At 73.3% G+C, this 57,671-nt stretch carries 46 protein-coding genes (2 of these 46 running past the window's edge); 34 read left to right on the top strand and 12 right to left on the bottom strand.

The genetic code is table 11. The features are described from left to right. The 4 genes from ACEZDE_RS10735 to ACEZDE_RS10720 form a co-directional block, all read left to right on the top strand. Window positions 1-415, top strand: partial view of a serine/threonine-protein kinase gene (locus tag ACEZDE_RS10735; protein ID WP_380534937.1) — the final stretch only. It extends 1,382 nt beyond the left edge of the window; the window shows 415 of its 1,797 coding nt (coding positions 1,383-1,797); its start codon lies off the left edge, out of view; it ends in the stop codon at window positions 413-415. Window positions 416-463: 48 nt separating this feature from the next. Next, entirely contained in the window at window positions 464-2,065 is a 1,602-nt protein-coding gene (locus tag ACEZDE_RS10730; RefSeq protein WP_380534935.1) for a hypothetical protein, read from the top strand. Between the two features lie 153 nt (window positions 2,066-2,218). Then, window positions 2,219-4,087 carry a serine/threonine-protein kinase gene (locus tag ACEZDE_RS10725; RefSeq protein ID WP_380534933.1) on the top strand — a complete coding sequence of 623 codons (1,869 nt, stop codon included), beginning with the start codon at window positions 2,219-2,221 and terminating at the stop codon, window positions 4,085-4,087. A 77-nt stretch (window positions 4,088-4,164) separates the two neighbouring features. After that, entirely contained in the window at window positions 4,165-5,550 is a 1,386-nt protein-coding gene (locus ACEZDE_RS10720) for a dihydrolipoyl dehydrogenase family protein (protein WP_380534932.1), read from the top strand. Window positions 5,551-5,556: 6 nt separating this feature from the next. Here ACEZDE_RS10720 and ACEZDE_RS10715 read toward each other — a convergent pair whose 3' ends face one another. Then, on the bottom strand, window positions 5,557-6,468 hold the full coding sequence (locus tag ACEZDE_RS10715; RefSeq protein WP_380534930.1) for a hypothetical protein: 912 nt from the start codon (window positions 6,466-6,468) through the stop codon (window positions 5,557-5,559). Between the two features lie 384 nt (window positions 6,469-6,852). Here ACEZDE_RS10715 and ACEZDE_RS10710 point away from each other — a divergent pair, with 384 nt between their 5' ends. Continuing rightward, on the top strand, window positions 6,853-8,172 hold the full coding sequence (locus ACEZDE_RS10710; protein ID WP_380535147.1) for a glycosyltransferase family 2 protein: 1,320 nt from the start codon (window positions 6,853-6,855) through the stop codon (window positions 8,170-8,172). Window positions 8,173-8,239: 67 nt separating this feature from the next. Beyond that, a complete protein-coding gene (locus ACEZDE_RS10705; protein WP_380534928.1) occupies window positions 8,240-9,355 on the top strand; it encodes a glycoside hydrolase family 26 protein in 1,116 nt (371 codons plus the stop codon). Here ACEZDE_RS10705 and ACEZDE_RS10700 read toward each other — a convergent pair. Next, window positions 9,312-10,433: a glycoside hydrolase family 26 protein gene (locus tag ACEZDE_RS10700; protein ID WP_380534927.1), complete on the bottom strand. Its 1,122-nt coding sequence runs from the start codon at window positions 10,431-10,433 to the stop codon at window positions 9,312-9,314. The genes ACEZDE_RS10705 and ACEZDE_RS10700 overlap by 44 nt on opposite strands. Before the next feature lie 140 nt (window positions 10,434-10,573). Here ACEZDE_RS10700 and ACEZDE_RS10695 point away from each other — a divergent pair, with 140 nt between their 5' ends. The 18 genes from ACEZDE_RS10695 (at window position 10,574) to ACEZDE_RS10610 (ending at window position 32,803) form a co-directional block, all read left to right on the top strand. After that, window positions 10,574-12,265 carry a hypothetical protein gene (locus ACEZDE_RS10695; RefSeq protein WP_380534925.1) on the top strand — a complete coding sequence of 564 codons (1,692 nt, stop codon included), beginning with the start codon at window positions 10,574-10,576 and terminating at the stop codon, window positions 12,263-12,265. A gap of 60 nt (window positions 12,266-12,325) precedes the next feature. Further along, entirely contained in the window at window positions 12,326-13,945 is a 1,620-nt protein-coding gene (locus tag ACEZDE_RS10690) for a succinic semialdehyde dehydrogenase (RefSeq protein ID WP_380534923.1), read from the top strand. A 35-nt stretch (window positions 13,946-13,980) separates the two neighbouring features. Then, entirely contained in the window at window positions 13,981-15,798 is a 1,818-nt protein-coding gene (locus tag ACEZDE_RS10685) for a GMC family oxidoreductase N-terminal domain-containing protein (protein WP_380534922.1), read from the top strand. 202 nt (window positions 15,799-16,000) lie between these two features. Next, window positions 16,001-16,648, top strand: a complete 648-nt coding sequence (locus ACEZDE_RS10680; protein WP_380534920.1) for a TMEM175 family protein — start codon at window positions 16,001-16,003, stop codon at window positions 16,646-16,648. A gap of 776 nt (window positions 16,649-17,424) precedes the next feature. Beyond that, a complete protein-coding gene (locus ACEZDE_RS10675; RefSeq protein WP_380535144.1) occupies window positions 17,425-17,811 on the top strand; it encodes a chorismate mutase in 387 nt (128 codons plus the stop codon). A 268-nt stretch (window positions 17,812-18,079) separates the two neighbouring features. Further along, complete coding sequence (locus ACEZDE_RS10670; protein WP_380534918.1) at window positions 18,080-18,349, top strand: hypothetical protein; 270 nt, start codon at window positions 18,080-18,082, stop codon at window positions 18,347-18,349. After that, window positions 18,318-18,770 carry a hypothetical protein gene (locus ACEZDE_RS10665; protein ID WP_380534916.1) on the top strand — a complete coding sequence of 151 codons (453 nt, stop codon included), beginning with the start codon at window positions 18,318-18,320 and terminating at the stop codon, window positions 18,768-18,770. Before ACEZDE_RS10670 ends, ACEZDE_RS10665 begins: the two co-directional genes overlap by 32 nt. Before the next feature lie 306 nt (window positions 18,771-19,076). After that, a complete protein-coding gene (locus tag ACEZDE_RS10660) occupies window positions 19,077-20,105 on the top strand; it encodes a PstS family phosphate ABC transporter substrate-binding protein (protein WP_380534914.1) in 1,029 nt (342 codons plus the stop codon). A 92-nt stretch (window positions 20,106-20,197) separates the two neighbouring features. Beyond that, a complete protein-coding gene (locus ACEZDE_RS10655) occupies window positions 20,198-20,782 on the top strand; it encodes a hypothetical protein (RefSeq protein WP_380534912.1) in 585 nt (194 codons plus the stop codon). Between the two features lie 243 nt (window positions 20,783-21,025). After that, window positions 21,026-23,587 (top strand): hypothetical protein, encoded by a 2,562-nt coding sequence (locus ACEZDE_RS10650; protein ID WP_380534910.1) that lies wholly within the window; start codon window positions 21,026-21,028, stop codon window positions 23,585-23,587. 145 nt (window positions 23,588-23,732) lie between these two features. Continuing rightward, the gene (gene pstC, locus ACEZDE_RS10645) at window positions 23,733-24,728 is read left to right on the top strand and encodes a phosphate ABC transporter permease subunit PstC (RefSeq protein ID WP_380534908.1); all 996 of its coding nucleotides are present in this window, start codon (window positions 23,733-23,735) and stop codon (window positions 24,726-24,728) included. 1 nt (window position 24,729) lies between these two features. Then, a complete protein-coding gene (gene pstA / locus ACEZDE_RS10640) occupies window positions 24,730-25,893 on the top strand; it encodes a phosphate ABC transporter permease PstA (RefSeq protein WP_380534906.1) in 1,164 nt (387 codons plus the stop codon). Then, window positions 25,893-27,662, top strand: coding sequence for a phosphate ABC transporter substrate-binding protein PstS (locus ACEZDE_RS10635; protein WP_380534904.1), 1,770 nt, complete (start codon window positions 25,893-25,895; stop codon window positions 27,660-27,662). Before pstA ends, ACEZDE_RS10635 begins: the two co-directional genes overlap by 1 nt. Beyond that, window positions 27,659-28,627 carry a sortase domain-containing protein gene (locus tag ACEZDE_RS10630; RefSeq protein ID WP_380534902.1) on the top strand — a complete coding sequence of 323 codons (969 nt, stop codon included), beginning with the start codon at window positions 27,659-27,661 and terminating at the stop codon, window positions 28,625-28,627. Before ACEZDE_RS10635 ends, ACEZDE_RS10630 begins: the two co-directional genes overlap by 4 nt. Before the next feature lie 75 nt (window positions 28,628-28,702). Continuing rightward, entirely contained in the window at window positions 28,703-29,518 is an 816-nt protein-coding gene (locus tag ACEZDE_RS10625) for a phosphate ABC transporter ATP-binding protein (RefSeq protein ID WP_380535142.1), read from the top strand. Between the two features lie 91 nt (window positions 29,519-29,609). Next, window positions 29,610-31,199 carry a glutamine-hydrolyzing GMP synthase gene (guaA, locus tag ACEZDE_RS10620; RefSeq protein WP_380534900.1) on the top strand — a complete coding sequence of 530 codons (1,590 nt, stop codon included), beginning with the start codon at window positions 29,610-29,612 and terminating at the stop codon, window positions 31,197-31,199. 86 nt (window positions 31,200-31,285) lie between these two features. Then, complete coding sequence (locus tag ACEZDE_RS10615; RefSeq protein WP_380534898.1) at window positions 31,286-32,122, top strand: class II aldolase/adducin family protein; 837 nt, start codon at window positions 31,286-31,288, stop codon at window positions 32,120-32,122. Between the two features lie 93 nt (window positions 32,123-32,215). Then, window positions 32,216-32,803, top strand: a complete 588-nt coding sequence (locus tag ACEZDE_RS10610; RefSeq protein ID WP_380534896.1) for a DoxX family membrane protein — start codon at window positions 32,216-32,218, stop codon at window positions 32,801-32,803. Here ACEZDE_RS10610 and ACEZDE_RS10605 read toward each other — a convergent pair. Both ACEZDE_RS10605 and ACEZDE_RS10600 read right to left on the bottom strand, forming a co-directional pair. Next, the gene (locus ACEZDE_RS10605; RefSeq protein WP_380534894.1) at window positions 32,719-33,066 is read right to left on the bottom strand and encodes a hypothetical protein; all 348 of its coding nucleotides are present in this window, start codon (window positions 33,064-33,066) and stop codon (window positions 32,719-32,721) included. The two genes, ACEZDE_RS10610 and ACEZDE_RS10605, sit on opposite strands and share 85 nt — an antisense overlap. After that, window positions 33,063-34,475, bottom strand: a complete 1,413-nt coding sequence (locus ACEZDE_RS10600) for a PspC domain-containing protein (protein WP_380534891.1) — start codon at window positions 34,473-34,475, stop codon at window positions 33,063-33,065. The genes ACEZDE_RS10605 and ACEZDE_RS10600 overlap by 4 nt, the downstream gene beginning before the upstream one ends. A gap of 222 nt (window positions 34,476-34,697) precedes the next feature. On the opposite strand from ACEZDE_RS10600, the gene ACEZDE_RS10595 reads away from it, so the two are divergent. After that, complete coding sequence (locus ACEZDE_RS10595; protein ID WP_380535139.1) at window positions 34,698-36,089, top strand: PspC domain-containing protein; 1,392 nt, start codon at window positions 34,698-34,700, stop codon at window positions 36,087-36,089. After that, window positions 36,086-36,844 (top strand): LuxR C-terminal-related transcriptional regulator, encoded by a 759-nt coding sequence (locus tag ACEZDE_RS10590; protein WP_380534889.1) that lies wholly within the window; start codon window positions 36,086-36,088, stop codon window positions 36,842-36,844. Before ACEZDE_RS10595 ends, ACEZDE_RS10590 begins: the two co-directional genes overlap by 4 nt. 7 nt (window positions 36,845-36,851) lie before the next feature. On the opposite strand, the gene ACEZDE_RS10585 is transcribed toward ACEZDE_RS10590, so the two are convergent. Continuing rightward, window positions 36,852-37,922, bottom strand: coding sequence for a C40 family peptidase (locus tag ACEZDE_RS10585; protein ID WP_380534887.1), 1,071 nt, complete (start codon window positions 37,920-37,922; stop codon window positions 36,852-36,854). A gap of 229 nt (window positions 37,923-38,151) precedes the next feature. Here ACEZDE_RS10585 and pcrA point away from each other — a divergent pair, with 229 nt between their 5' ends. Then, on the top strand, window positions 38,152-40,740 hold the full coding sequence (gene pcrA, locus ACEZDE_RS10580) for a DNA helicase PcrA (protein WP_380534886.1): 2,589 nt from the start codon (window positions 38,152-38,154) through the stop codon (window positions 40,738-40,740). 7 nt (window positions 40,741-40,747) lie between these two features. Here pcrA and ACEZDE_RS10575 read toward each other — a convergent pair whose 3' ends face one another. Beyond that, complete coding sequence (locus tag ACEZDE_RS10575) at window positions 40,748-41,842, bottom strand: M23 family metallopeptidase (protein WP_380534884.1); 1,095 nt, start codon at window positions 41,840-41,842, stop codon at window positions 40,748-40,750. 136 nt (window positions 41,843-41,978) lie between these two features. Next, the gene (locus ACEZDE_RS10570; RefSeq protein ID WP_380534882.1) at window positions 41,979-42,758 is read right to left on the bottom strand and encodes an esterase/lipase family protein; all 780 of its coding nucleotides are present in this window, start codon (window positions 42,756-42,758) and stop codon (window positions 41,979-41,981) included. Between the two features lie 124 nt (window positions 42,759-42,882). Between ACEZDE_RS10570 and ACEZDE_RS10565 the strand changes: the two genes are divergently transcribed. Beyond that, a complete protein-coding gene (locus tag ACEZDE_RS10565) occupies window positions 42,883-43,296 on the top strand; it encodes a cobalamin B12-binding domain-containing protein (protein WP_380534880.1) in 414 nt (137 codons plus the stop codon). On the opposite strand, the gene ACEZDE_RS10560 is transcribed toward ACEZDE_RS10565, so the two are convergent. After that, a complete protein-coding gene (locus ACEZDE_RS10560; protein ID WP_380534878.1) occupies window positions 43,293-44,879 on the bottom strand; it encodes a DUF5691 domain-containing protein in 1,587 nt (528 codons plus the stop codon). The genes ACEZDE_RS10565 and ACEZDE_RS10560 overlap by 4 nt on opposite strands. Further along, complete coding sequence (locus tag ACEZDE_RS10555) at window positions 44,876-46,261, bottom strand: SWIM zinc finger family protein (RefSeq protein WP_380534876.1); 1,386 nt, start codon at window positions 46,259-46,261, stop codon at window positions 44,876-44,878. Before ACEZDE_RS10555 ends, ACEZDE_RS10560 begins: the two co-directional genes overlap by 4 nt. 137 nt (window positions 46,262-46,398) lie before the next feature. Between ACEZDE_RS10555 and ACEZDE_RS10550 the strand changes: the two genes are divergently transcribed. The 3 genes from ACEZDE_RS10550 (at window position 46,399) to ACEZDE_RS10540 (ending at window position 51,165) form a co-directional block, all read left to right on the top strand. Next, window positions 46,399-47,493 carry an ATP-binding protein gene (locus ACEZDE_RS10550; RefSeq protein WP_380534874.1) on the top strand — a complete coding sequence of 365 codons (1,095 nt, stop codon included), beginning with the start codon at window positions 46,399-46,401 and terminating at the stop codon, window positions 47,491-47,493. Window positions 47,494-47,524: 31 nt separating this feature from the next. Beyond that, the gene (locus tag ACEZDE_RS10545; protein ID WP_380534872.1) at window positions 47,525-49,933 is read left to right on the top strand and encodes a DUF5682 family protein; all 2,409 of its coding nucleotides are present in this window, start codon (window positions 47,525-47,527) and stop codon (window positions 49,931-49,933) included. A gap of 104 nt (window positions 49,934-50,037) precedes the next feature. Next, window positions 50,038-51,165, top strand: a complete 1,128-nt coding sequence (locus tag ACEZDE_RS10540) for a VWA domain-containing protein (RefSeq protein WP_380535137.1) — start codon at window positions 50,038-50,040, stop codon at window positions 51,163-51,165. A 40-nt stretch (window positions 51,166-51,205) separates the two neighbouring features. Here the strand turns inward: ACEZDE_RS10540 and ACEZDE_RS10535 are convergent, their stop codons facing one another. Beyond that, the gene (locus ACEZDE_RS10535) at window positions 51,206-51,715 is read right to left on the bottom strand and encodes an ATP-binding protein (RefSeq protein ID WP_380534870.1); all 510 of its coding nucleotides are present in this window, start codon (window positions 51,713-51,715) and stop codon (window positions 51,206-51,208) included. Window positions 51,716-52,167: 452 nt separating this feature from the next. On the opposite strand from ACEZDE_RS10535, the gene sucC reads away from it, so the two are divergent. Continuing rightward, the gene (sucC, locus tag ACEZDE_RS10530; RefSeq protein WP_380534868.1) at window positions 52,168-53,340 is read left to right on the top strand and encodes an ADP-forming succinate--CoA ligase subunit beta; all 1,173 of its coding nucleotides are present in this window, start codon (window positions 52,168-52,170) and stop codon (window positions 53,338-53,340) included. 20 nt (window positions 53,341-53,360) lie between these two features. Next, a complete protein-coding gene (gene sucD / locus ACEZDE_RS10525; RefSeq protein ID WP_380534866.1) occupies window positions 53,361-54,245 on the top strand; it encodes a succinate--CoA ligase subunit alpha in 885 nt (294 codons plus the stop codon). Between the two features lie 63 nt (window positions 54,246-54,308). On the opposite strand, the gene ACEZDE_RS10520 is transcribed toward sucD, so the two are convergent. After that, window positions 54,309-55,568 carry a sigma factor-like helix-turn-helix DNA-binding protein gene (locus ACEZDE_RS10520; RefSeq protein ID WP_380534864.1) on the bottom strand — a complete coding sequence of 420 codons (1,260 nt, stop codon included), beginning with the start codon at window positions 55,566-55,568 and terminating at the stop codon, window positions 54,309-54,311. Window positions 55,569-55,646: 78 nt separating this feature from the next. On the opposite strand from ACEZDE_RS10520, the gene ACEZDE_RS10515 reads away from it, so the two are divergent. Next, the gene (locus ACEZDE_RS10515; protein WP_380534862.1) at window positions 55,647-57,338 is read left to right on the top strand and encodes a cell division protein PerM; all 1,692 of its coding nucleotides are present in this window, start codon (window positions 55,647-55,649) and stop codon (window positions 57,336-57,338) included. On the opposite strand, the gene ACEZDE_RS10510 is transcribed toward ACEZDE_RS10515, so the two are convergent. Continuing rightward, window positions 57,313-57,671, bottom strand: partial view of a hypothetical protein gene (locus ACEZDE_RS10510; protein ID WP_380534860.1) — the end only. It continues 481 nt past the right edge of the window; the window shows 359 of its 840 coding nt (coding positions 482-840); its start codon lies off the right edge, out of view — the gene reads right to left on this strand; it ends in the stop codon at window positions 57,313-57,315. The two genes, ACEZDE_RS10515 and ACEZDE_RS10510, sit on opposite strands and share 26 nt — an antisense overlap.

Here is a 57,671-nt window from a genome sequence, read left to right as displayed (position 1 = left end):
TCCTGAGGGGGCCTCGCTGGAGATCCCGAAGGGCTGGCGGATCGTCAGCCAGTCCGCGACCAGCTGGAAGTACCAGGGGCCTGAGGGCACGCTGCAGGTCGACGCGACCCGGACGCCGGGCAGCAGCGCGGTCGGCGCCTGGAAGTCCGAGGAGGCGGCCATAGCGCACAGCTTCGCCGGCTACCAGCGGGTGCAGTTGCGGAAGGTCGCCTACCGGGGTTGGGACGCGGCCGACTGGGAATGGACCTACGACTCGGCCAAGGGCGGTGCGCTGCACGCGCTCAACCGGGGTTTCGTGACCGACGCGACCCACGGCTACGCGATCTACTGGACCGCTGCCGACGCCGGTTGGAGCGGGGCGCGGAACCAGCTGCTGCTGAGCCGGTTCTTTTCGAGCTTCCAGCCCGCGGGCTGACCGGTGGCGGCACGTACGCCGAGGTCGGCGGACGAGGGAGGGGGCAGGGTGGCCGGTGGCCGGGTACTCGGCGGGCGCTACCTGCTGTCCGGGCGTCCGCGCGGCTCCGGGGCCGCCGCCGTGGACCAGCGCAGCGGCGCGGAGGTGCAGCTCGACGCGGTGCCGCTGCCGGAGGTGGTGGAGCCGTTCGACCAGGTGGCGCTGCCCGCGCCGGGGCGGCCGGACAGCACCTCGGCGCGGGCGCTGACGCTGGCCGCGTTCGTGGCCGAGACGGTTCCCGACCATCCCCGGCTGAGCCAGGTGTTCCAGGTGTTCGACGAGGCCGGCTACCTGTGGGTGGCCGGTGAGGCGGTGCCGGGGGTGACCCTGCGCACGCTGCTGGAGCGGGGCGGCCCGCTCTCCCCGTACCGGGCCGCGGAGTTGGCGTACGATCTGGTCACCGCGCTGCGTGCGGTGCACGCGGCCGGGTTGGTGCACGGCAATGTCACCGTGGACACGGTGCTGGTCTGCGACGACGGCACGGCGCTGCTGGGCGGCCTGGTGGTGGGGGTGGCGCAGGAGGCGCTGTGCGGCGGTCCCGGCGCGGACCAGCCGGGCGCGGGCGCGCCGGGCGGTCCCTGGGCGCCGGTGCGGATCCGGGCCAGGGATGCGCGCGCGGTGATCGTCGGGGCGGTCCCGGAACGCTGGTCCCCGGAACAGACCGGCCCCCCGCCGACGGACGCGGTGCCGCGGGCGGACGCGGTGCGGTCGGGATACGCCGTACCGCCGCCGTACGCCCAACAGCCCGCATCCGCATCCCCGTCGGGGTACCCCGCCTCGCCCGACGCCCCTCCGTCCGGGTACCCCGCGCCGCCCGTCGATGCCCGCATGCCCGGGTACGGCCCGCCGCCCACCGCCGCGCCGTCGCGCTCGTCGCTGCAGGACGGGCCGCTGGGGGCGCCGATCGGAAGCCCCGCCCCGCCGCGGCCCCCGGCGTTCCCGCCACCGACCACACCGCCGTCGCCCCCGGCTTCCCCGCCGACGACCACACCCGCACCGACCACACCCCCGCCGCCGCGAGGCGCCCCGCGGCAGGCGCCCGCGGTGGGGGTCGAGGCGGACGCCTGGGCGCTCGGGGTGCTGCTCTACCGCGCGGTGGCGGGTGAGGCGCCGTTCCCGCAGCAGGACACCGCGGAGTTGTTCGCCGCGATCCGCTCCGGGCAGTTCGGCCGTCCGGGCCGCCCCGCGGCACTGCCCCGTGCGACGGCCACCCGCCCGGGGCAGCGGCAAGGGCAGAACCCAGGGCAGGGCCAGGGGCAACCGCCGTCGCCGCCACCGGAGTTGCCGGAGTGCGGGCCGCTCGGCCCGTTGGTGGCGCGGCTGCTGCGGACCGATCCGGCGGCGCGTCCCGCGCTGCCGGAGGCGGCCGAGTCGATCCGGCAGTTGCTGGTCCGCGCGCCGGAGCCGATCGACCAGGACGAACTACTGTCCGTAGCCGCCCTGCTGCCGGTCCAGCGGAGACGCGGCGAGGTGCTCGAACATCCTGAATTCCCGCACCACCGACACGCCGCACCGCGTCGGCACCCCGCATTGCTGGGCGCCGCGCTCGTCGGTGGCATCATTCTTTTCGTCCTATTGGCCCTGGTACTGGTGGTATCGGTATCTCGCTGAGCGTCACATCCCGGTCTCGGGGGTGGCCCTGCCTTTCCAGCCGACCGGCCAGGTGCCTAGTCTGTGCAGCAGACCCTGGGGTTGTCGTGCGGTGCCGCCGGTTCCTGCCGCAGGCTTGGACGTACACGGCAGAACGCAGGCGAGGGGGAGCACGTGGGTACGGAAGAGGGCTCGACAGTCGGGCCCGGACGCGGTGACGAGGCGGTGCGCGGCCCGGCCACCCAGCCCGGCGACGCGCCGAGAATGCTGGCCGGACGCTATCTGCTGGGCGACCGGCTCGGCCGCGGCGGCATGGGCACGGTCTGGCGGGCCCGGGACCGGATGCTCGACCGGGACGTCGCCGTCAAGGAGTTGTCGGTCAACCACCTGGCCGAGGAGGACCTGCTCATCGTCCAGTCGCGGATGCGGCAGGAGGCCCGCGCGGCGGCCCGGATCAAGCACCCCGGCGTGGTCACCATCCACGACGTGCTGGAGCAGGACGGCAAGCCGTGGATCGTGATGGAGCTGATCGACGGCCGCTCGCTGGCCGAACTGGTGGAGCAGGAAGGCACGCTGAATCCCCGTGAGGCCGCCGGGATCGGCGCGCAGGTGCTGGCCGCGCTGCACCGGGGCCACCAGGTCGGGGTGATCCACCGCGATGTGAAGCCCGCCAACGTGCTGCTGGAGCGCGCGACCGGACGGGTCGTGCTCACCGACTTCGGCATCGCCACCTACGAGGGCGACTCCGCGCTCACCCGCACCGGCGACCTGATCGGCTCGCCCGACTACCTGGCCCCGGAGCGGGTGCACGGCCACCGCCCCGGCCCGGAGTCGGACCTGTGGGGCCTCGGCGCGACCCTGTACGCGGCGGTGGAGGGGCAGTCGCCGTTCCGCCGCGACTCGCCGCTGACCACCCTGGCCGCGGTGGTCACCGACCCGCTGCCGGAGCCGCAGCGGGCAGGGGCGCTGGCGCCGGTGCTGCACGCGCTGATGACCAAGGACGCGGCCGGACGCCCCGGCGCGCCCGAGGCGATCCGGATGCTGCAGGACGTCGCGTCCGGCATCACCACCGCGATCAGTCTGCCGCCCGCGTCCGACCCGCTGCGCACGCCCACCCAGCGGGTGCCGGTGGCGGACCGGAACGAGCCGCCGTCGCCGTCCCTCCGGGACACCGAGCGGCTTCGGCCGAGCTACGTCGAGTCGGAGTTCCAGCGCCCGACGCCGCAGCAGGGGACCTCCGCCGGGACCCCGGTCGGTACCCCGGCCGGGGGCGTCACCGGGCGGCAGACCGCGGTCGCGGGGCCGGGGACCCGGCCCGCTCCGGCTCAGCGCGGCGGGGGGACGGCCGCCACCGCGGTCGACCGCCCCGGCGGTCGCCGCCGCCGCCGTACCTGGCCCTGGCTGGTGGTCGCGGGCCTGGTCGCCGCGCTGGCCGGCGGCGGCGCGGCGTACGAGCTGAGCACGGGGCACAGCGGCGGCACGGACCGGGGCGGCCAGGGGGGCACCCCGACCAGCCCGCCCGCGTCGCCGACCCCGTCCGCCTCGGTCCCGGCCGCGGCCTTCACCCCGAAGCTGGCCCCCGGTTACACCTACCGGCACGACCCGGGCGGCTTCACCTTCGCGCTGCCGCCCGCCGCGGCCGGCCACCCGTGGGTCCGCAGCGATCCCAGCGGCGGCACGCTGGCGATCACCTACAGCCCGGACGGCGGCCTGCACAAGGTCATCTTCGGGGTGACCCCGAACCAGATCGACAGCCCGATCGGGCACGCCCGGGACATGCAGAAGAACGTCACCGTCGACGACAGCAGCTACCAGCTGGTCGGCATGAAGACCGGCACTTTCCACGGCTCGCTGGAGGCGGCCCAGTGGGAGTACACCTTCGTCAGCAAGACCGACCAGCAGCCGCACCACGCGGTGGAGGAGCTGTTCAAGGCGGGCGACGGGACCGAGTACGACATCCTGGTCGACTATCCCGAGGCCGACTGGAGCACCGGCTACCAGCGGTTCCTTGACATCCTCAACGGCTTCAGCGGAGACGGCTGAGCAGGAGACGCCGGAACCCGTCCCGAGTACGGTGGAACGACACAGGCCACACCCCAGAGCACAGCAGGGAGCCGGTCATGGTCGCCCCGACAGTCTCCACGCCCGACGCAGTCGTCATCGGAATGGGTCCCGCGGGGGAGGAGGTGGCCGGACGCCTCGCGGACGCCGGGTGGGACGTCGTCGGGATCGACGAGCGGCTCGTCGGCGGGGAGTGCCCGTACTGGGGCTGCATTCCCTCGAAGATCATGGTGCGGGCCGGAAACCTGGTCGGCGAGGCGCACCGGGTGCCGGGTTCGGCCGGGATCAGCCGGGTGCAGACCGACTGGCGGCCGGTCGTCCGCCATGTCCGCGGCGCCACCGACGACTGGGACGACAAGGTCGCGGTCGACCGCTTCACCACCCGCGGCGGCCGGTTCCTGCGCGGCAGCGCCCGGCTGACCGGGCCGAACGAGGTCTGCGTGGCCGCGGACGACGACAGCGGCCGGGAGACCGTACTGCGCCCGCGCCGGGCGCTGGTGCTCGCCGCCGGGACCCGCCCGGCCGCGCCGCCGGTGCCGGGGCTGGCCGGGACGCCGTACTGGACCAACCGGGAGCTGGTCGAGGCGGAGCGGCTGCCGGGGTCGCTGCTGGTGCTCGGCGGCGGGGCGATCGGGCTCGAACTCGGCCAGGCGGTGCAGCGGTTCGGCTGCCAGGTGACCGTGGTCGAGGCGCAGTCGCGGCTGCTGTCGCGGGAGGAGCCGGAGGCCGCCGAGCTGCTGATGCGGGTGCTGACCACCGAGGGCCTGGAGATCCACACCGGCGCCGAGCTGGTCTCGGTCGGCTACGACGGCGAGCGCTTCACCGCGTCCTGCCGCAGGGGCGAACGGCTGGTCGCGGAACGGCTGCTGGTCTCCGCCGGGCGGCGGGCGGACCTGGAGCGGCTCGGCGCGAGCACGCTCGGCGTCCCGGCCGACGCGCGGGCGCTGCCGGTGGACGAGCGGATGCGGGTGCTGGGCGCGCCCGGGGTGTGGGCGGTCGGCGACATCACCGGCAAGGGCGCGTTCACGCACATGGCGATGTACCAGGCGGACGTCGCGGTCCGCGGCATCCTCGGCCGGGGCGGCCGGGCGGCCGAGTACCACGCGGTGCCGCGGGTGACCTTCACCGACCCGGAGGTGGGCGCGGTCGGGCTGACCGAGGCCCAGGCCCGCACCGTGGGGCTGCCGGTGCGCACGGCGGTGGCGGACCTGGCCGCCGGCAGCCGCGGCTTCGTGCACGGCGCGGGCAGCGACGGCTTCGTCAAGCTGGTCGCCGCGGGCGGCGTGCTGGTCGGCGCGACCGCGGCCGGGCCGACCGGCGGCGAGGTGCTCGGCCTGCTCACCCTCGCCGTGCAGGCCAGGGTGCCGCTGGAGGAACTGCGGAGCACGGTCTGGGCCTACCCCACCTTCCACCGGGCGGTGGGGGAGGCGCTGACGCGGATCTGAGCCCGGTCAGCCGTTCGACCCGGCCAGCTTCTGCACGGCGCCGGCCGCGTAGGCGGCGAAGCCCTTGCCCGCGGCGGCCGAGACGGCGTCCGCCTTGCCGCGGGCCACATTGGTGGGTCCGGCCAGGGTGAAGTAGACGTAGCGGCTGTAGTCGGCGTGGGTCAGCGCGCAGGTGACGCCGGTCGGGCAGAAGCCGGGAATGCCCGGACCGGTCAGCGGGACCAGCTCGCCGGTCGCGCCGTTGTTGGTGGCCTGTGCCTCCAGCGGGTCGCTCACCACGGCGATGCCCACGGTCACGGCGGTGTGGCCGGACACATAGGTGGCCCGGAGCAGCCGGCTGCAGTGGTGCGCGGCCAGCAGTGCCCCGAGGGCGGCGTTGACGCCTTCGCCGCAGTGCGGGGTGCTGTCGGTGGCCTTGCGGGTGTAGAGCGCCCCGCCGACGGTGATGGTCTTCGCCGACAGCACGGCGCCCGCGGTGAGCGGTGTCGCGCCGGCGCCCCCGCTGCTGCCCGCGGTGGCCGAGGCGGTCCCGCTGGCGGAGGGGCCGGCCGAACTGGCCACCGGGGCGGACGATCCGGTCGGTCCGGCGGCCGGGTGGTGGCCGCCGGACTTCGCCACCGCGAACACCCCTCCGCCGACGACCAGGCACAGGGCGACCACGCCCGCGGCTATCAGCAGCAGCTTCTTGCGCTTGGCCTGGGCCTCGTGCTGTTCGGCCAGGGCACTCCAATTCGGCTCGGTGGAGCCGCTGTTGCCGCCGTACCCGAGTGGCTGCTGCTGCGCGGCCGGTGCCTGCTGCTGGTAAGGGGCGCCGCCCTGCTGCTGCGTCGAGGGGTACGGCTGGGGCGCCGGCTGCGGCACCGGCCCGGGGGCCGGCTGCGGCACGGGCCGGGGCGGGAGCGGGTGCCGGATCTGCATCGTGGGCTGCGCGCCCTGGTCCTGGGACGGGCGCTGCGGCTGCGTCGGTTCCGCCGGAGTCGGGGTGGGGGCCGGAGTGTCCCTGGGTATCCGCGGGTCATGGGGGACTCTCGGGTCCTGAGGACTCGGAGGTGTGCTCGCAGCCTCAGGCATGCCCATCCCAATCGTTCATGTCATCGGTGTGCTAGGTCAGGTCGGCAGAATAGCGGTTCGCGCTACGCACGGTCAGATCCGGTGGTGCAAGCGGGACATCTGTCACCAAGAGATAACGGTTCCCTGGCAGCTGGAGCTTATGAGGTGATTTGTCGGCATGTGCGATCGCGCATCGTACATACGATCGCCTTTGTATTGCACGCGCCAAGCATGATTACGAAATGGATCGTGATGCTTGCCTTTCTGCTGGAACTGCGGGACGGGTGGCTTCGACACGACGTCTACCCCTTCGCAGCCTTCATGGCGATCATCTGGTTCATGTGGGTGGTGCGTACAGCGATCGCGCGCCGCTACCGCCCCTGGGCACGGCCGTTCGCGGCGACCACGTCGGTGATCATCCCGGTGGTCGACGAACCCGAGGACCTGTTCCGCGACGTGCTGCGGCGGATCATCGAGCAGGAGCCGACCGAGATTGTCGTCGTGATCAACGGCCCGGAGAACCCGGCGCTGCAGAAGATCTGCGACGACCTGGAGGTCTGGTGGTGCTGGACCGAGATCCCCGGCAAGCGCAACGCACTGCGGACCGGGCTGGAGGCCGCGAGCGGTGACATCTGCGTCCTGGTCGACTCGGACACGATCTGGACCAAGAACACCCTGCCCGAACTGCTCAAGCCCTTCGCCGATCCCGGGGTCGGCGGAGTGACGACCCGTCAGCGCATCCTGGGCTCCGGCCGGTCCGTGCTGACTCGCTGGGCCGACTGGCTGGAGAGCGTGCGCTGCCAGTACTCGCTCCCGGCGATGAGCGTGCTGGGTACGGTGGGCTGCCTGCCGGGACGCACCATCGCGTTCCGCCGGGAGATCCTGGAGAACTGCATGGAGGCGTTCCTCCACGAGAAGTTCCTCGGCGTCTTCCTTGAGGTGAGCGACGACCGGACGCTCACCAACTACACCCTCAAGGCCGGCTACCGGACTGTCTACCAGGCGACCTCGCTGGTCTACACCGACGCGCCGACCACGCTCGGCAAACTGGCCCGGCAGCAGTACCGGTGGGCCCGCGGCTCGCAGTACAACACCCTGCGGATGCTGCCGTGGATGGCCCGGCGGGCGAAGGTCCTCGGCCTGTTCTACCTGGCCGACATCCTGATCCCGTTCGTCCTGCTGGGCACCTTCGGCTCCTGGATAGCCGCGAGCTTCCACGGCACCCGGCCGGGGCTCTACAACGAACTGCCGCTGCCCGCCTCGCCGGTGCTCTCCTTCGCGATGGTCCTCATCGCGGCGGCGCTGCTGTCGATGCTCTCGATCGGGGTCCGGTTCGGCCGTCACTTCGCCTACCGGCCCAGGGACATGGCCTACCTGCCGCTGTTCATGGTGATCAACACCCTGCTGCTGATGCCGGTGCGGATGCTCGGCTTCTTCCGCTGCGCCCACAACGCGGGCTGGGGCACCCGGGCAGACAGCTTCGCGGGGGACCGCAACCGGAGCGCGCTGGTGGTCGTCCCCTACCTGCTCGGAGGAGCCATGCTGTTCGGTTCGGTGATGATGAGTGTCTAGCCGTCGGCACCGGGCCCGGACGCTGCACTGGTGGAGCCGCGGCTCCGGGATCCGGCTCAGGATCTGGATGACGCTGAACGTCCTGCTGCTCTGCTCGCTCTCCTACGGCGTCTACGCGGCCGTCATCTCCAAGGCCCAGGCGCCCGCCTACGCCGGGCTCGGCGCCGAGGCGAAGGGCCCGGGGCTGGTCGACCAGCTCAAGCTGAAGGCGCCGCAGACCCCCTCGATCCCGCAGAAGCAGCAACTGCTCGACCCGGACGGAATCTACTTCGGCACCTCCACCAAGCAGGCGCCGTGGTCGGGCGCCGAGGTGCAGCAGGTCGGCGCGGACGCCGGCGCCCGGCCGACCATCAGCGAGTACTTCGTCAACTGGAAGCACGGCTTCGACCCCGCGGCGGTGTCGGCCGCGTACCAGCACGGGACGCTCCCGCTGATCTCCTGGGAGCCCTGGGCCGGCGGCGACAGCAACCAGGGCGCCGGCATACCCAAGACCACCTCGGCGGACGTCGACCAGCCGGCCTACCGGCTGGCCAACATCACCGCGGGGAAGTTCGACAGCTACATCACCGCCTTCGCCAAGGGGGTGGCGGCCGACCGCAGGCCGGTGATGATCCGGTTCGCGCACGAGATGAACGGCTCCTGGTACCCCTGGTCCGAGCAGACCAACGGCAACCACCTGGGCGACTACGTCAAGGCCTGGCGGCACGTCCACGACCTGTTCGCGCAGGCCGGGGCGACCAACGCGATCTGGATCTGGAGCCCGGACGTGGTCCGCGGCAGCCACACCCGCGGCCTGAGCGCGCTCTACCCGGGTGACGCGTACGTGGACCTGGTCGGACTGACCGGGTACGGGGTGCTCGGCGAGAAGACCCCCGACACCACCTTCGACAGCACCCTGAAGAAGGTCGCCGCGCTCACCGACAAGAAGATCCTGATCACCGAGACCGGGGCCGAGCCCAGCTCGCTGAAGGCGACCTGGATCCGCGGTTTCTTCCCCTGGCTCATCAAACATCCGCAGGTCATCGGCTTCGTCTGGTTCGAGAAGGACCTCGCCACCGGGGCCAACGCGGACTGGCGCTTCGCCGCCACCCCGGAGACGCTGAGCGCCTTCCGGAAGGGGATCAAGACCTTGCACCTGGTCAGCGGGTCGGTGCGGGCGGCGGCGTCGAAACCGCCGCCGTGATCGGCCAGTGCACCAGGTGCAGCGAGGCCAGGCCTTTGCGGAAGGCCCGTTCGGTGGCGGGGTCGGCGGTGAACCGGTAGTCGTACTTGCCGCCGTCGGTGGGGGTGTGCTCGAACCAGACGAAGCCGATCACATCCTGGTGCAGCTTCAGCCAGCGGAACAGGTCGGCGGTCCACGGCGCCTTCTCCGGGCCGGGTTCGGCGGCGGTCTCCGAGATCAGCACCGGCTTGTCGGTGATCGCGTGCAGCAGCGCCAGCGAGTGGTCCAGCACCGCCCCCGCGGTCTTCTCGCCCAGGGCGTACGCGTCCAGGCCCACCCAGTCGACGTAGTCTGCGCCGGGGTAGAGCGAGGCGAAGCCGGTGGTCTCGGAGCCGCGCACGATGTTGGGGCTCCACAGCCAGATCACATTGGTCGCCCCGGCGCGGGCGAACAGGTCGTGGACGTGCCGCCAGGCCTTGACGTAGTCACCGGGACGGTTGCCGCTGTTGCCCTCCGACCAGGGGTACCAGGAGCCGTTCATCTCGTGCGCGAACCGGATCACCACCGGCTGCCCCTCGGCCTTGACCGCGGCGGCGAAGGCTTTGATGTAGCCGTCGAAGGCGCCGCCCGCGATCCGGCTCAGCGAGTAGGCCGGCTGGTTGGAGGCCTTGGAGGGGCCCTCGGGCTCCCAGGTCAGCAGCGGGAGCGCGCCCAGGTGGTAGGAGTTGCGGACCGACTGGGGGTTGAACGACTCGTCCCAGCCGACGAAGAACTCCTGGATCGTCGGCGTCGCCCCGGCCGGACCCGCCACCAGGTCGGTCTCGCTCTCCGAGGGCGCCTTCCAGGTGCTGACGCCGAAGTAGTCCCCGTCCGGATGGATCAGCCGGCGCCGCAGCGAGCCGGGGTCGGTCGAGCCGGTGGGGATGGCCGACGGCGGGACGGTGACCCCCGGCGCGGGGCTGGTGGACGGCTGGGGCGGCCACGGCGCGAGCGGGGTCACCACGCCCTGGCTGCTGCAGCCGGCCACGCACAGCAGGACCAGGCCGAGGAGCCACCCGAGTCCGGCCGCGCCCTGACGGTGCGCCAGTCGACGTGGCACGACCCCTCCGCTCACCAGCCAGTGTTATCAGATCGAGTCCCTCCGGCAGTCGTCCGCCGTGCGGGCTCACATACGATAACCGTTCGATCTGTGCGTTGGTCAGCGCAACAGGACCCGAGACCTGAGGGCAGCGTTCCAGAATGAGTGCGGGCGACAACGGTGGCGGATACCGCGAGGCAAGGTCCGTACCCCGGGCGCCCAGCCCGGCCGCGCCGCGCCCGCGCCAGGCCACCGGAACTGACTACGCCTCACTCGCGGTGGCGGCCGGGGACACCGAGGAGGCCATCGAACTGGCGGAGGCCGAAGTCGGCCACCGCTCCGGCACCCCCTCGGGGCCGCTCTGGCCGCTGCTGCTGGTGCTGCCGGTCCAGGCCGTGCTCTCCTGGCGGCTGATCGGCTCCAACACCGCCTTCCTGGACGAGGGGACGTACCTCTACTCCGGGCACCAGGAAGTGGCCAACCTGCTGTACGGCGACAAGGTCGCCACCTACGAGACCTTCTTCTCCGGCTCCCCCAAGCTCTACCCGGTGGTGGCGGCGACCGCCGACCGGTTCGGCGGCCTCGCCGGGGCCCGGACGCTGAGCCTGGTGTTCATGCTCCTGGCCACCGTGGCGCTGTACCTGGCGGCCCGGCGGATCCACGGGGCGACCGCGGCCTTCTTCGCCAGCGCGCTGTTCGCCGCCCTCGGCCCCACCCAGTTCCTCGGCGGGTACAGCACCTATGACGCGATGGCGCTGGCCGCGCTGGCCTGGGCGGCCTTCTTCGCGGTCCGGTTCGCCTCCGGCACCGGGCACGGCTCGATGAGCGCGGGCGCGCTGCTGATCTCCCTCGCGGTGTGGACCAAGTACGCCTCCCTGCTGTGGGTCCCGGTGGTGGTGCTGATCGCCGTGCTGGCCGGGCCGGGACGGGCGGTGCTGGGGCGGTCGCGCTGGAACAACGGGGTGCGGTTCGGGCTCGCGGTGGTGGTGGCCGTGCTGCTGCCGATCCCGCTGGCCGGCCGGCTGTACATCCACGGCTTCACCCAGACCACGCTGCTCCGCAGCCCCGGCCACGACGCGACCTCGTACGTGGCCGGCGAGGCCGCCAAGTGGATTGGCGCGCTGCTGGTGGTCGCGCTGGTCGGCGTGCTCGCGGCGTACCTCCGAGGCCGTCGGCGCGGCACCGGCGGGACCGACTTCTGGCTCGCCGCGGTGCTGCTGCTCGGCGGGGTGCTCGCTCCGGCGAACCAGATCCGCATCCACACCTGGCTGTCGCTGCAGAAGCACGTGGACTTCGGCGCCTGGTTCGCCTGCATCGTGGCCGGCGCCCTGCTGGCCTGGATCGCCGAATGGCTGCACGACCGGGTCCGGCTGCCGGCGCTGATCGCGCTCCCGCTGGTGGCCGCGCTGGTGGTGGGCCCGCTGGGGGTCGAGGGCGAGCGGCAGGCCGCCCACATGTTCGGCGCCTGGCCCGACTCCTCGACGCTGATCGCGGCGCTGAAGCCGTACGTCCACTCCGGGTCCGACCAGTACCTGGTGGAGGACTACGACGTGCCCGCGTACTACCTCAGGCGCTCCTCGACCTGGCCGCAGTGGCACGACCTGGTCGGCGGGGGCCAGTACCAGGACCCGAAGACCGGGGTGTCCTACACCGGCACCGAGGGCATCGAGAAGGGCATCACCGCCCACAAGTACGCCCTGATCGTGCTCGACTACGCGCAGACCCGGTCGATCGACGAGCAGGTCCGGCCCTTCATCGACAGGGCCGGCTACCGGCTGCTCACCACGATCCGCACCAGCAACAGCGAGACCACCGGCTCGTACACCATCTGGGTGGCCCCGGACGGGTCCTGACCCGGCCTGCTTGTTACCGACGGGTACCCAAGCCGGGCGATAGCGCCTACGCTGCACCACATGACTGACATCAGCACCGGCGGGGCCGTCGGCGAGCGTAATCCCGTCGCGGTGGCGGGCCCCCGTACCAGCGCCGACGCCGTGACGCCCGGGTTGGTGGCGCGGCTGGTCCGCGGGATCGCGGCGGGGGCCGGGGCGAGCCTGGCGCAGAGCCGCGACCCGTTCACCGGGGCGGTGCTCGCCGAGATCCCTGAGTCCACGCCGGAGGACGTCGCCGCGGCCTTCGGCCGGGCCAGGGCGGCCCAGGCGGCCTGGGCGCTGCGTCCGGTCCGGGAGCGGGCGGCGGTGCTGCTGCGGTTCCACGACCTGGTCTTCGCGGCGCAGGCCGAGCTGCTGGACCTGGTGCAGGCGGAGACCGGCAAGGCCCGCGCGCATGCCTTCGAGGAGGTCAGCGCCGCCGCGCTGGAGGCCCGCCACTACGGCCGGGCCGCCGCGAAGTACCTGCGCGGACGCCGCCGCGGCGGGGTCTACCCGGTGCTCACCCAGGTCCGCGAGGTGCGCCGGCCCAAGGGCGTGGTCGGGCAGATCTCGCCGTGGAACTACCCGCTGGCGCTGTTCGTCGGCGACGCCGTGCCCGCCTTCGCGGCCGGGAACGCGGTGGTCACCAAGCCGGACAGCCAGACCGCGCTGACCGCGCTGCGGGCCCGCGAGCTGATGGTCGAGGCCGGGCTCCCGGCCGAGCTGTGGCAGATCGTGATCGGCGAGGGCCCGGTGATCGGCCCCGAGGTGGTCGCCCACGCCGACTACGTCTCGTTCACCGGCTCCACCCGCACCGGCCGGGACGTGGCCCAGCGCGCCGCCGCCCGGCTGATCGGCGCGTCGATGGAGCTGGGCGGCAAGAACGCGATGCTGGTGCTCGCCGACGCGGACCTGGACAAGGCCGCCGAGGGCGCGGTCCGGGCCTGCTTCTCCTCGGCCGGACAGCTCTGCATCTCGATCGAGCGGCTCTACGTCGCCCGCGAGGTCGCCGACGCCTTCCTGGAGAAGTTCGCCGCGCGGACCCGGGCCATGCGCCTCGGCAACACCCTGGCCTGGGGTGCCGACATGGGCTCGCTGGTCGCCCAGCGGCAGTTGGACACCGTCGTCCGGCACGTCGAGGAGGCGGTGAAGAACGGCGCCACCGTGCTGGCCGGCGGCCAGGCTCGGCCCGACCTGGGCCCGCTGTTCTTCGAGCCGACCATCCTGGACGGGGTGGACCAGAGCAGCGCGGTCTGCACCGAGGAGACCTTCGGCCCGGTGGTCTCGGTCTACCGCTTCGACAGCGAGGACGAGGCGGTCGAGCGCGCCAACGGCACCCCGTACGGGCTCAACTCCAGCGTCTGGAGCCGCAGCGCCCGGCACGGCGCCGCGGTCGCGCTGCGGCTGCACTCCGGCACGGTCAACGTCAACGAGGGCTACGCGCCCGCGTACGCCAGCGTCGCCGCGCCGATGGGCGGTATGGGCGACAGCGGCATCGGCCGCCGGCACGGCTCCGAGGGCATCCTCAAGTACACCGAGCCGCAGACCGTCGCGGTGCAGAAGCTGATCAGCATGGCCCCGTCGTTCGGGATGGACGACGAGGCGTACGCGAAGTTCCAGACCCGCGCGCTGGCGGCGATGAAGGCACTGCGGCTCAAGTAGCCGTCCCGCACCATCCTCAGGGAGCGAGAGAGTCCATGGCGACGGAACAGACGGACGGCTACGACTACGACGTGCTGGTGGTCGGGTCGGGCTTCGGCGGGTCGGTCTCGGCGCTGCGGCTGACCGAGAAGGGCTACACGGTCGCCGTGGTCGAGGCCGGCCGCCGGTTCACCCCGGAGACGCTGCCCAGGAACTCCTGGGACAGCCGCAACTACGTCTGGGCCCCGCCGCTGGGGCTCTACGGCATCCAGCGCTTCCACCTGCTCAAGGACGTGATGGTGCTGGGCGGCGCGGGCGTCGGCGGCGGTTCGCTGAACTACGCCAACACCCTCTACGTCCCGCCGGAGGCGTTCTTCCAGGACCCGCAGTGGAAGGCGATCACCGACTGGTCCGCGGAGCTGGCGCCGTTCTACGACCAGGCGCAGCGGATGCTCGGGGTCCGCGGCAATCCCACCGTGACCCCCTCGGACGTGCACCTGAAGCAGGCGGCCGAGAAGCTCGGCTACGGCGACACCTTCCACCTGGCCCCGGTCGGGGTGTTCTTCGGGGACGGTGCGGACGCCGGCGGCGCCGGGCCGAAGGCCGCCCCCGGCGGCGAGGTCGAGGACCCGTACTTCGGCGGCGCGGGCCCGCGCCGGAAGGCCTGCACCGAGTGCGGCGAGTGCATGACCGGCTGCCGGCACGGCGCCAAGAACACGCTCACCGAGAACTACCTCTACCTGGCCGAGCGGAACGGCGCGGTGATCCTGCCGATGACCACGGTCACCGGGATCACCGAACTCACCGGAACGGCCGGGGAAGGCGCCGAGGGCGGCCCCGCGGAGGGCTTCGCGGTCGCGGTGCGGCCGACCGACTCCCGGCGTGGCTCCGGCGGCCGGACCATCCGGGCCCGCCGGGTGGTGCTCGCGGCCGGGACCTACGGCACCCAGAAGCTGCTGCACGAGCTGCGGGACGACGGCCGGCTGCCCCGGATCTCGTCCCGGCTGGGCGAGTTGACCCGGACCAACTCCGAGGCCCTGGTCGGCGCGATGACCACGGACCGGCGCTACCGCAAGCGCCCCGACTTCACCAGGGGCGTGGCGATCACCTCCTCGGTGCACCCGGACCCGCACACCCACATCGAGCCGGTGCGCTACGGCAAGGGCTCCAACGCGATGAGCCTGATGTCCATCGTGCAGGTCCCCGGCGGCAGCCGGGTCCCGCTGCTGCGCTTCGTCAGGATCGCCGCGCGCAGGCCGAACCTGCTGCTGCAGATGCTGGACAAGCGGCGCTGGTCCGAGCGGACCATCATCGGCCTGGTGATGCAGTCGCTGGACAACTCGGTGATCGTGTCGCGGAAGAAGTCCGGGATCGGCAAAGGGCAGTTGACGTCCCGTCAGGGCCACGGCGCGCCCAACCCCAAGTGGATACCGGCGGCGGAGGAGGCGGCCCGCGCGGTCGCCGCCGAGATCGGCGGCCAGGCCGGCAGCGGCGTCAGCGACCTGTTCGGACGCACCCTCACCGCGCACTTCCTGGGCGGCTGCGTGATCGGCGACTCGCCCGAGCGCGGCGTGATCGACCCCTACCAGCGGCTGTACGGATACCCCGGGATCAGCGTCGCCGACGGGTCGTCGGTGTCGGCGAACCTCGGGGTGAACCCCTCGCTGACGATCACCGCGCAGGCGGAGCGGGCGATGTCGATGTGGCCCAACAAGGGCGAGTCGGACCCGCGTCCGGCGCAGGGCGAGCCGTACCGGCGGGTGGCGGCGGTCCTGCCGCAGCGTCCCGCGGTGCCCGCGGGGGCGTTCGCGGAGCTGCGGCTGCCGCTGCTGCCGGTGCCCGCGGTGCCGCCGAAGGCCTCCGCCGAGGGGTAGTCGAGCCGCACTCCGGGGGCCGTTGAGCGATCCACGTCACATTCCCTGGAATCGGCATCGCTGTGCCGATCCGATCAGTACATTGTGCGATCAGAACCCGCCCGCGCCGACGGACCGCCGCCGCCGCGGGCGGTGTCATGTCCGGGGACGGCGGGCAGCCTGCGGGAAGCCAGGGGGAAGCAGTGCGAGCAGGGGAGGCGCTATGGCCAGGCTGAACGACTCGGGCCGGGTGGAGGCCTTCAGCGACGGGGTGTTCGCGATCGCGATCACCCTGCTGATCCTTGAGGTCAAGGTCCCCTCCGGGCCCGGGATCGGCCGCCAACTCCTGCACCACTGGCCGTCCTACGCCGCGTACGTGGTGACCTTCCTGATCATCGGGATCATGTGGGCGAACCACCACACCGTCTTCAGCTACGTGGCCCGGGTGGACCGGGTCCTGCTGTTCCTCAACCTGCTGCTGCTGATGGTGTGTTCGGCACTGCCCTGGGCGGCCGGGCTGGTCGCCTCCTACCTGGACGGCGCGGACCACGGCGAGGCGGCCATCGCGCTGGCGGTCTACAGCGGCTTCATGGTCGCCCATGCGCTGACCTTCGGGGCGCTGTGGTGGTGGCTCACCCGCACCGGGCACCTGTTCGACGCCCGGGTGGACGTCGAGGCCGCCCGGGGCACCCGGCTGCGCTTCGCGCTGGGGTCGGTCGTCTATCCGCTGCTGCTCGGGCTGTCGTTCGTCTCGGCGGTGCTGACCCTGGCCCTGCACGGGCTGCTGGCGGTCTACTACGGCTTCAACCAACTGCCGGTGCCGCTGCGCGACGGCGCGGAGGAGGGGGACGACGAGCCGGTGGTCCTCTGATGGCCGGAAAGCGCGCCCGGCCGCCGCTCGCGACGGAGGGCCCCGCGGGGGAAGGCGGGGCCCTCGGTCTGCGGCAACCGGCGACAGGGCAGCGCCGGTGCTGCGGTAACGGCACCGGGGGAGGGGTGCCGTTCGACGGTTGGTCACTGAGGGCGATTCATCACGCGGAGTGACGGCCGGCGGCCCCTGCGGGCCCGCTCCAGCTGGTCGGGGCCCGCGGCCTCCCCGGCCGCTCCCCGCTCTGTGCTGTACCCCCTCACCAGCATCGTGGGGGATATGGGGGGTTCACCGCAACCGGTTCGGCAGACATCGGCATAGTCGTTTTCGGCGGCCCCGGGCACGGCGGGTCGGTTGTCACGCTCTGCGAGATACCGGGGTCCGGGGTGATCCAGGGCGGTCGGTCCGGGCGTCCCCGGTGCCGACCGCCCCTTCACCCCAGTCGCGACCGGGCCGCTGTCCCCTGCTGACCGGTCACAGCGCCGACGCGAGGTCCCACGACGCCCCGGTCACGGTGCGTCTCATCGCCTCGGCGGACTGTTGTGCCACTCCACGCGTGGTCCTGCTGCCGTACACATCCCCCCGACGGGGGCCGGGCGCACATCCCTGGCGGAGAGGTGAACCCCGTACGGTCATGAGGGACAACGATTCTCCTGACGATGGGTCACGCGGTACGGGGCCCGGCGAACGGGTGAAGCCGCTATGATGTGGCCCATGTTCACGACGGCGTACGAGTTTAGCTATGGCACCGGAGGCTCCGGCTGCCATGGTGACGCCGTCTGACGCGCAGACGACAGCTTTTCACCGAGCGCCCCGGGCCCACTGGCCCGGGGCGCTTCGCGTCTCCCCGGCGCCGGTCGGCTCCCGGGCCCGCCGCCACCACAGAGGGAGACACCATGGACAGCACGCTCACCCCCGCCCGAGCCCAGCAGGTCATCGCCGAGGCCCGAGGTCGGATCGACGACCTCGACGCCCGGATCATCGCCCTGGTCCAGCAGCGGATGGGGGTCTCCGCCGAGGTGCAGACGGCCCGGATCGCCGTCGGCGGCACCAGGATCGCGCTCTCCCGCGAGCTGGAGGTCCTCGCCCGCTACCGGACCGCGCTGGGCCCGCAGGGCACCGAGGTCGCCATGCAACTGCTGGAGTTGTGCCGCGGTCGAGCCTGATGCTTCAACGTTTAACAAGGGGCAACCTTCCGGGAAATAGCTTCACGGAAGGCACCCGATGCCTTTCCATGCCTACACAAACTTGCTCAGCTTGGCGTGATCACAACTAAATGATCCGAGCTGGGGGAGGGGCTGCATGGGGCCGAGGGGAGCCGGGAGATGCGTCGCGGAGAAGTCCGGCAACGGAATGTACGAATGGCGCTTAAAGGCACCCAACGGGCGGGTTGTCGGTATTTCGCCAGCACATTTTCGGACAGCTGACGAGGCGGTGCGGGCCTGCCTGGCGCTGCGCGAGGAGAGCGACGAGCACCTGGCCAGAATCACGCACAAGAAGGAGGGCATCGGCTGGGTCTGGACCGTCCCCGGGCCGTACGGGCGCGCGCTCGCCCGCTCCCCGCGCGCCTATGAGCGCCATGCCACCTGCCAGAACGCCTTCCGCAAGTTCATCGCGCTGCTCGCGGCCACCCCGGACCCGGTCCCGGAGCGGACGGGAGGAGTGAGCGACGATGCCGCAGGAGTCCGGGTACCTGGCCAGTGACGGGAGCGGGCCGGTCCGCCCGGTCCGCCGGCCGCGGCTGCTGGCCTGGTACGGCTCCGACGCCGAGGGGGACGGCGGCGCGGGCTGGTCGCTGCTGGCGGCGAACGGACGGGAACTGGCCCGGGGCGCGGTGCTCTACCGCACCGACCGGGAGCTCGGCGACGCCCTGCGCGAGCTGCGGGCGGACCGGCGGGCGCTGCGCTACCTGGTGCTGCAGCGGCAGGGCCGGTCCTGGACCTGGGTGGCCCATCTGCCGGGCCGCCGCTCGGGCGTGCGCGAGGGCGCGGCGATCGCCCGCAGTGCGCGCACCTACCTGCGGCAGGACCAGTGCCGCAAGGGCATGGCCGGCTTCCCCGCGGCGCTGGAGCAGCTGCGCGGGTCGGACTGGGACGCGGTGCTGCCGGAGCCGCGGAGGTGGTGAACGAGAGGTGTCCCGGACAATCTCGAAGCGCCATCTGGAGAAGCACGTCAGGTGACACCGGCTTCTCCCAGCGAACCCTCAGCCGGCGCTGGGACACCCGCGCTGAGCAGCGACGACGCGGCGGTCGACGGGTCGGGTCCGGCCGGACCGGCGCTCGGGCGGCGCTCGGGTCCGGCCTAGGCGGGGGAACCCGGGCTGGGCGAGGCTCGGTCCCGCCGGGAGGGCCGCCACCGCGGAACCCGGCACCGGATCCGCGACCGGATCCTGGTCCGCCATGTACGTCACTCCTGCTGGAGGAACCGCAACATGCGTAAGACCGCAGTCGCCAAGCTCGTCTCCGCCGTCGCCCTCACCGCCGCCGCGGTGACCCTCGCGGCCGGCCCCGCCCTGGCCGACCCGCCCGCCGGCACCACCCCCGCCGCCACCGACATCGTGGGCGTCGGCTCGGACACCGTCCAGGCCGTGTTCAACCAGTTCTCGGCCGACTACACCGGCACCCCGAAGCTGTACAGCTGGGACGCGACCGGCACCACGCCGATCACCACCAAGACCGGTGCGACCTCGATCACGCGCCCGAACGGCTCCGGCGCCGGCATCGCCGCGCTCGAGGGCAACACCAAGACCACGGTCGACTTCGCCCGTTCGTCCAGCGCGCTGCCCGCGGGCGCCCCGACGAACGACTGGTACATCCCGTTCGCCAAGGACGCGGTGTCCTGGGCCGCGAACACCGGCGGCAACGCCCCGACCAACCTGACCACGGCGGACCTGACGGGGATCTTCAGCACCTGCACCATCACCAAGTGGAGCCAGATCACCGACATCCCCGGCTACACCGGCCCGGCCACCGCCATCAAGGCCTTCCTGCCGCAGACCAACTCGGGCACCCGTGCCTTCTTCCTCAGCGTGGTCGGCGCGGCCGGCTCCTGCGTGCAGCCCACGCTGGTGGAGGAGAACGAGGGCAGCAACCCGGTCCTGACCGACGCCAACGCGATCATGCCTTACTCCGTCGCCCACTACATCGGCCAGGTCTACGGCGGCCACGGCTCCGGCACCGACGTCCAGGGCCCGATGACGGTCCGTTCGGTCAACGGCATCGCCCCGATCGACACCACCAACCACGTCATCACCTCCGCCTTCTCCACCAGCGCCTTCGGCCGCAACGTCTACGTCGTGGTCCGCGGCACCGACTGGAACGCGGGCGACGCCCACGCCACCGCGCTGAAGGGCCTGTTCAGCACCACCGGCTGGATCTGCAGCAACGCCACCGCGCAGGCCGACCTGGTCAGCTACGGCTTCCTGCACCTCGCCACCTGCGGTGTCCCGCAGCACCACTGACCACCCCCGCCCCGCAGCTCTTCCGCGAGCCGGTACCGGAGTCCGCTCCGGTGCCGGCTCGTCCTTGGCCCCTTCCTACCGAGGAGAACCCCGTGAACCGGAACAAGACCGTCTCCCTCACCGTCGCCGCCGCCGCGGCGCTTGCTCTCGGGTTCAGCGTCCCCGCCTTCGCCGACGGCACCCCGGCCTCCGGCTCGGCTGTGATCAGTGAGAGCAACTCCTTCGTCACGCAGTCGGCCCTGGCCGGCATCGTGTCCGTCCCGCTGCCCAGTGCCACCGCGTCCTACAGCAGCAGCACCGGCCTGTCCGGAACCTTCCCGGTCACCGGCGGGAACGCGAGCCTGACCCTGGCGTTCGGCAGCATCCAGCTCGGGGGGAGCCTGCTGCTGGTGGACGCCAGGACGCTGAAGTCGGTGACCTTCAGCCGGCTCGCCCTGGACATCGACACCTTCCAGATCACCGGTGTCCCGCAGGGCTCCAGCACCGCGGTCCCGCTGCTGGACCCGGCCGGGGACATCACGATCGACGTCAACGGCGCGGTGCAGACCCTGGCCGCCTCCGACCTCGACGTCGACCCCGCGGGTGCGACCTACCTGGACGCCCAGCTGCACACCTCCTTCTTCACCCCGGGCCAGTCGGTCGGCTCGCTGACGGTGAACTTCACCCCCGCCTCCTGACCGCCCCGACAGCAGTACGGACGGGGGCCGGCGCCGCACCGGCGGCACCGGCCCCCGCTCCGCGTCCCCGGCTGCATCCCTTGTGGCCTCGTACACCTGTCGTACCGTCACCCGTCACCCGGCGGGGACGGAATGGCCCTGAGAGGCATCTGCCACAGCCGTCGGAGGGAAGACGCGCCCATGAGGCCGCAAGGAGATCGACTGCCCGTACGGGGGTGGCTCGTCCGGGGATTCGTCGCCCTGGTGAGCGCCGTGCTGCTGCTGGCCTCGCTCGGATCGCTGCCGGAGTCCGCGCACACGGTCGCCCAGGCACAGGCGGCCGGCGGGACGACGGTGGAAGGGCCGGCGGTGTGGCAGCCGACACCCGGTGATCCGACCACCGGGACCACCGGGCCCGACGGCACGGTGACCGTCAGTCAGACCACCGACCTCACCGACCAGGTGGTCCACGTCTCCTGGAGCGGCTTCACCCCCTCGGCGGATCCCGGCACCCAGGTGCCCAACTTCATCCGCGAGTACAACTCGTCGGTGCTCTACCCGGTCCGGGTCTACGAGTGCCGCGGACTCCATCCGCAGGTGACCGACTGCTACGGCAGCACCCTCTACGGTGCGGACCCCGCGCTGGGGTTCAACCAGGTTCCGGCAGCGGGGACGGTGGCGCCCGACTTCCCCAGCAACATGGCGTTGGCGCTGACCCACGCGGACGGCACCGGGGCGGCCGACATCGAGGTGTGGAACTCGCACCAGAGCCCGAGCCTCGGCTGCGACCCGACGCATGCCTGCTCCCTGGTGGTCGAGCCCAACTACGGTGGGGACGCGGTGGGCTTCGACGCCGCATTCCTCGGCACCCCCGGCGGCTGCGACGACCACTCGGGGGACGCGGACCCCGGTTTCGGATTCGGCACGGCCAGCGACAACGTCATGGAGCAGAACGACCTCAACGGCAACCTGTCCGGCGAGCAGTGCGCCTGGCTGCAGCACGTCACCATTCCGCTGTCCTTCGCCCCCACGCCCGAGGACTGCAAGGCCGCCAGCACCGACTTCAAGGTCCAGGGCCTGGAGATGGCCAACCTGGCGATGTCGCAGTGGCGTACGGGCGCCTGCCAGGGGACCTCGCCGGAGACGGTCCAGTACAGCGCCGGCGGCGGCGAGCCCCAGGCGAGGGCGGCGTTCCTGTCGCGGAGCAGCAACCTCGACGTGGCGCTGACCGCCTATCCGGACACCGCGCCGCCACCGCGCCCCTACGTCTACGCGCCGCTGGCCACCACCGGGATCTCGGTCGTCTTCGTCCTGGACGATGCGACCGGTCGCCAGATCCGGCAGATGAGGCTGAACGCACGGCTGGTGGCGAAGATGCTGACCCAGTCGTACACCCTGGTGCCCCCGGGCCTGGTGGAGGCCAACCAGGCCGGCTTCGCCTCGGTTGCCGGGAACCCCGAGTGCGTCTTCGAGGACCCCGAGTTCCTGCAGCTGAACCCGACAGAGGGCGGCACCGCCTGGCCCAAGTGCAGCGACCTCCCCGTCCCGGTGTCCGGGGTGGCCCCGATCGTCGTGGGCGGGACCACGGACCTGGTCCGGCAGCTCACCTCGTGGATCGCGTCCGACCCGGACGCCGAGGGCTTCCTCCAGGGTGCGCCCGATCCCTGGGGCATGCACGTCGACTCCTTCTACCTGCGTCCGGGCTTCTCCGGCTACCCGGTGGACACCTTGGTCCCGCAGGACGGGACAGGGACGGTCAGCTCCAGCCCTGCCCCTGGCGTGACGACGACCCACCACTACAAGCAGGAGGAGTGGAGCCCCATCGTCGGCGGCCTGGGGCAGGTCGCCCGGAACACCCTGCTCGATCAGCCGACCTGCTATTCCATCGCTTTCAACAACGACGGCTCGTCGGTGAACACCAAGTGCCCGTCGGAACTGGTGGGGCAGCGGGCGGTGTTCGCCGTCATGGACTCCGGCCAGGCCAAGGCCTTTGGCCTGCCCGAGGCGCAGTTGGAGAACGCGGCGGGGTCGTTCGTCGGCCCGACCGCGAACGGGATGCAGGCGGCGGTCGCGGACATGCCGGTGGACAGTGCGACCGGGACCCAGCTGCTGCCGTACGGCACCGCGGGCAGCGCGTACAGCAAGGACGCGGACGCCTATCCGCTGACGACGGTGCAGTACGCGATGCTGCCCACGCAGGGCGTCCCGGCCGCCAAGGCGGGGAAGATCGCGCAGTTCGTGCGGCAGGTCACCAGCCTCGCCGGCGGGCAGGTCTACGGTCCCCTGCCCGGGCAGCTGCCTCCGGGCTTCGTCGATCTGACCAGCAGCCAGACGGCTCAGGCCCAGGCGGCGGCCCAGCACGTGGCGGCCCAGGACAGCACGCTGCCGAACGGCCAGGTCGGCCCGTCGTCGTCCACCGGCTCGACATCGGCCGGCCCGAGCGGCACGTCGACCGGTGGCAGCGGCATCGGCGGCACCGGCTCCGGCGGCGTCGGCGGTGCGGGCGGCTCCTCGGCCGGTACCGGTGCCGCCGCGGGCGGCGCCGGGGCCGCGGGCGGCGCGGCCGGCGGCCCGGGGGCGCCGTTGAACGCCCAGACCGTGGCGTCCGGCAGGCCCAACCCCGACCGGGCCGGGCTCCAGCGGCTGCTGCTGCCCGGCCTGCTGGTGGCCGGGGCGGTGCTGCTGGTCGGCGGCCCCGCGGCGCTGGTGCTGGGCGGCACCGGGGCCGGCGGACGGCTGCGCCGGAGCGTGGGCGGAGTGGGCGCCGCCACCCGGCGGGGACGGCGCGCACTGACGCGGCGGCTTCGCCCGGGAGGCTCGCGATAGTTGCCGACCGGATGCCCAATTCTGTTGTGGCCGCGTTCATGTGATGAGCCATCAGTAGATGTCCGGGCACGGCCGAATAGAGCGGTCGGCCGTGCCCGGACATGTTCCGGCCAGACGTTTCCAGCCAAGGGGAGTGCAGACGACGATGGTCTCGACAACGCCCGTAGCCGACCCGGTCGATGATCCGCCCCGGCGGATCTCGTCCCCGGTCACGGCCGGGGACCTGGTGTTCCGGGGGGTGCTGCGAGCCGCCGGTCTCTCCGTCTTCCTGGTGATGGGGCTGATCGCCTTCTTCCTCCTCTACCGGGGGTGGCAGGCGCTCCGGGTCACCGGCTGGTCCTTCTTCACCGAGGAGAAGTGGCTGCCGCAGACCGGGGTCTTCGGCATCGCCGCCGTCCTGCCGGACGGCGTCATCATCGCCGTGATCGCCCTGGTGATCGCCGTCCCGGTGGCCCTGACCACGGCCGTCTTCGTCTCCGAGTACGCGCCGCAGCGGATCAGGCCCGCGCTGATCTCGCTGGTCGACCTGATGGCGGCGATCCCCAGCATCGTCTACGGCCTGTGGGGGCTGTTCTTCCTCCAGCCGCGGATCGTCGGCCTGGTCCGCTGGCTCAGCACGCACCTCGGCGGCGCGATCCCGTTCCTGAAGGTCCGCACCGGCGACATCGGCACCTCCTACACCTCGTCCCCGTTCATCGCCGGGACGGTGGTGTCGCTGATGATCATCCCGATCATCACCTCGCTCAGCCGGCAGGTGTTCTCCCAGGCACCGCAGGGCGAGCGGGAGGGCGCCTACGCACTGGGCAGCACCCGCTGGGGGATGGTCCGTCAGGTGGTGCTGCCGTTCGGCCGGGGCGGCATGATCGGCGCGGTGATGCTGGGCTTCGGCCGGGCGATGGGGGAGACCATCGCGGTGGCCCTGATCATCTCGCCCAAGTTCACGGTCACCGACCACATCCTGGAGAACGGCGCCAACTCGATCTCCTCGCTGATCGCGCTGCGCTTCGGCGAGGCCGACCCGCTGGCGCTGTCCGCGCTGATGGCGGCCGGCCTGGTGCTGTTCGCGCTGACCCTGCTGGTCAACATGCTCGCGGCTGTGGTCATCAACCGCTCCCGCTCCGGCGCGGCGACGGCGGACTGAGATGACGACGACTGTGAGTACGGACCCGACCCCGACCGCCACCGCCGAGGAGCCCGAGCAGCGGATCCGGCTCGGCGGCGTCGACCAGGGCACGGTACTGACCGCCGTCGGCGCGGCCGGCGGCTCGCTCGCGCTGACCTGGCTGCTGTACGAGCGGGTGCTGCCGTTCAGCGGCGCCTTCGGCTTCCTGCTGTGCTGGTACCTGGTGTTCCTCGGCACGGCCTGGGGCGTGGCCCGGCTGCAGTGGGACGGCAGGATCGTGCGCGAGCGGCTGGTGCAGATCCTGCTGGGCAGTTCCGGGCTGCTGGTGGTGGCGCTGATCCTGGACCAGGTCGGCTATGTGGCGTTCCGTGGCGAGCACGCTGCCTCGCACGCCAACTTCTTCACCCAGGACATGCTGCACACCGCCACGCTCTCGCCGATCACCTCCGGCGGCGTGGTCCACGCCGTCGTCGGATCGCTGGAGCAACTGGGCCTGGCCACCCTGTTCTCGGTGCCGCTGGGCATCGCCGCCGCCGTCTTCATGTCGGAGATCGGCGGACGGATGGCCCGTCCGGTCCGCACGGTCGTGGAGGCGATGACCGCGCTGCCGTCCATCGTCGCCGGGCTGTTCATCCTCGGCGTGGTGATCCTGACCCTCGGTCTGCAGAAGAGCGGCTTCGCCGCCTCGCTGGCGCTGACGGTGATGATGATGCCGATCGTGACCCGCGCGGCCGAGGTGGTGATCCGGCTGGTGCCCGGCACGCTGCGGGAGGCCTCCTACGCGCTCGGCGGCAGCCAGTGGCGCACGGTGCTCAGCGTGGTGCTGCCGACGGCCCGGCCCGGTCTGGTGACGGCGGTGGTGCTGGGAATGGCGCGCGGCGTCGGCGAGACCTCGCCGGTGCTGCTGACCTCCGGCTTCACCTCGGGCATGAACGCGAACCCGTTCTCCGAGCACCAGGTCAGCCTGCCGCTCTACATCTGGAACTACGTCCGCTACCCGGCCCCGGACATGGTGGCCCGCGGGTTCGCCGCCGGGCTGACGCTGATGGCCATGGTGCTGGTCCTGTTCGTCACGGCGCGGGTCCTCGGCGGGCGCGCCCCCGGCCGGCTGAGCCGCCGTCAGCGCCGCCGGACCGCCCGCGACCTGCTCGTCGACCACGACAACCCCGGCAAGGAGATCTGATGTCGCTGACGACCACGGGCCCGCGGTTCCGCGCCCGCCTGCTGGCCGTGCTGCTCTGCGCCGTGTCCGTCCTGGCGGTGCAGACCGGTACCGCCGATGCCAGCACGTCGCTCAACGGCGACGGCTCCAGCTGGGCCGGACCGGCCCTGGACCAGTGGCGGCAGGACGTCGAGCCGCAGGGCATCGAGATCAACTTCGCCGCGGACGGCTCCGCCGCCGGCCGGGCCCAGTGGGCCGCGGGCCAGGACGACTTCACCGCCTCCGACGTGCCGTTCCGCACCCACGGGGACGCCGGCGACCCGACCGGCAACAACAGCTCGGCCGAGAACCCCCAGTACGACTTCTCCTACGTCCCGGTGACCGCGGGCGGCACCGCCTTCATGTACCACCTCACCGTGGCCGGAAAGCTCGTCACCGACATGCGGATGTCCCCGGACACCCTGGTGAAGATCTTCACCGGCAAGATCACCTACTGGGACGACCCGGCGATCAGGCACGACTACGGCGGCACCCTGCCGCACGAGCTGATCACCCCGGTGGTGCGCTCCGACGGCTCCGGCGCGACCGCCCAGTTCACCCGGTACATGGAGCACACCCACAAGGCCCAGTGGGACGCCTACTGCAAGGCGCAGGTCGGGACCTCCTGCGGCGACTACACCGAGTTCTTCCCGCCGTCCGGCCGGATGGTCTCCCAGAACGGCTCCGACGTCGTCGCCAACTACATCCAGTCGCCCACCGGCGAGGGAACCATCGGCTACGACGAGTACGCCTACGCCAAGCGTGCCAACTGGCCCGTCGTCAAGATGCTCAACGCCGACGGCTACTACACGCTGCCGACGGCCTCCAACGTCGCCGTCGCGCTGACCGCCGCGAAGATCAAGGGAGTCGACGACAACACCCCGCCGAGCGACCCCGACTACCTGCAGCAGAACCTCGACGCGGTCTACGGCATGAAGGACCCGCGGGCCTATCCGATCTCCAGCTACAGCTATCTGATCGTGCCCCGCAGCGGTGAGTCGCGCGGCATCCCGCCCCGGTTCACCACGGCCAAGGGATCCGCGCTGAGCAAGTACATCGGCTACATCCTCTGCGCCGGGCAGGGCGAGGCGGACCAGCTCGGCTATTCACCGATCCCGCGCGGGCTGGTCAAGGGCGGGCTGCTCCAGGTCTCGCACATCCCGGGCAACAACGACGGGATCGACCCGAACAAGCTGAACAACTGCCCCAACCCGACCTTCAACGCGGCCGGCCAGCTGACCGTGCTCACCAAGGCGCCCCAGCCGAGCCCCTGCGACAAGCTCGGCGAACCGCTGACCTGCACCGTCAGCGGCGGCAAGGCGGTCACCCCGAGCGGCTCCGGCGGCGGCGGCGCGGGTAGCGCCGGTACCAGCGGCGGCAGCACCGCGGGCGGTACCGGCAGCACCGGGGGCGCCACGACCGGCGGCGCCACCCCGAGCGGCCCGCCGACCGGGAGCGCCGTCGACCCGGACACCGGGCAGGTGGTCCCGAACGGCGGCAGCGGCGGCACCGGGACCGAGGTCCCGGCCACCGTGGTCGCGCTGTCCGGACGGCACGACGACCGGCTGCTGTCCACGCTCACCGCACTGGAGCTGCTCGCGGTGGTGGCCGTGCCGCCGTTCCTGGGCGGCTATCTGACGCGCCGTCGGCGACTCGGCCCGGTGGCCGGGGCCGGTCCCCTGCCCGGCCCGAAGCCGGAGCCCGAGCCGGAATCCAAGCCGGAGCCCGAGGACGGGGGGCCGCGGCGATGAGCGCACCCACGCTCGACAAGGCCGACCGGCCGGCGGACGACGGGGACGTCCCCGGCGGGACACCGGCCCCGCCGCCGACCACCCCGCCCGCCCCCCGGCCGGCCCCGGCCGCCGCCCCGCGCCGACCGCGCGCCCCGGCCCCGGCCGGCCGGGGCCGGAACGCGCTGGTCCGCACCGCGACCGCGACCACCCTGCTCGGCTTCCTGCTGGTCGGCTTTGTGTTCTACCTGCTGGCGCTGTCCGGACTGCAGGAGGGGCACTTCCAGTCGTCCGCCTACCGCACCTTCCAGAACCAGCTGGCCGAAGCGGTCGCGCCGACCGGGACGGCGCCGGACGGCGCCCCGGTCGCGGTGATCGAGATCCCGGCGATCGGGCTGCGCCAGACCGTGGTGGTCGACGGCACCACCGGACGCGACCTGATGCGCGGGCCCGGCCACCGCCGGGACACCGCGCTGCCCGGACAGACCGGGGTCAGCGTGGTCTACGCCCGCCGCAACAGCTTCGGCGCGCCCTTCGCGGACCTGGCGCGGCTGCGGGTCGGCGACAAGATCTACGCCACCACCGGTCAGGGCCGCTCGGTCTACACCGTCAACGTGTACGGCAGCAGCGCGCACCCGGCCGTCGACCCGTCGCCGGACCGGCTGGTGCTGGTCACCGCCGACTCGGACTGGATCACCACCGGGACCATCTCGGTCAGCGCCCGGCTGGACGGCACCGCCATGGCGAATCCCGGCGGCCGTCCCGGCACCGTCCCCACCGACCAGGCGCTGGCCTCCGACACCGCGGGCCTGCCCGCACTGCAGCTGTGGGCACTGGCGCTGCTCGCGGCGGTGACGCTGCTGGTGCTGCGCGGACGGCAGTGGTGGCCGAAGGGCGCGGCCTACCTGGTGTTCACGCCGGTGCTGGGGCTGCTGCTCTGGAGCGTCTACGAGAGCGCCGCCGCGCTGCTGCCCAACCTCTACTGACCTTCCGTACCCGTGCTTGTCCCGTGCCACGAGGAGCCGACCCCGATGCCTGACACCCCCGACGCCGTCCAGACCATGGAGCTGCCCGCTGCCACGCCCGCACCGGCCCCCGGCGAGCTGTCCGGCCTGGAGACCCGCGGCGTCTCCGCCTGGTTCGGCACCCACAAGGTGCTGGAACGGGTCTCGCTGACCATGCAGGCCGGCCAGGTCACCGCGCTGATCGGTCCTTCCGGCTGCGGGAAGTCGACCTACCTGCGGATCCTCAACCGGATGCACGAGATGACCGGCACCGCGGCGCTGGCCGGCCAGGTGCTGCTGGACGGCGAGGACGTGTACGCGCCCGGCCGCCGCCCGTCCGACGTCCGGCGGCGGATCGGCATGGTGTTCCAGCGGCCGAACCCGTTCCCGTCGATGTCCATCCAGGACAACGTCGCCAGCGGCCTCAAGCTGGCCGGGATCAAGGTCGGCCGGGAGGAGCGCGCGCACCTGGTCGAGTCCAGCCTGGTCCGGGCCGGGTTGTGGAACGAGGTGCGCAACCGGCTGCGCACGCCGGGGGGCGCGCTCTCCGGCGGACAGCAGCAGCGGCTCTGCATCGCCCGGTCGCTGGCGGTCTCCCCGGACGTGCTGCTGATGGACGAGCCCTGCTCGGCGCTGGACCCCACCTCCACCCGCCGGGTCGAGGAGACCATCGCCGAGCTGCGCGGACGGCTCACTATCGTGATCGTCACCCACAACATGCAGCAGGCCCAGCGGGTGTCGCAGTCCTGCGCCTTCTTCCTGGCGACGCACGACACCCCGGGCCGGATCGTCGAGACCGGGGACACCGCACAGCTGTTCGGCGACCCGGTGGACCCGCGGACGGCGGACTACGTGAACGGCCGCTTCGGCTGAGCCCGGGGTCGGCCCCGGGCTGAGCGGGAGGGTCCCGCGGGGCCGGTAGAATGGGGCTCCGCCCCCCATTGCACTGCCGGAAGGCCGCCCCGTGCCCACAGCGACCCCCGACCGACCCACGACGAGCACTGTCCTCGTCGTCGACTTCGGCGCGCAGTACGCCCAGCTGATCGCGCGCCGGGTCCGCGAGGCCCGGGTCTACAGCGAGATCGTCCCCTCCACCATGCCGGTGGCCGAGATGCTCGCCAAGCAGCCCGCGGCGATCATCCTCTCCGGCGGCCCCTCCTCGGTGTACGCCGAGAACGCGCCCTCGCTGGACCGCGCGCTGTTCGAGGCCGGGGTGCCGGTCTTCGGCATGTGCTACGGCTTCCAGCTGATGGCGGTCGCCCTCGGCGGGACGGTCGACAACAGCGGCGCGCGCGAGTACGGCCGTACCCCGCTGGCGGTCAGCCGGCCCGGATCCACCCTGTTCGAGGGCACCCCGGTCGAGCAGTCGGTGTGGATGTCGCACGGCGACGCCTGCTCCGCCGCGCCTCCCGGGTTCACCGTCACCGCCTCCACCGACGTGGTCCCGGTCGCCGCCTTCGAGGACGACGCCCGCAAGCTCTACGGCGTCCAGTACCACCCCGAGGTGCTGCACTCCACGCACGGCCAGCAGATCCTGGAGCACTTCCTCTACCGCGGCGCGGGCATCGCCCCCGACTGGACCACGGTCAACGTGGTCGAGGAGCAGGTCGCGCTGATCCGGGCCCAGGTCGGCGACAAGCGCGCCATCTGCGGGCTGTCCGGCGGGGTCGACTCCGCGGTCGCCGCCGCGCTGGTGCAGAAGGCCATCGGTGACAAGCTGACCTGCGTCTACGTCGACCACGGGCTGATGCGCAAGGGCGAGTCGGAGCAGGTGGAGAAGGACTTCGTGGCCGCCACCGGCGTCCAGCTGAAGGTCGTGGACGCGGAGGAGCGGTTCCTGACCGCGCTGGCCGGGGTCTCCGACCCGGAGCAGAAGCGCAAGATCATCGGCCGGGAGTTCATCCGGGTGTTCGAGCAGGCCGCGAGCGAGATCGTGGCCGAGGCGGGCGCGTCCGGCGAGTCGGTGGAGTTCCTGGTCCAGGGCACCCTCTACCCGGACGTGGTGGAGTCCGGCGGCGGCACCGGCACCGCCAACATCAAGTCGCACCACAACGTCGGCGGCCTCCCCGAGGACCTGCAGTTCGCCCTGGTCGAGCCGCTGCGCAAGCTGTTCAAGGACGAGGTCCGGATGGTCGGCGCGGAGCTCGGCCTGCCCGAGGAGATCGTCCAGCGGCAGCCGTTCCCCGGCCCGGGGCTGGGCATCCGGATCGTCGGCGAGGTCACCAAGGAGCGGCTGGACCTGCTCCGCGAGGCCGACGCCATCGCCCGCGCCGAGCTGACCGCGGCCGGTCTGGACCGCTCGATCTGGCAGTGCCCGGTGGTCCTGCTCGCGGACGTCCGCAGCGTCGGCGTCCAGGGCGACGGCCGCACCTACGGCCACCCGATCGTGCTCCGCCCGGTCTCCTCCGAGGACGCGATGACCGCGGACTGGTCCCGGGTCCCGTACGAGGTGCTGGCGAAGATCTCCACCCGGATCACCAACGAGGTCCCCGACGTCAACCGGGTGGTCCTGGACGTCACCAGCAAGCCCCCGGGCACCATCGAGTGGGAGTAGCCCGCAGGGCGGTCGCGGCTCTGGTCATCGCAGCTACCCGGGAGTAGCTTCCCAGCGAGGATTCCGTCCCCGTGAGGAGAGCCGTGATGACCAGTCAGCCGCCGTCGCCGGTGCCCGTGGAGCAGCTGCGGTTCGCGCTGCCGCAGACCTTCCAGACCGTCGAGGAGGAGCGCAGGCACCGCAAGGAGCGGCTGGTGGTGGCGCTGCGGCTGTTCGGGAGGTTCGGCTTCGAGGAGGGCGTCGCCGGGCACATCACCGCCCGCGACCCGGAGTGGACCGACCACTTCTGGGTGAACCCGTTCGGGATGTCCTTCAAGCGGATCACCGTGGGCGACCTGATCCTGGTGAACCACGAGGGCCAGGTGGTGCAGGGGCGGCACCACGTCAACACCGCCGCGTTCGCGATCCACTCGCAGGTCCACGCCGCCCGTCCGGACGTGGTCGCCGCCGCGCACAGCCACTCGGTGCACGGCAGGGCCCTGTCCACGCTGGGGGAGCTGCTGGAGCCGCTGACCCAGGACGTCTGCGCCTTCTACGAGAGCCACGCGCTGTTCGACGACTACACCGGCGTGGTGCTGGACCGGGAGGAGGGCCGCCGGATCGCCGCCGCCCTGGGCGGTCACAAGGCCGTCATCCTGCGCAACCACGGCCTGCTCACGGTCGGCGACTCGGTGGACGCCGCGGCCTGGTGGTTCATCACCATGGAGCGCTCCTGCCAGGTGCAGCTGCTGGCCAAGGCGGCCGGCAAGCCGGTGCCGGTGGACCACGAGAGCGCGGTGGCGACCAGGGAGCAGCTCGGCAACGACCTGGTGGCCTGGATCAACTACCAGCCGCTGGTGGCCGGACACCAGGACGCCCTGGCCGGCGCGTTCGACGACGCGTCCGATGACGCCTCCGGGGGCGCCGCAGGGCAGCCCGGCTGAACCCCCGCCCCGCCGGGCGCGTAGTCACGGGTGGCCGCCCGGCCGTACGGTCGGCGGAAACGTTTCACCGGGCAGGTGGGGAGAGGTGGCGGCATGGCCGGGCACAGCACCACGGACACAGGCGGCGGGGTACGGGAGCGGGCGGGACGGTTCGCGCTGCTGCCGCTGCGGCTGTTCCTCGGGGTCACCTTCGTCTACGCGGGCCTGGACAAGCTCACCGACCCGCACTACCTGGCCGGGCTCGGCGATCCGCTGTCCTTCGCCGCGATGACCCAGGGGATCAAGTCGACCAGCCCGATCGAGCCGCTGCTCGACCTCGCGCTCAAGGCCCCCGCCGGCTTCGCCGTCGCGATCGCGGTCGGCGAGCTGGCGGTGGGCCTCGGCGCGCTGTTCGGGCTGCTGGGACGGGTCGCGGCGGTCGGCGGGGTGCTGCTGAACCTGAGCTTCTGGCTCACCGTCAGCTGGCAGGTGCACCCGTACTACCTCGGCAACGACCTGATCTACCTGATGGCCTGGACCCCGCTGGTGCTGGCCGGGACGCCCTACCTGTCGCTGGACGCCCTGCTGTCGGCCCGGCGCCGGGCCGGGCGGTCGGCTCAGGGCCTGTCGTCGGGGCGCTCCGGCGCGGTCGGCTCGTCCAGCAGGCCGAGCGCCTCCAGGTCGGTCGACAGCTCCTCGTAGCGGGAGCTGCCGTGCGGCTCCTCGACCGCGGGCCGTACCGCCGCTGACGGTGCGTCGGGCTCGGCCGCGCCGCGCTGGCTCCTGGCGATCCGGTGGACCGCCGCGGCCAGCCCGGCCACCCCGAGCGCGACCAGCAGCAGCGGGATCACCAGCCGCCCGTTGACGCTCAGCTGCCCCGCGGCGTCCAGCAGGTAGAGCACCGCGATGGTGACGAAGGTCAGCCCCGAGAGCAGCGAGAACAGGTCGAGCGGATGGCGCTTCACTGGTTGACCTCCACGTCACCGGCACCGACGTTCAGTTCGAGGTTGATCGTTCCGTGCTGCGCCGCCGCGCCCGGGTTCAGCTCCGTCGACCGGTTGGAGGAGAGCCCCCCGGAGTCGCTGCCGTCCGGCAGCCGGATGCTGCCGACCCCGACGTGGGCGGTGATCTCGACCCGGCTGCCGGGCGGCAGGATCACCCGCAGCTGCCCGACGCCGACGTGGACGTCGGTGCTCAGGCTCTGCCCCGGGGCCGGGGTGAGGCCGCTCAGGTCCAGCGTGCCCTGCCCGGCGCTGAGGTCGTAGGACGGCAGCAGCGCGGTGGCCGTGGCCGGGGTCCAGACCGTGCGCTGGAACGAGGTGTTCAGCTTGACCGGGCTCGCGCCCACTGCCGCCACGGCCAGGGTGAGCAGCGTCGCCCACACCGCCAGGCTGCGCCCGCGGCCCCAGCGCGAGCAGACCAGCAGGCCCACCCCCAGCACCAGCAGCGCCGAGGCGAGCACGGTCAGTACGTCGACCTGGTGGTGCTGCCGGGCGGCGGCCCACCACACCGTGCCGCCGGTGATCAGCGCCAGGAAGAAGAACGCCGAGCCGAGGAAGGACCGCTGCCGCGGCTCCCGCGCCGGCCGGGCGGGGTACGGCGGGGCCGGCGGCTGGTACGGGCGCCACGGCGGGGTGTCCCCGGGCCCGGCGGCCGGCTCCCGGTCCACCGCGGTGTCGCCGTCCTCGCCCGGGTCGTCCTCGCGCGGCGGCTCCTCGCGCAGCGGGTCCTTACGGAGCGGGTCCTTGCGCAGCGGGTCGGGGCGCTGCCACCAGGACGGCGCGGCCGGGGGCACCGGGACGGTCGGCTGCTCCTCGGGGGCCTTCGGCGTGGTGCGGAAGGCCACCCCGAAAATGGTCCCCTCGAACCCGGCGGAGCCCTCCTGCTCGCCGTCCGCGGACAGCCCCGGCACGGCCTGGCGGCTGCGGCGCGGGTGCTTGGCCGGGTCGTAGCGCAGCGCCGCGAACGCCAGCAGGGCGATCAGCAGCAGTGGGAAGAGGTGGCCGCTGCTGCCCATGTAGGAGAAGAAGATGCCGGTGCCGAGCACGGTCACCAGCACCGCGCCGAGCGACTGCCCGTCCACCCGGCCGGAGAGCAGCCGCTGCAGCTCGTTCCGCCGGGTCCGCTCGACCGGGACGATCAGCCAGGCCAGGCCGTAGATGAACAGGCCGACCCCGCCGGAGACGCAGAGCACGGCGATCACCACCCGGAACACCACCGGGTCGATGTCCAGGTGCCGGCCCAGGCCGCCGCAGACACCGGCCACGACCCGGCGGTCGCGGCTGCGCTCCAGCGGCGGGCGGGCCGGGCGGGGCTGCTCGGGGGCGGCGTCCTCGGGTGGTGCGTCTGTTGCCGGGGGTGGCGTATCCGTCATGGCACCATCCTCCGGCCCGTCCGGCACCGCGCCCATCCGTCATCTCCCTGGTCCGACCCTGAGATCCCTCCCTAAGGGTGCCTCAGACGCCGCCGGACATGTGACGATCGAGGGGTGGCATCCACCGACTCCAGCACCCGGCCCGATCCGACGCTGCCCCACGGGGCCGCGCCGGAGGGCGCGTCCGCGCCCGCCCCCGAGCACGACCCCGGGCCGGAGCCGGTGCGCAAGCTCTACCGGATTCCGGACGGACGGATGCTCGGCGGCGTGGCGAACGGGCTGGCCGCACACCTGGGCATCGGGCGGTTCTGGGTGCGGGTGGCCTTCGTGGTGCTGCTGCTCGGCAACGGCCTCGGCGCGCTGCTGTACGCGGCGTTCTGGTTCGCGGTGCCGATGGGGCTGCGGGCCGGAGCGACCCGGGCGACGACCTGGCAGGTGCCGGGGGTCGGCCCGTACTCGCTGGTCAAGAAGCCGCGGGGACTGCGCAGGGTGCGCGAGCTGCTGCAGCAGGCATTGCAGGGCGAGCCGCCGTCCGGGTCGGAGCGGCAGCCGGGCGCGGCGGGGGCCGGACCGGCGGCCGGCGCCGGCGCGGCTTCCGGTGCGGCGGGCCCGGGTTCCGGCACCGGTTCGGCCGACGCCGAGGACCACCGGGGGCCGCTACTGGCGCTGATCGCGGTGGTGGCCGGGCTGCTGGTGTTCCTCAACATCGTCACCAAGCAGGCGACCTCGCCGTACGTCTGGCCGATACTGCTGACCGGTCTCGGCGTGGCGATGGTCTGGCGGCAGGCCGACGACGCCCGCTGGGCCCGCTGGTTCTCGCTCCAGGAGGGCAAGCGTGGGTACGCGGCGCTGCGGCTGGGCGCCGGGGTGCTGCTGGTCGCGGCCGGGGTGATCGGCTTCCTGTTCGTCTCCGGCTCGCTGGCCGACTTCGCCAAGGTGGCCCAGGCGGTGCTGGCCGTGTTCGCCGGGGCGCTGCTGCTCGGCGGCCCCTACCTGCTACGGCTGTGGCAGGACCTGAGCACCGAGCGCGGCGAGCGGATCAGGGCCCAGGAGCGGGCCGAGGTCGCCGCGCACATCCATGACTCGGTGCTGCACACGCTCACCCTGATCCTGCGCAACGCCGAGGACCCCAAGGAGGTCTCCCGGCTCGCTCGGGCCCAGGAGCGGGACCTGCGCCAGTGGCTCTACCGGCCGACCGGCCCGGACGCGGCCGAGGACACCCCGGACACCCTGGCCGAGTGCGCCCGCGAGGTCGCCGCCGAGGTGGAGGACCTGCACGGGGTGCCGGTGGAGGTGATCTGCGTCGGCGACTGCCCGATGGACGAGAAACTGGTGGCCACCTTGCAGGCCGCCAGGGAGGCGCTGGTCAACGCGGCCAAGTACGGTGGCGGCGAGCCGGTCTCGATGTACGCCGAGGTCGAGGGGAACACCGTCTGGGTGTTCGTCCGCGACCGCGGCCCCGGCTTCGACCTGGACTCGGTGCCCGAGGACAGGATGGGCGTGCGCGGGTCGATCATCGGCCGGATGCAGCGCAACGGCGGGCACGCGCGGGTACGTCCGGCACCGGCCGGGGGTACCGAGGTCGAGCTGGAGATGGAGAGGGCGAGCGGATGACGACGGGCGGGGACGAGAGGGACGCCGGAGCCGACGGCGCGGCGGCCGAGGACGGCGCCGCGGTCGGACGCCGGGCCAGGGTGGTCCTGGTGGACGACCACCGGATGTTCCGCACCGGCGTGCGCGCCGAGATCGGGCAGACCGAGCGCACCGGCGTGGATGTCGTCGGCGAGGCCGCGGACGTGGAGCAGGCGGTGGCGATCGTCACCGCGACCCGTCCGGACGTGGTGCTGCTGGACGTGCACCTGCCCGGCGGCGGCGGGGTGGAGGTGCTGCGCCGCTGCGCCGGGCTGATGCCCGGCGGGACCTCCCCGGCCGCCTCGCCGGAGGGCGCGGGGGCGGTGCGCTTCCTGGCGCTGTCGGTATCCGACGCCGCCGAGGACGTGATCGGGGTGATCCGCGGCGGCGCCCGCGGCTACGTCACCAAGACCATCACCGGCACCGACCTGGTCGACGCGATCTTCCAGGTCGCGGACGGGGACGCGGTGTTCTCGCCGCGGCTGGCCGGCTTCGTGCTGGACGCCTTCGCGGCCACCGACACCCCGCCGGTGGACGAGGACCTGGACCGGCTCACCCAGCGCGAGCGCGAGGTGCTGCGGCTGATCGCGCGCGGCTACGCGTACAAGGAGATCGCCAAGCAGCTGTTCATCTCGGTGAAGACGGTGGAGAGCCATGTCTCGGCGGTGCTGCGGAAGCTCCAGCTGAGCAACCGGCATGAGCTGACCCGGTGGGCCACGGCCCGGCGGCTGGTGTAACGGCCGGTCAGGCCGGGCGCACCGCGCCGGAGATCGGCATCTCGCCGACCGGGGCGTACTCCACCGCCGCGCCCGGGTGCGGGGCGTGGACGATCCGGCCGCCGCCGACGTAGATCGCCACATGGGTGATCCCGGAGTAGTAGAACACCAGGTCGCCGGGCTGGAGCCGGCTGGCGGAGACCCGCTTCCCGGCGTTGATCTGCTGGTAGGTGGTGCGCGGCAGCGACACCCCGGCAGCCCGCCAGGCCGCCTGGGTCAGCCCCGAGCAGTCGAAGGAGCCGGGCCCGGTCGCGCCCCAGACGTACGGCTTGCCGATCTGCGCCTCGGCGAAGGCCACGGCCGCCGCCGCGCGCCCGGAGACCGGGACGGTCGGGTAGCTCGGCGGGGCGGGCCGCCCGGCGCCCCCGGAGCCCTTCCCCGCGCCCGTACCGCTGCCGCCCGTACCGCCGGGGCCGTCCTGCTGGACGGTGGCCCGCTGGGCCGGGTCCAGGGTGTCCAGCAGCCGCTGGGCCGCCGCGAGTTCGGTGGTGATCCGCTTCTTGGCGGCGGCGATCCGCTGCCGCTGCGCCTGCAGCGCGGCCAGCCCGGCGGCGACGGCGGCCTGCTGCCGGCGCAGGGTGCCCTGCTGGGCGGTGAACCGGTCCAGGATCTGCTGCTGCGCCGCCGAGACCTGGTCGAGCGAGCCCGCCAGCTGGAGGTAGTCGTCCGGGTGCGCGCTGGTGAGCAGCCGCAGGGTGGGGTCCATGCCGCCCTCGCGGTATTCCGCCGCGGCCATCGCGCCGAGCCGGGTGCGCAGCCCGTCCATCGCGGCGTCGGTCCTGGCCGCCTGCTCCTGCAGCTGGGCGGCCTGCCGTTGCAGCGCCGCCGCCTGGGCGACCGCGCCGTCGTAGTCCTGGGTGGCCCGCTCGGCCTGCTGGTAGAGCAGGTCCAGCTGCCCCTTCACCTGCTCCGGGCTGGGCCGGGGGTCGGCCTGTCCGGGGTGCGAGAGCACACTCACCGTCGCCGCGGTCGCGGTGACCAGGGTGAACGCGGTGCGGGCGGCCAGGTGGCCGACACGGGGTTTTCGGTGGGAGGCCATGCCCGGGACGCTAGCCCGGCACCGCGGCGGCCAGCCGGAGGAGTCCGAGGCTGCCCGAATATTTCCGGAACTGATCGCTCCGCTCCGAGCGCTCCCCGGTCAGAATCGACCGTTTCTGTCATTGGCCGATCACAACGCCTATCCATCGGATCATCAGATTTCCCCGGGGTGAGGCCACTGTCCCGGTTCCGGGCAAGGCTGTCGGTGCGGCGGCCTAGACTCGGGTCTGATGAGCAGCCTCTTTGACGACATTCCGCTTCCCGGCCTCGGCGGCAGCGCCGCCGCGGGCTCGTTCGCCGAGCCCGCGCCGCAGGACGACGCGCCCTACGAGGAGGAGATCCCGGCGGATCTCTTCACCGGGAACTTCGACGCGCCCCCGCCGCGCGACGCCCACTACCGGGACGGCGCGCCGCGTCCGGTGCTGGATCCGGCCGCGCTGCTGGACGGGATGAACCCGCAGCAGCGCGAGGCCGTGGTGCACGCGGGCTCCCCGCTGCTGATCGTCGCCGGGGCCGGTTCGGGCAAGACCCGGGTGCTGACCCACCGGATCGCCTACCTGCTGGGCGCGCGCCGGGTGCAGCCGGGGGAGATCCTGGCGATCACCTTCACCAACAAGGCCGCGGGCGAGATGCGCGAGCGGGTGGAGGACCTGGTCGGCCCGCGGGCCAAGGCGATGTGGGTGTCCACCTTCCACAGCGCCTGCGTCCGGATCCTGCGCCGGGAGAGCAAGCTGCTCGGCTTCACCTCCAGCTTCTCGATCTACGACTCGGCCGACTCGCAGCGGCTGATGGCGCTCTGCTGCCGGGACCTCGACCTGGACCCCAAGCAGTTCCCGCCCAAGTCCTTCACCGCGAAGATCTCCAACCTGAAGAACGAGCTGATCGACGAGGAGACCTTCGCCGCGCGGGCCGAGAACCCGATGGAGCGCAAGCTCGCCGACGCGTACAACCTCTACCAGCGGCGGCTGCGCGAGGCCAACGCGCTCGACTTCGACGACATCATCATGACCACGGTGCACCTGCTGCAGGCCTTCCCGGCCGTCGCCGAGAGCTACCGGCGCCGGTTCCGGCACATCCTGGTGGACGAGTACCAGGACACCAACCACGCCCAGTACATGCTGGTCCGGGAGCTGAGCGGCGGCGCGGCCGGCTCGGCGCCGAAGCTGACCGCGGACGGGGACCTCGTCAACCCGGCCGCGGCCGGCCTGGCCGCCGTCCCCCCGGCCGAACTGTGCGTGGTGGGTGACGCGGACCAGTCGATCTACGCCTTCCGCGGCGCGACCATCCGCAACATCCTCGACTTCGAGGAGGACTACCCGAACGCGACCACGATCCTGCTGGAGCAGAACTACCGTTCCACCCAGACCATCCTGAGCGCGGCCAACTCGGTGATCGAGCGCAACACCAACCGCCGCGCCAAGAACCTCTGGACGGCCGGCGCCGACGGCGAGCTGATCACCGCCTACGTCGCCGACGACGAGCACGGCGAGGCCCAGTTCGTCGCCGACGAGGTGGACCGGCTGACCGACGCCGGGCACGCCCGTCCGGGCGACGTCGCGGTGTTCTACCGGACCAACGCCCAGTCCCGGGTGTTCGAGGAGGTGTTCATCCGGACCGGCCTGCCCTACAAGGTGGTCGGCGGGGTGCGCTTCTACGAGCGCAGGGAGGTCCGGGACGTCCTGGCCTACCTGCGGATACTGGCCAACCCCGAGGACACGGTGCCGCTGCGCCGCATCCTCAACGTGCCCAAGCGCGGGATCGGCGACCGGGCCGAGGCGATGATCGACGCGCTGGCGCAGCGCGAGCGGATCTCCTTCGCCGAGGCGCTCCGGCGCGCGGACGAGGCGTACGGGATGGCCGCGCGCTCGCTCAACGCGGTGAAGAAGTTCAATGACCTGCTGGAGAAGCTGCGCGGCGTGGTCGAGTCGGGTGCGGGCCCGGCCGCGGTGCTGGAGGCGGTGCTGACCGAGACCGGCTACCTGGCCGAGCTGCAGTCGTCCACCGACCCGCAGGACGAGACCCGGGTCGAGAACCTCCAGGAACTCGCGGCGGTGGCACTGGAGTTCGAGCAGGAGGAGGCCGCGGCTGAGGCGGTCGCGCCGGACGCGGACGCCGACCCCGACGCGGAGCCGGTGGCCACCGGGCTGGCCGGGTTCCTGGAGCGGGTCGCGCTGGTGGCGGACAGCGACCAGATCCCGGACGACGACGCCGACGGCGAGAGCAAGGGCGTGGTCACGCTGATGACCCTGCACACCGCCAAGGGGCTTGAGTTCCCGGTGGTGTTCCTCACCGGCATGGAGGACGGCGTCTTCCCGCACATGCGGACCTTCGGCCAGGCCAAGGAGTTGGAGGAGGAGCGCCGGCTCGCCTACGTCGGGCTGACCCGCGCCCGCGAGCGGCTCTACCTGTCCCGGGCGGTGCTGCGCAGCGCCTGGGGCCAGCCCTCGTACAACCCGGCGTCGCGCTTCCTGGAGGAGATCCCGCCGCAGTTGGTGAACGAGAAGCGGACGGCCGCCGCGGCCGGTGCGCCCTCGGTCCGCGGTGGCGGCTTCGGCGGCAGCAGCGGCACCGGCGGCGGCTTCGGCGGCGGGAAGCGCAGCCTCGCGCCCGCGGGCTGGGGCAAGAGCGGCGGACGGGGCATCAAGGAGCGCCCGGTGGTGTCGCTCGCGGTCGGCGACCGGGTCACCCATGACCGCTTCGGCCTGGGCACGGTCGTGGCCGTCGGCGGCCCGGCGGACGACGCCAAGGCGACCATCGACTTCGGCGCGGAGGGGACCAAGCAGCTGCTGCTGCGCTACGCCCCGGTGGAGAAGCTCTGACGGGCCGTCAGCGCGGGTCGAGGCCGTGCGAGAGCAGCCACGGTAGCGGGTCGATCGCGTCGCCGCCGTGCGGGTGCACCTCGAAGTGCAGGTGCGGCCCGGTGGAGTTGCCGGTGTCGCCGGAGTAGGCGACCACGTCCCCGGCCTTCACCGTGCCGCTGCGCTGCTTGTAGGCGCTGAGGTGGCAGTACCAGGTCTGGGTGCCGTCGGGGGCGGTCAGTATCAGCATGTTGCCGTAGTAGGCGTTCCACTTGGTGCTGACCGTGCCGTCGGTGACGGCGTGCACCTGGGTGCCGGTGGAGACCGGGAAGTCGATCCCGGTGTGCAGTGACATCCAGTGCGTCCCGGCCTGCCCGAAGAGGGCGCTGAGGCCGGTGTGGGCGGTGATCGGCAGGACGTAGCGGGGGGCCTCGGCGGCGGCCTTCTTGGCGGCGGCGGTGCGCAGCGTCAGCGCCTGCCTGGCCTTGTCCCGGCTCACCTGCTCGGCCGACGCCTTGGCCTGGGCGGCGGCCTCGGCCTGGGCCTTGAGGTCGGCCGCGGTGAGCTTCCCCGAGGCGTCGTTCGCCGCGACGGTGCGGCTGCCGTTCTTGGGCGCCAGGGTTCCGGCGGCGGCGGCCCCGATGCCGAGGACGGCGACGGTGGGGACCGCGATGGTCAGCACCACCGAGCGGCGGCGGCTGGTCCGGGACCGGGCCGCACGGGCGGCCGCACGGCCGCCGGTGACGACATGGGCCGCCGGGACCGTCTGGTGCGCCGGCTCCGGTTCGGGCTCATGCACCGGTTCGGGTTCGGGGAGCGGCTCCGGCTCGTGGAACTGCTCCGGCCGGTAGACCGGTTCGGCCTGGTGGACCGGTTCCGGCGCCTGGTAGGAGACCTGTTCGTAGCTCGGGTAGCTCTCGTAGTACGGCTGCTGCTGTTGCGGCTCGGCGACGTAGGCGTATCCGTACTGCTGCTCCGGGTGGACGTAGCCGTAGCCGTACTGCTGGTGCTGGGCTTCGTACGGGGGCGGATACGGAGCGTAGTGGGCCGTCTCCTGCTCCGGCCAGAAGGGCTGCGCAGGCGTCGGCGCTGCGTACCCGTACCAGCCGGTCTCGGTGTCCACCACGGAAGTCCCTATCCACAACCAGAGGAAAGTGACCGTGACTGTATCCCCCATAACGGACCGGCCACAATCTCCTGGCTGATCTATCCGCTTATGGGCGAATAAAGATGTCCGGCTGCGAACCGGGCTCCGCGGGCTAGGCGCTGATGCGTTCGATGCCGACGGCGGTCCCCGCCGGGGCCTCGGCCAGCGCCGCGCCGATCCGGGCGATCACGTCGCGGTGGACCGGCAGGGCGACGTGCCCGGTGGCGGTGACCAGGATGTTCTCGGTCCAGAGGTCCGGGTGTCGCAACGCTCCGTGACCGTTCGGCAGGATCAGCGCGTCATGGTCGCCGCGGAACGCCAGGAACCGGGTGCGGCAGTGCGCGGCGGGGGCGCGCAGTTCCTCCAGCACGCTGCTTCCGGGCAGCAACTGCCCGGCCACCGGCAGCGGTCGCAGCAGGCGAGCGGCGAGGGTCCCCTCGTGCGGTGCGCCGAGGGTGACCACGGTGTGCACGGACTCGTCGCCGCCGAGCAGTTGGACGTGGTAGCGGGCGATCAGGCCGCCGAGGCTGTGCCCGACCACGGCCACCCGCTCGCCCCCGTACACCTCGCGGACGTGCCGCACATGCCGGTCGAGCAGCTCGGCCGCGCCGCGGACGTCGACCGTCAGCGGGTTGTAGTTCAGCGCGTGCACATGCGCGTAGCCGTCGGCGGCGAGGGCGCGGCGCATCCGGGCGAAGACCGCCTGGTTGTCGAACAGTCCGTGCAGCAGCAGGACCGGGCGGTGCGCGTCGTGGTCGCAGTCCGGCGCGGGCAGCGGCCAGGACTCGCCGGCGATGCCGGTCGGGTAGCGGAGGAGGTGCTCGGCGAGAGCCGCGGTCTCCTGGCTGAGTGCTCGCGCGGTGGTCGCAGCGCGGCGGAACAGAGTGCCCAAGACGCACCTCCACCCGTAATTTTCCCCCCGGCCGGGACAGCGAAACGGTTACCGGGGGTCCCACCGGCGCTAACGTTGGTTAACATCGGCGGGATGCGGCTCACGCATCCATGAGGAGGCAGTGATGGGCGTGTCCGGACCTATCCGTGTGGTCGTGGCCAAACCGGGCCTGGACGGCCATGACCGGGGCGCGAAAGTGATCGCCCGCGCCCTGCGCGACGCCGGGATGGAGGTCGTCTACACCGGCCTGCACCAGACGCCGGAGCAGATCGTCGACACCGCGATCCAGGAGGACGCCGACGGCATCGGCCTGTCCATCCTGTCCGGCGCGCACATGACGCTCTGCGGCAAGGTGGTGCAGCTGCTCAAGAAGCGTGACGCCGCCGACATCACGGTCTTCTGCGGCGGGATCATCCCGGACGACGACATCCCGCTGCTGAGCGCCATGGGCATCGAGGGCGTCTTCACCCCGGGCGCCTCCACCCGCGACATCGTCAGCTGGGTGGAGACCCACCTCCGCGACACCGCCACCGCCTAGCCCTCCGCCTGCCCGCCCGGCGCCAGCTCGGCGAGCATGGCGGCGCGCAGCCGCAGCGTCGCGGCGAGGCGGTTGAACACCTCGGCCCAGGCGGAGCCGGTCCGCTCGGCCAGCGCGTCCAGGGCCTCGGCCGCCTCCGGGGCGAGCGCCCGCTCGGCGACGCCGAGCACCCCGCTGTGGCTCCACGGGTAGCCCCCGCCCTCGGCGACCCGGGCCAGCGCCCGCAGCACCGCGTCACCCAGCGGCTCGGGCCACGGCGCCGGGCAGGCGACCAGGAGCTGGAACGCCTCGCCCAGGCCGTGCGGGTCCTGGCCGTGCCGGTCCAGGTAGCCGGCGGTCCAGTGGGCCCGTTCGGCCGGGGCCAGCACCCCGAGCAGCTTGGCCGACCCGCCCGCGGCCCGTCCGGCCGCGGGGTCGTGGGCGAGCAGCGCGCGGGCCCAGCCGGCGTCGTTCTGCCGGACCGCGGCGCGGGACCAGGCGTCCCGCAACTCCGCTGCCCAGGTGTCCGAGACCGGCAGCGCCAGCACCTGTTCCGGCGGGCCGAACTCCCGCTGCCAGGTCACCAGCGGGGTGGCCGCCACCACCTCGCCGAGCCAGAACGCCCGGTCGGCGCGGCCGGTGGGGGAGCTGCCGGGGATCCCGTCCCGCAGCATCGCGGCGTCGCAGGCGGTCGGCGGACGCACCGTCAGCCGCGGCCCCTCGGCGGTCGCGGCCAGCCGGACGGCCTGCCGGGCGCGTTCGGCCATCCGCAGCGCCAGCGCCGACTCCGGCAGGGTGGAGAGCAGCTCCGCCGCGGTGGTCCTGACGTTCTTGGAGCGGTCGCTGAGCACCGACTCCAGGAAGGGCTCGTCCGCCGCGGAGAGCCGCTCCTGCAGGGCGTCCAGGAACAGCAGCCGGTCCTCGGCCCGCTCCTGGGCCCAGCAGGACCGCAGCAGCTCCCGGGCGGCGGCCGGGTCGCGACGGCGCAGCCGGGTGAGGTGGGTCACCCGCTCGGCGAACAGGCCCTCCTGCCACAGCCGTTCGTCCGGGAGGTCGGCGGCGCCGGGCAGCGGGGTGCGCAGCACGTAGCGCCAGTCCGGGTTGCGCTCGGCCAGCCAGCGGCCCAGCGGCCCGGCCAGCGCCACCGCGTCGGTGCGCAGTTCGCTGCGCGCGCGGGCGGCGTCCAGCAGTGGCGGGACCTGCGCGGCGGGCGCGCGGTAGCCGTGCCCGGCGGCGGCGGTGAGGTACTGCGGCAGCAGTTCGCTGATGTTGGCGAGGCTGCCCGAGCCGCCGGACGGGGCGTCAGGCCCCGGCAGCAGCATGCCGAACCGGCGGGCGGCCGGCTCCGGCAGTGGCGGGCGCGGGTCCTCCGGCGCCTCGGCGTCGCCGGGGAAGGACGCCGCCGAGGGCGGCCCGGGGCGCAGCCCGGCCCGGCGGCGCACCGTCTGCAGCGCGGCCCGGTCGAGCAGCTGCGGGGCGTCGCCGAACGGTCGGCGGTCGGTGCCCAGCAGCGCGGCGGTGACCAGCTCCGGCCAGTCGGCGTCGGTGGTTCGAGGGGCAGTGGGTCGGTCGGTGGGTTCATCGGTGGTTTGCGGGGCGGTCATCCGGTCACTCCCAGCGTGCGGATCGACGGGCCGTCCGGGTACCAGGCGGTGACCGGGCTGAAGCCCCGGTGGCCGCACTCGCCGAACAGGGTGAGCGGACGGCCGCCGGAGACCGCGGCGAGCCGCCACAGCGCGGCGTCCGGGGCGCCGCGCCGGTCGACGGGTATCGCGGCGGGGGACGGGCCCGAGCGGTCCACCAGCTCCCAGCCGAGCGCGGTCGGCACCGGCACCACCCGGCGCAGCAGCACCGGCCAGGACTCCAGCCAGGGGTCGTCCCCCAGCGCCCGCCCGTAGGCGTCCAGCGCGGCATCCAGGCTGACCCCCTCCGGCACGGCCTGCCCCGGGGGCGGTGGGACCGGGGCGCCGAAGCGGGGGCCGAGCGCCGCACGCAGCGGGCGGGCGCCGGGGTGGAAGGCCAGCTCGGCGTCCAGCAGCAGGCCGGTGGGCAGGGCTGGCTCCGGGCCGACGCCGGGGCGGCCGAAGGACAGCAGCAGGGCGTCCCGGCCGGTCGTGCCGCCGCGCAGCCAGATCCGCCGGGTGGTCACCCGCTCGTCGGTGCTGTCGCGGGAGCCGAGCACCAGCCAGCGGTCCCGCAGGTGCGGGCCGCGGAGCACCTCGGCGGCGTCCAGGGTGAAGCCGATCCGGGCCCGCACCGTGGCGGCCAGCGGCTCGGGCAGGGTGTCCACCCGCCGGTAGCCGTCGGCGAGCAGGTGGCACAGGCCGTACTCCTCCAGCAGCCGGGACGGCCAGCCGGGACCGGAGGACGGCACCGCGCCCAACTCCCGGGCGCGGGCCGCCAGGCCGGGGGCCTGGGCGTCGACCATCCGGGCCGCGACGTCGCTCCAGCCCGCGTAGCCCTGGTTCGGGGCGTCGGCGAGACCGGCCCTGAGCTGGTCCGCGAGCCGTGACCCCAGCTCGGCGGCGCCGGCCGCGACCCGCGCCGCCCGGCGCTCCCGGCGGCGCTCGGCGGCGAGGAGTGACGCCCCGTCGGGGCCGGCGGCGTCGGCGGGCTCGGCGGAGCGGGCGGCCCGGCGCTCGTCCCGCTCCCGGCGGCCGGTGAGCCAGTCGGCCGCCCAGGACGGGGCCGTGCCCGGCTCACCGGCCCCGGCCGACCAGCGCAGCAGCAGCGCCAGCGCGTGCTTGCAGGGGAACTTACGGCTCGGGCAACTGCACTGGTAGGCGGGCCCGGTGAGGTCGACCACGGTGCGGTACGGGGTGCTTCCGCTGCCCTTGCACTCGCCCCACACGGCGGCGCTCGCGGACGCGGTGTCGCAGCCCAGGCCGGACCAGGGCGCGGGCGCGGCGAGTTTCGACGCCGCCTTGCGCGAGGGCGCGTCGGGGGCGAGGGAGAGCACGTGCTCGGGTGTCCAGCGATCCTCCATGGAACGACCGTAGACGCCGCCACTGACAATCGGTCAGTAGTGACAGAACCGCAGGTGGGGACGCCTCCTGTCGGATTGTCAGTGGCAGCGTGCAGAGTGGTGGACAACCCCGGAGACGCCCTTTGAGGAGAGCCTTCATGCCCGCAGCCCCGGAAGTCCTTCGTCCGCACGCCGAGACCGCCTACGCCGACGAGCTGGCCGCCCTGGCGGCGGCCGACGACCGGCCGCGCCCGGCGCGCTGGCGGCTGTCGCCCTGGGCCGTCGCCACCTACCTGCTCGGCGGGACGCTGCCGGACGGCACGGTGGTCTCACCCAAGTACGTCGGCCCGCGGCGCATCGTCGAGGTCGCGGTGACCACCCTGGCCACCGACCGGGCGCTGCTGCTGCTCGGCGTCCCCGGCACCGCCAAGACGTGGGTGTCCGAGCACCTCGCCGCCGCGGTCAGCGGCGACTCCACGCTGCTGGTCCAGGGCACGGCCGGGACGCCCGAAGAGGCGATCCGCTACGGCTGGAACTACGCCCGGCTGCTCGCCGAGGGCCCCAGCCGGGGCGCGCTGGTGCCCAGCCCGGTGATGCGGGCCATGGCCGAGGGCGGCACCGCCCGGGTGGAGGAGCTGACCCGGATACCGGCCGACGTCCAGGACAGCCTGATCACCATCCTCTCCGAGAAGACCCTGCCGATCCCGGAGCTGGGGGAGGAGGTCCAGGCCGTCCGCGGCTTCAACCTGATCGCCACCGCCAACGACCGCGACCGGGGCGTCAACGAGCTGTCCAGTGCGCTGCGGCGGCGCTTCAACACGGTGGTGCTGCCGCTGCCCGCCTCGCTGGAGGAGGAGGTGGACATCGTCGCCCGCCGGGTCGGCGAGCTGGGCCGCTCGCTGGAGCTGCCCGCCGTGCCCAGCGGCTCGGCCGAGATCCGACGGGTCGTCACCGTCTTCCGCGAGCTGCGGGACGGGGTGACCGCCGACGGCCGGACCAAGGTCAAGTCGCCCTCCGGCAGCCTGTCCACCGCCGAGGCGATCTCCGTGGTCACCAGCGGGCTCGCGCTGGCCGCGCACTTCGGCGACGGGGTGCTGCGCCCGGCCGACATCGCCTCCGGGCTGCTCGGCGCGGTGGTCCGGGATCCGGCCGCGGACCGGCTGGTGTGGCAGGAGTACCTGGAGGGCGTGGTGCGCGAGCGCGACGACTGGAAGGACTTCTACCGCGGCTGCCGCGACGCCACGGCCCGCTGATCGCCGTCACCGAGCAAGGGGAGGGGGAGGGGTGAGCGAACGTCAGACCGAGGGCCGGGCCCCGGGGGTGGCGCTGCTGGGGGTGCGGCACCACGGGCCGGGCTCGGCCCGTGCAGTGGCCGCCGCGCTGGAGCAGTACCGGCCCGACATTGTGCTGATCGAGGGCCCGGCCGAGGCGGACCCGCTGCTGGCGCTGGCCGCGCACCGGGACATGGCGCCGCCGGTCGCGCTGCTGGCCCATGTGGTGGACGATCCGGCGCAGGCCGCGTTCTGGCCGTTCGCGGCGTTCTCGCCGGAGTGGGTGGCGCTGCGGCACGCGCTGGAGCACGAGGTGCCGGCCCGCTTCATCGACCTCCCGGCCACACACACCTTCGCGCTGGCCGAACAGGCCGTCGCCCACCCGGAACCGCCGGAGCAGCCCGCCGCCGCCCCACTCGACCCGATCGCCGAACTGGCCCGGCTGGCCGGCCACAGCGACCCGGAGCAGTGGTGGGACGACGCGGTGGAGCACCGGCTGCCGGACGGGCGCGGCGACGCGCTGGCGCCGTTCCGGACCATCGCCGAGGCGATGGCCGAGCTGCGGCCGGGGGGCGAGGCGACGGGCGAGGCGACGGAGCGGCGCTCGGACCTGCTGCGCGAGGCGTACATGCGCCGGCAGCTGCGTGCCGCGGTCAGGGCCGGGCACCGGCGGGTCGCCGTGGTCTGCGGCGCCTGGCACGTCCCGGCGCTGGCCGCGAAGGTGCCGGTGGGCACGGACAACGCCCGGCTGAAGGGACTGCCCAAGGCCAGGGTCGAGCTGACCTGGGTGCCGTGGACCCACCGCCGACTGTCCCAGTCCACCGGCTACGGCGCGGGCATCGCCTCGCCCGGCTGGTACGAGCACCTGTTCACGTCGCCGGACCGGACCGTGGTCCGTTGGATGACCAGGGTCGCCGCGTTCCTGCGCGAGGAGGACCACCCGGTCTCCTCGGCGCATGTGATCGAGGCGGTCCGGCTGGCCGAGACCCTGGCCGCGATGCGCGGCCGTCCGCTGCCCGGCCTGGCCGAGACCACCGACGCGGTGCGGGCGGTGATGTGCGAGGGCTCGGACGTCCCGCTGGCGCTGGTCCAGGACCGGCTGGTGGTCGGCGACCGGCTCGGCGAGGTCCCGGACGAGGCCCCGGCGGTGCCGCTGCAACGGGATCTGACCCGGCTTCAGCGCGGGCTGCGGCTGAAGCCCGAGCCGGACGAGCGCGACCTCGACCTGGACCTGCGCAAGGACACCGACGCGGCGCGCAGCCGACTGCTGCACCGGCTGGCCCTGCTCGACATCCCCTGGGGCCGGGCCGGCGCCTCCCGCTCCGGCAGCACCGGCACCTTCCGGGAGAGCTGGCGGCTGCGCTGGGAGCCGGAACTCGCGGTCGCCGTCGCCGAGGCCGGGATCTGGGGCACCACCGTCGGCTCCGCCGCCACCGCGCGGGCCCGGGACCGGGCCGCCCACGCGGGCACGCTGGCCGAGGTCACCGGGCTGGCCGAGGTCTGCCTGCTCGCGGACCTGCCGGAGGCGCTGCCGACCGTCCTCAAGGCGCTGGCCGACCGGGCGGCGCTGGACGCGGACGTGGCGCACCTGGCCGAGGCACTGCCCGCGCTGGTCCGGACGCTCCGCTACGGGGACGTCCGCGGCACCGACGCCACGGCGCTGCGGGGCCTGGCCGAGGGCCTTGCGGTGCGGATCTGCATCGGGCTGCCCCCGGCCTGCGGCAGCCTGGACGCCGAGGGCGCGGGCGCGATGGCCGCGCACCTGGGCGCCACCCACGCCGCGGTGGCGCTGCTCTGCGCCGACGGGAGCCCCGACCGGCCCGAACCCGAGCGGAGCGCCCTGCGGGAGCGGTGGACCGCGACCCTGCGGGTGCTGGCCGGGCGGGACACGGTCCCGGGCCTGCTGCGCGGACGCGCCGTGCGGCTGCTGCTGGACGACGGGCAGTGGGACGCCGGTGAAGCCGCCCGGCAGATGGGGCTCGCGCTCTCGCTCGCGACGCCCCCGGCCGACGCGGCCGGGTGGATCGAGGGCTTCCTGGCCGGGGGCGGCATGCTGCTGGTCCACGACACCCAGCTGCTCGGCCTGGTCGACGACTGGATCAGCGGGGTGCCCGAGCAGGCCTTCCCCGATGTGCTGCCGCTGCTGCGGCGCACCTTCGCCGGCTTCGAGGCGGGGGTGCGGCGCACCATCGGCGAGCGGGTCCGCGGTGGCGCCGGCGGCGGTGCGGCCGGGGGCGGTGCCCGGACGTCCGACCGCCCTGGCTTCGCCGCGGAGCCCGACCGGGCACGGGCCGAGGCCGCCGCCGCGACCGCGGCCCTGCTGCTCGGGCTCGCCCCTCACCCCGGACCGGCGGATCACCCCGGCCTCGCCCCTCACCCCGGACTGACGGATCACCCCGGACTGACGGAGGTTCAGCGATGACACCCGTACCCGCGCCAGGCTCCGCGTCCGCGCAGGGCCCCGCGTCCGCGCAGGACCCGGCGTCCGCGCAGGACCCCGCCGAGGCCCGGCTTCGGCGGTGGCGGATGGTGCTCGGCGGCGAGGCCGACGGCACCGGCTGCAAGCTCTCCGGGCGCGACGCGGCGATGGACCGCGCCCTCTCCGCCCTCTACCGGGGCGACAACGGCGGTTCGGTCGACCGCGGCAGCCCGCGCCGGGCCGGTCTCGGCGGCTCCGCGCCGCAGGTCGCCCGCTGGCTCGGCGACATCCGCGAGTACTTCCCGACCAGCGTGGTCCAGCTGATGCAGCAGGACGCCATCGAACGGCTCGGCCTGGCCCAGCTGCTGATGGAGCCGGAGATGCTGGAGGCGGTCGAGCCGGACGTGCACCTGGTCGGCACGCTGATCTCGCTGGGCCGGGCGCTGCCGGAGACCACCAGGGAGACCGCCCGCGCGGTGGTCCGCAAGGTCGTCACCGACCTGGAGCGGAGGATCGCCACCCGTACCCGCTCGGTCCTCGGCGGCGCGCTGGACCGCAGCGCCCGGGTCAACCGCCCCCGGCACCGCGACATCGACTGGAACCGCACCGTCCGGGCGAATCTCAAGAACTACCTCGAACCGACCGGCGAGCGCACCCACGGCAGCGTCGTCCCGGAACGGCTGATCGGCTGTGCGCGGGCGCAGAACGCGGTGAAGAAGGAGGTCATCCTGTGCATCGACCAGTCCGGGTCGATGGCCGCCTCGGTGGTGCACTCCTCGGTCTTCGGCGCGGTGCTGGCGTCGATGCACTCGCTGAGCACCCGTCTGGTGGTGTTCGACACCTCGGTGGTGGACCTCACCGAACAGCTGACCGACCCGGTCGACGTGCTGTTCGGGGTCCAGCTCGGCGGCGGCACCGACATCAACCGCGCCCTGGCCTACTGCCAGTCCCGGATCACCCGTCCGGCCGACACCATCGTGGTGCTGATCAGCGACCTCTACGAGGGCGGCATACGCGACGAGATGCTCAAGCGGGTGGCCGCGATGAAGGCGTCCGGGGTGCAGTTCATCGCGCTGCTGGCGCTCTCCGACGACGGAGCCCCGGCCTACGACCGCTCGCATGCCGCGGCGCTGGCCGCGCTCGGCGCCCCGGCCTTCGCCTGCACGCCGGACCTCTTCCCCGACGTGATGGCCGCCGCCATCCAGAAGCTCCCGCTGCCGGTGCCCGAGACCTGAGCGGACCTGACCCGCCGCCCTGACCCGTCCTGACCCGCCCTCAGTACGGCGTGCCGGGGAGCCTCAGCGCGGCCCAGACCGTCTTGCCGTCGGCGCCGGGCCGCGGCACCGCGCCCCACGCGGTGGCGAAGGCGTCGATCAGCTGGATGCCGCGGCCGTGCTCGTCCTCGTCGCCGACCCGCACCGGGGTCGGCAGGTCGGAGCGGTCCTCGTCGTCCACCTCCAGGAACAGCACGCCGCGCGCGCTCCACAGCCGGCAGTGCACCCGGCTGCTGCTGGTGTGGGTGACCGCGTTGCAGACCAGCTCGGACATGCACAGCTCGGCGTCGGCGAGGGTGTCGCCGGGGAGCCGCCACATCGCCGCGGTGATCCGGACGAAGCGCCGGGCGGTCGCGACCGACTCGGGGGCGCCGGGGAAGGTCGCCGCGGCCTGGCGGTCCATGGCCCAGGTGCTGCGGGCGTCACCGAACTCCGCGTGGTCCGGCTGGGCCGGACGGACCGGCTCGGCGGCCGGGGGCGGGGTCTGAACGCGATGGCGTGCGCTGTGCATCGAGCATCCGCTTCTTGGAGCAGTCGTGCGAAGCAGGGTCTCCACCGGTCCGCGCGCGACGTCGCTACGGTCTGTGCGTGCACCGTTACCAGGATGACATTCCCGGAAGGAAGGGCCAATTGCAACGCGCTTGGGTGGAATCACCCCGCCGGGGCGTATCTTCCGGGAGCATGGACAGATTGTGCGCCCCCTGTCAGTCACCGCGGGTGACCGCGACGGGCGTGCGGGACGTTCCGTGCGCCCGTTGTGATGGTTATCACCGGGCCCAGCCCGGCTCACGGTGAAAGCCGCACGTCGTCCGGGGATAACCTGCGAGACGGACATGCCTGCCCGTCTGACGCCAGGCCGCGGCCACCGCGGCGACCTCTCGGGCGGCACGCTGGGAAGATAGGGGTGGCCGGCCCTTCTGTGACCGACCACTTCCGAAGTCGCGATCACAAGGACGGACGCGCGTGGACCTGTTCGAATACCAGGCGAGGGACATCTTCGCCAAGCACGGTGTACCGGTGCTGGGCGGTGCAGTCATCGAAAGCGCTGAAGAGGCGCGGGCGATCGCTGAGGAATGGGGCGGCCGGGCGGTCGTCAAGGCACAGGTCAAGGTCGGTGGCCGCGGCAAGGCCGGCGGCGTGAAGCTGGCCTCCGACCCGGACGACGCCGTGGCCAAGGCCGGGCAGATCCTGGGCATGGACATCAAGGGCCACACGGTCCACAAGGTGATGCTCGCCCAGACGGCCGACATCAAGGACGAGTACTACGTCTCGTTCCTGCTCGACCGGACCAACCGCACCTTCCTGGCCATGGCCTCGGTCGAGGGCGGCGTGGAGATCGAGGTCGTCGCGGTCGAGAAGCCCGAGGCGCTCGCCAAGATCGCGGTGGACGCGAACGAGGGCGTCACCGACGCCAAGGCCCGCGAGATCGTCGAAGCCGCGAAGTTCCCGGCCGACGTCGCGGACCAGATCGCCGAGGTGCTGAAGGGCCTGTGGAAGGTCTTCATCGTCGAGGACGCGCTGCTGGTCGAGGTCAACCCGCTGGTCAAGACCGGTGACGGCAAGATCGTCGCGCTCGACGGCAAGGTCTCCCTGGACGAGAACGCCGACTTCCGCCAGCCCGAGCACGAGGCGCTGGAGGACAAGGCCGCGGCGAACCCGCTGGAGGCCGCGGCCAAGGCCAAGAACCTCAACTACGTCAAGCTCGACGGCGAGGTCGGCATCATCGGCAACGGCGCGGGCCTCGTGATGAGCACCCTCGACGTGGTCGCCTACGCCGGTGAGAAGCACGGCAACGTGAAGCCCGCCAACTTCCTCGACATCGGCGGCGGCGCGTCCGCCGAGGTGATGGCGAACGGCCTGGGCATCATCCTCGGCGACCCGGACGTCAAGTCCGTGTTCGTCAACGTCTTCGGCGGGATCACCGCCTGCGACGAGGTCGCCAACGGCATCGTCCAGGCGCTGGCGCTGCTGGAGGCCAGCGGCGAGGCCGTCACCAAGCCGCTGGTCGTCCGGCTGGACGGCAACAACGCGGAGCTGGGTCGCAAGATCCTGTCTGACGCCAACCACCCGCTGGTGCAGCGCGTGGACACCATGGACGACGCGGCCGACAAGGCCGCCGAGCTGGCTGCGAAGTAAGGGACGAGGACTCCACAACCATGGCTATCTTCCTCACCAAGGAAAGCAAGGTCATCGTCCAGGGGATGACCGGCGCCACCGGCATGAAGCACACCCGGCTGATGCTGGCTGACGGCACCAACATCGTCGGCGGCGTCAACCCGCGCAAGGCCGGCACCAGCGTCGACTTCGACGGCACCGAGGTCCCCGTGTTCGGCTCGGTGGCCGAGGCCATCGAGAAGACCGGCGCCGACGTCTCGGTCATCTTCGTGCCGCCGGCCTTCGCCAAGGCCGCGGTGGTCGAGGCGATCGACGCCGAGATCCCGCTCGCCGTGGTGATCACCGAGGGCATCGCGGTGCACGACTCCGCGTCCTTCTGGGCCTACGCGGGCGAGAAGGGGAACAAGACCCGGATCATCGGCCCGAACTGCCCCGGCCTGATCACCCCCGGCCAGTCCAACGCCGGCATCATCCCGGGCGACATCACCAAGCCCGGCCGGATCGGCCTGGTGTCCAAGTCGGGCACGCTGACCTACCAGATGATGTACGAACTGCGCGACATCGGCTTCTCGTCCGCCGTCGGCATCGGTGGCGACCCGGTCATCGGCACCACCCACATCGACGCCCTCCAGGCGTTCCAGGACGACCCCGACACCGACCTGATCGTGATGATCGGCGAGATCGGCGGCGACGCGGAGGAGCGGGCGGCGGCGTACATCGCCGAGCACATCACCAAGCCGGTCGTCGGCTACGTGGCGGGCTTCACCGCGCCCGAGGGCAAGACCATGGGCCACGCCGGCGCGATCGTGTCGGGTTCCTCCGGCACCGCGCAGGCGAAGAAGGAGGCCCTGGAGGCCGCCGGGGTCAAGGTCGGCAAGACGCCGTCCGAGACGGCGCGGCTCGCGCGTGAGCTGATCGGCAAGTAGGCGTTCGCCTGGCTGTCGTAGCTGAGGGGGTCACCCGGCACTGTGCCGGGTGACCCCCTCGTTTCAGTGGCAGGGGTGGCCGAGGAGGGCGACGCAGAAGTCGGTTGCCCGGTGCGGGGCGGCGGGCTTCGCTGCGGGGCGGACCTGGCGGTCCGTGAGCAACGACGACAGCGGGGGCGCCGCGGGAGGCGACGGTACGGTCGTCGGGCCGTGCCCCGCGACGGGGGCGGGGGCGGGGGCGGGCCTGTCCGGCCCACGAAGCGCCGCCGGAAGCCCCTCCGCGTCCGCATCGGTGGACGTGGCCTGTCCCTGACCCGCAGGCTGGGCCTTCTTAGTCGCGACCTGTGTCTCCGTCTGCCCCTGTGCCTGCGCCTGCCCCTTCTTGCCGCCCGCGGCAGCGCTTCCCGCAGCGGCGCCCGTACCCGGGCTTTTGCCCGCCGCGCCACCCGCTCCCGCGCCACCGTGAACGGCCCCCGCGCTACCACCCCGGGCTGCTGCCCCCGCGCCACCGCTGGCTGTGCCCGTGTCTGCCGCGCTTCCCGCTCCCGCGTCACCGCCGCCCCCCGCGCCTGCGCCCGCGGTTCCTGCGTGGGTGTAGGTGATGAAGGGCGGGGTTGCCGGGTGCCAGGGGGTGCCGAGGATCAGGCCTGCGGCGACGCCGCCGAGGACGCCGACGGTGGCGATGCCGGACGCGGTGTTCAACCCCTGCTCGCGCAGCCGCGCCAAGCGGCGTACCCGGTCCGGTGGCAGGGCCTCCCCCTGGTCCGGGCAGCCGCGTGCTGCGAGCCCCCGCAGCAGCGGGCCCAAGCGGCGGCCGAACCCGGCCTTCCGCGCGTCGGGGCCGGTCACCTCCGGCACCTGACGGGCCAGCGCCAGCCGACCCCTGACCACCCTGCCGTACGCGGCCGGCGTGCTGGACTCGACCTCCAGCGCGGTCTGCTCCCAGGTCAGGCCGAGGGCGTCGTGCAGCACCACCGCCTGCCGCTGGGCCCGCGGCAGCCGCTGCAGCGCCGCCAGGAACTGCTGGTCGCGCCCGCTCAGCCCGCCGTCGTGGTCGGTGCCACGGCGCAGCCGCGCCGCGTGCCACGGGGACAGCGCCAGGTCGAACGCGGCAGCCCGGACCCAGCCCTCGGGGGAGACGTCGGCCGCGACCTCGTCCCAGTGGTTCCAGGCGAGTTCGAAGGCCCGGCGGACGCAGTGCTCGGCGCGCTGCCGGTGCCCGGTGAGCAGGAAGGCCTGCTGGGTGAGGCGCGCGCGGGAGTCCTGGTAGAGGGACTCGTACGCGACGGGGGCAGCCGTCTCCTCCGACACGATAAGTGACATATACGAATTGTTTCCTCGAAAGGGGACAACTGCCATGTCGGTGGGCACAACGGGTGGTGCCCCGGCGCATGGTGGGGCATGGCGTTCTTGATGGAGCGGTTGCGACCGGCCGTGGCCGGTCGGCCCGGTGCGGGGATTGACGTGCCGTCACTGCGCGGCGGACTGCTCGGCGGGGCGGTCGCCGCGGGGTTCGGGCTGGCGACGGTGGCGGTGCCGATACTGCTGCTGTGGATCGTCACCCCGTATGTGGTGCAGGGCCCCGGTGGGGTGGTCCATCTGGCGGCCTGCGTCTGGCTGCTCGCGCACGGGGCCGGGCTGGTCCGGTCGGCGATGCCGGGGTCGCCGGAGTACGGCGGCCCGGGGGTGCCGTTGGCGGTGACCCCGCTGCTGGTCACCGTCCTGGTGCTGGTCCCGCTGTACCGCGCGGCGGTGCGGTTGGCCGCGGCGGCGGAGGGGACGGCAGCGGGGGAGGCGGCGGCGAGGGAGGCGGTGGACGACGACGGGTGGGACGACGAGGACGGGCAGCCCCGTCCCACCGACCCGGGGCCGGGCCGGGTGCGGTCCGTGCTGCTCGGGCTGGTGGCTGGCTACCTGCTGGTCGCGGCGCTGCTGGTGGCGGTTGCGGCGACCGGTTCGACCAGCGTGGCCAGCCCGCTCGGCGCGTTCGGCTGGACCGTGCTGGCGGCCCTGCCGGTCGCCGCGCTCGGGGTGCGGCGCGGTGCCGGGCCCGGCTGCTGGGGCGCGCTCCCGGGCTCGCTGCCCGGCCCGGGACTCCTCTCCCGAATCCGAACCCGAACCCGAACCCGAACCCCCCTCCCGTCCCGCCCCGCCTGGTTGTCCGCACCGGCCTGGCTGCGGCTGCCCGCTGGGCTGTCTGCGTCGGCGGCCTGGCTGCGGCTGCCGTCCTGGTCCACCCGCTCCGCTGCCGGCCGGTCCGCTGCCGCCCGGTCGGTCGCCGGCTGGCCCGGCCGAACCCGGGCTCCCGGCGCCGGCGCCGCTCCCGGCGCCCTCGCGGTCGCCGGGCGTGGGGCGCTGGGCGGGGCTGTGGCGCTGCTCGGCGCGGGTGGGGTCGTCCTGGCCGCCGCGCTGGTCGCGCACTTCGGCGCGGCCGGGACGGTGGCCGCGCAGACCGCCCCCGACCTGGCCGGACGGCTGGCACTGCTGTTGCTGTGCGTGGCGGTGCTGCCCAACGCGGTGGTCTGGGGCACCGCCTACGCCGCGGGGCCCGGGTTCGTCCTCGGCGGCTGGCTGGCCCCGCTCGGGGGCGGCGCCGGCGCCTTCACCGCGGCGAACGCCCCGGCGTTCCCGCTGTTCGCGGCGCTGCCCGGCCCGGACCGCACGCTGCTCGGACTGCTCACCCCGGTACTGGTACTGACGGCGGGTCCGGTGGTCGCCGCGATCACCGCCCGCGCGGCCGTGGCGCACCAGGCGGGCCCGGAATCCGGCCTGCCGGGCCGGGACCGCGGCCTGCCGGACCTGGACGACCCGGACGGCTGGGACGAGCCGGGCCACCCGGACGACCTGGACCGCCGCTGGGGCCCGCTGGCCACCGCCGGGGTGGCCCTGGCCGCCGCATTGGGTGCGGGCCTGCTGGTCGGGCTGTGTGCGGCGGCGTCCGGCGGCTCGCTCGGGACCGCCGCGCTGGCCCAGGTCGGCCCCTCGCCCTGGCGCACCGGTCTGGCCGCGCTCGGCTGGACCGCCGCCCTCGGCGTCCCCGGGGCGGTGCTGCTGCGCTGGTGGTGGCTCAGGTGTCGCCGTTCAGCTGCTTGAGCCACTCCGGGGGCTTGGGGGTGACCTGGTTCGCGCACTGCTGGTAGACCGACCGGGTGAGGGCGTTCGCCTGGCAGTCGTAGTAGTTCTTGTAGTAGAGCTGCACGCCGAAGACCGCGGCGACCAGCGACAGCCCCACGATGGAGGCGACCAGCCCGCCCAGTGCCGCCGGGAGCTGCGGCTTCGTCGCATACGGCGGCGGTGGTGCGAGATAGCCGCCGTGGCCGTACCCCGGGGGCGGCGGCGGACCGGCCGGGCCGACCGTGCCCGCGGCCGGACCGGAGGCGCCCGCGGTCAGCGCCGACACCGGCGTCTTCGCGGTGCCGCGCAGCG

Source organism: Streptacidiphilus cavernicola (assembly GCF_042510955.1).
Classification (GTDB): domain Bacteria; phylum Actinomycetota; class Actinomycetes; order Streptomycetales; family Streptomycetaceae; genus Streptacidiphilus; species Streptacidiphilus cavernicola.
Note: the sequence above shows the minus strand (reverse complement) of the source record. Positions and strands in the feature narration are given on the sequence as shown.

What these genes read in the sequence shown, in the direction of transcription:
- ACEZDE_RS10685 (WP_380534922.1), top strand. Translation starts at nt 13,981, where the DNA reads ATGGCGACGGAACAGACGGACGGCTACGACTACGACGTGCTGGTGGTC.
- ACEZDE_RS10710 (WP_380535147.1), top strand. Translation starts at nt 6,853, where the DNA reads ATGCTTGCCTTTCTGCTGGAACTGCGGGACGGGTGGCTTCGACACGAC.
- ACEZDE_RS10560 (WP_380534878.1), bottom strand. Translation starts at nt 44,879, where the DNA reads ATGACCGCCCCGCAAACCACCGATGAACCCACCGACCGACCCACTGCC.
- ACEZDE_RS10610 (WP_380534896.1), top strand. Translation starts at nt 32,216, where the DNA reads ATGGCCGGGCACAGCACCACGGACACAGGCGGCGGGGTACGGGAGCGG.
- ACEZDE_RS10630 (WP_380534902.1), top strand. Translation starts at nt 27,659, where the DNA reads ATGAGCGCACCCACGCTCGACAAGGCCGACCGGCCGGCGGACGACGGG.
- ACEZDE_RS10540 (WP_380535137.1), top strand. Translation starts at nt 50,038, where the DNA reads ATGGTGCTCGGCGGCGAGGCCGACGGCACCGGCTGCAAGCTCTCCGGG.
- sucD (WP_380534866.1), top strand. Translation starts at nt 53,361, where the DNA reads ATGGCTATCTTCCTCACCAAGGAAAGCAAGGTCATCGTCCAGGGGATG.
- ACEZDE_RS10690 (WP_380534923.1), top strand. Translation starts at nt 12,326, where the DNA reads ATGACTGACATCAGCACCGGCGGGGCCGTCGGCGAGCGTAATCCCGTC.
- ACEZDE_RS10520 (WP_380534864.1), bottom strand. Translation starts at nt 55,568, where the DNA reads ATGTCACTTATCGTGTCGGAGGAGACGGCTGCCCCCGTCGCGTACGAG.
- ACEZDE_RS10615 (WP_380534898.1), top strand. Translation starts at nt 31,286, where the DNA reads ATGACCAGTCAGCCGCCGTCGCCGGTGCCCGTGGAGCAGCTGCGGTTC.
- ACEZDE_RS10515 (WP_380534862.1), top strand. Translation starts at nt 55,647, where the DNA reads ATGGCGTTCTTGATGGAGCGGTTGCGACCGGCCGTGGCCGGTCGGCCC.
- ACEZDE_RS10625 (WP_380535142.1), top strand. Translation starts at nt 28,703, where the DNA reads ATGGAGCTGCCCGCTGCCACGCCCGCACCGGCCCCCGGCGAGCTGTCC.
- ACEZDE_RS10555 (WP_380534876.1), bottom strand. Translation starts at nt 46,261, where the DNA reads ATGGAGGATCGCTGGACACCCGAGCACGTGCTCTCCCTCGCCCCCGAC.
- ACEZDE_RS10550 (WP_380534874.1), top strand. Translation starts at nt 46,399, where the DNA reads ATGCCCGCAGCCCCGGAAGTCCTTCGTCCGCACGCCGAGACCGCCTAC.
- ACEZDE_RS10715 (WP_380534930.1), bottom strand. Translation starts at nt 6,468, where the DNA reads ATGCAGATCCGGCACCCGCTCCCGCCCCGGCCCGTGCCGCAGCCGGCC.
- ACEZDE_RS10600 (WP_380534891.1), bottom strand. Translation starts at nt 34,475, where the DNA reads ATGACGGATACGCCACCCCCGGCAACAGACGCACCACCCGAGGACGCC.
- pcrA (WP_380534886.1), top strand. Translation starts at nt 38,152, where the DNA reads ATGAGCAGCCTCTTTGACGACATTCCGCTTCCCGGCCTCGGCGGCAGC.
- ACEZDE_RS10720 (WP_380534932.1), top strand. Translation starts at nt 4,165, where the DNA reads ATGGTCGCCCCGACAGTCTCCACGCCCGACGCAGTCGTCATCGGAATG.
- pstC (WP_380534908.1), top strand. Translation starts at nt 23,733, where the DNA reads ATGGTCTCGACAACGCCCGTAGCCGACCCGGTCGATGATCCGCCCCGG.
- ACEZDE_RS10590 (WP_380534889.1), top strand. Translation starts at nt 36,086, where the DNA reads ATGACGACGGGCGGGGACGAGAGGGACGCCGGAGCCGACGGCGCGGCG.
- ACEZDE_RS10535 (WP_380534870.1), bottom strand. Translation starts at nt 51,715, where the DNA reads ATGCACAGCGCACGCCATCGCGTTCAGACCCCGCCCCCGGCCGCCGAG.
- ACEZDE_RS10565 (WP_380534880.1), top strand. Translation starts at nt 42,883, where the DNA reads ATGGGCGTGTCCGGACCTATCCGTGTGGTCGTGGCCAAACCGGGCCTG.
- ACEZDE_RS10660 (WP_380534914.1), top strand. Translation starts at nt 19,077, where the DNA reads ATGCGTAAGACCGCAGTCGCCAAGCTCGTCTCCGCCGTCGCCCTCACC.
- ACEZDE_RS10695 (WP_380534925.1), top strand. Translation starts at nt 10,574, where the DNA reads ATGAGTGCGGGCGACAACGGTGGCGGATACCGCGAGGCAAGGTCCGTA.
- ACEZDE_RS10665 (WP_380534916.1), top strand. Translation starts at nt 18,318, where the DNA reads ATGCCGCAGGAGTCCGGGTACCTGGCCAGTGACGGGAGCGGGCCGGTC.
- ACEZDE_RS10585 (WP_380534887.1), bottom strand. Translation starts at nt 37,922, where the DNA reads ATGGCCTCCCACCGAAAACCCCGTGTCGGCCACCTGGCCGCCCGCACC.
- ACEZDE_RS10635 (WP_380534904.1), top strand. Translation starts at nt 25,893, where the DNA reads ATGTCGCTGACGACCACGGGCCCGCGGTTCCGCGCCCGCCTGCTGGCC.
- ACEZDE_RS10680 (WP_380534920.1), top strand. Translation starts at nt 16,001, where the DNA reads ATGGCCAGGCTGAACGACTCGGGCCGGGTGGAGGCCTTCAGCGACGGG.
- ACEZDE_RS10705 (WP_380534928.1), top strand. Translation starts at nt 8,240, where the DNA reads ATGACGCTGAACGTCCTGCTGCTCTGCTCGCTCTCCTACGGCGTCTAC.
- pstA (WP_380534906.1), top strand. Translation starts at nt 24,730, where the DNA reads ATGACGACGACTGTGAGTACGGACCCGACCCCGACCGCCACCGCCGAG.